The organism is Lacisediminimonas profundi (genome assembly GCF_008831265.1).
In the GTDB taxonomy this organism is placed as follows: Bacteria; Pseudomonadota; Gammaproteobacteria; order Burkholderiales; family Burkholderiaceae_D; genus Lacisediminimonas; species Lacisediminimonas profundi.
In genome coordinates this window covers 1-57671 of record NZ_VTTH01000004.1, presented here as the reverse complement: position 1 = coordinate 57671, position 57671 = coordinate 1, and the positions used below count along the sequence as shown (strand labels likewise).

The following is a 57671-nucleotide window of genomic DNA, read 5'->3' as shown; positions in this document are numbered from 1 at the left end:
TGGAACTCGTTTCATTGTTTGAAATTACCGGAAAAATATTCCGGCTCAGAGAAAAAGACAACTCATGGACTTTGAACTTAGCGAAGAACATCGTGCGTTTGCGGATTCCGTCAGCCGGTTCGCCAACGAGAAACTCGCAGCAGGTGCGCTGGAACGCGCACATTCACCCCACTATCCCTGGGAGACGGCCAAGCTGCTGGCGGAGCAAGGCCTGCTGGGAATTGCATTTCCCGAGAGCGACGGAGGGCAGGGCGGAACGCTGATGCATGCGGTCCTTGCGATTCAGCAGGTCGCGCTGGCTTGTCCGAAAAGCGCGGACATCGTGCAGGCGGGCAACTTCGGCCCGATTCGGACCTTCGTGGAATATGCGACGAAGGAACAAAAGGAGCGCTTCCTGCCTGATCTGCTGGGTGGCCGAAAGCTCATTTCACTTGGCATGACCGAGCCGGACGCCGGATCGGCCGTGACCGAACTCCGGACCACGGCCCAGCTGGATGGAGACAGCTATGTCATCAACGGCAGCAAGATTTTCTCGACGCACAGTCCGGAAGCTTCGCTGTTCCTGATTTACGTACGCTTCGGCCCCGGACTGGACAACATCGGTTCCATCCTGGTCGAGCGGGGTGCGCCCGGCTTCACGGTCGGAAACCCCGCCAGCTTCATGAACGGCGAGCAATGGAGTCAGCTATATTTCGAAAATGCCCGTGTCCCCGCCGAAAATTTGCTGCTCGGCCCTGGCGGATTCAAAAAGCAGATTTCCGGCTTTAACGTCGAACGTCTGGGAAATGCGTCCCGCTCGCTCGCGCTCGGCCGCTACGCGTACAACGTTGCGCGCGAACACGCCATGAATCGCAAGCAGTTCGGGCGCGCGCTCTGCGAATTCCAGGGCTTGCAATGGAAGTTCGCAGATATGTGGATGCGGCTGGAACAGGCGCAGCTGATGCTATACAAGGCGGCTCTTGAAGGAGAGCATCAGCTCCCTTCGGCCCAGAGCACGGCCATGGCCAAACTGGCGTGCAACGAGGCGGGGTGGTTCGTCGCCAATGAAGCGCTGCAGGTGATGGGCGGAATGGGTTTCAGCCAGGAGGCGTTGGTCGAGTACTGTGTACGGCGTATCCGCGGCTGGATGATCGCCGGCGGCTCCATTGAAATGCTGAAGAACCGGATCGCCGAGGGCGTTTTCGGCCGCAGCTTCTCTCAACGAGCACCAAAACAAGCTTGAGCCGCGTGAAGTTGCGTTATTTGAATCGGGTGGGTGGCTGACAACAGGCACCACCCCAAGGAACGGGGAAACTGATGGATCTTAAAATGCAGGGGAATGTGGCGGTCGTAACCGGTGGCGTGCAGGGCATCGGCCGCGAGGTGGCCAACGAGCTTGCCCAAGCAGGCGTCCGGCTGGTCCTGGCCGATATCAATATCGCAGCCGGTGAAGAAGCAGCGGCTGAACTTGGGAAGGTCACGCCGACCATTTTTGTCCAGACCGATTTGGCCAAGCCGGCGTCGGTCCAGGAAATGGTGGACAAGGCAGTCGCTCAATTTGGCCGTATCGACTATTTCGTGAACAGCGCTGCCATCCTTGATGACAAGACTTTCATGGAATCGTCGGCACAGGACTGGACCCGCATGCTGGAAGTCTGCCTGATGGGTCCCATGCATTGCCTGCATTCGATCCTGCCGGTCATGCGCGCGCAAAAATTCGGACGCATCGTATGCTTCTCGTCCGATTCGGCGCGGGTCGGCCAGGCGCGGCTTTCCTATTACGCCGCGGCCAAGGCAGGAGTCACTGCCCTGATCAAGTCGATTGCCCAGGAGGTCGGCCCTGACGGCATCACCGCAAATATCGTTTCTCCAGGCGCAACCAATACCCCGATGCGAATGAAGCGCGAAGCAGCACTGCGCGAGAAAATGGGCGAGGAAAAGTACCAGCGCCGGGTACGAACCGTCGAAAAGATGTACCCGCTGCGACGCATCGGCGAGCCTTCGGACATTGCGCCGCTGGTCGCTTTTCTCCTCAGCGAAAATGCCAAGTGGATTACCGGTCAGGTAATCAGTGTCAACGGCGGATTCACGATGCTCTGAACAAATCATGGACTTCAATCTCACCTCCGAGCAGCAACAGCTGCAAGATGCAGCCATCCGCCTGTCGCAAGGGCGCCTTATGCCATGGTTGGCGGAACATCCAGCCGACCAGCCGCTACCCAAGAGCGCGATGCTCAAGATCCTGGGTGCACTGGCAGAATTCGGACTCACCGGTGCTCGCGTACCGGTGGAGGGAGGAGGCAGCGGCCTTGGTGCGCTGGACTACGCCCTCGTGTTCGAACAACTTCCACCGGTAATCGCTGTCGCGCTGATCGCGCACGAAGGCACCGCCTCGCGGCTTTACGCCAGTGGCGCCGCGCAAACCTTCCCGGAAATTTTCGAGTCACTGATCGCCGGAACACGTATCGCCTGTACCGCGTCCACCGAGCCGACCACCGGCTCCGATCCGCGCAGCATCAAGCTCAAGTTCACCGCATCGGACGACCCGCAGCAGATGCTGATCTCGGGCACCAAGCAGTGGATCACGAACGGCACCATCGCGGACATCGCGCTGGTCACCGGCAAGTCGGATGAGAGCGGCGAGCTGCTGCGCGTCATGGTCGAACGCAGCGTATCGCCCTATGTTGCGGCCGAAATTCCTTGTGTCGGCCTGCGCCAGGGCCACCTGAGCGAACTCAACTTCAGCCAGGTGCCCGTGCCCCGCGCCAATGCGCTCGGGAACGACAACAGCACCATGAAGACCTTGACCCAGGCGTGGCTGATCAATCGCCCGCTATTCGGATTGCTGGCGCTCACCGCCGCCAGAAGAGCGCGTGACATCGCCCTGGAACATGTCAAGGGACGGGTCCAGTTCGGCGCGCCGCTGGCACGCAAGCAGCTGGTTCAAGAGGCGCTGGTGGATATTGATGCGTCGATCCAGTCTGCACGGCTGCTCTGCCTGAGCGCGCTGCATGCGGCCGACCAGGGATCCGCCACGCAAGCGCAGTCGGCGATGGCCAAACGCCAGGGCGTCAGCGTTGCAGAGAAAGCGGCGAGCATTGCGATGCGCCTGTGTGGCGGGATGGGCCTGGCGACAGAAACAGGGATCGAGCGCGAAACGCGCGACATCAAGATGTTCACGATCCCCGACGGAACCTATGAAATTCTTACGCTGATCGCCGGCCGCGAAATCACCGGGGAAAGCGCACTTTGACGAACGCGTGGCGGACATTGATTTCCAAGGTCCGCCAAACGCCTTTCAGGAGCAAGATTTGATCCTAGACACCCTTTCGGAATACGCCGTCGCCCAATCCAGGGCGGGACTCAAACCGGAGATCAAGCACGCGGCCAAACGCGTACTGATCGACTGGATGGCATCGCTATTGCCAGGTGCGCTGGTGGAACCTGCCACGACGCTCCGGCGTGCGCACTCGTACGAACTGGGCCTGGGTCACTCCAGCCTGCCAGGCGCGGCGACGACTGCGCTGCCAGGGACGGCGGCATGGATCAACGGCAGCGCCTCGCATGCGATCGAGTTCGACGATATTTTCCGTGACGCCGCCTACCATCCGGGTTGCCCGACCATTTCCGCTGCGCTGGCAGTAGCCGAGCACCTGCAGTCATCCGGCACCCGATTGCTGGAGGCGATAACGATCGGCTACGAAATTTCGACCCGTATCGGGGCTGCCGTTCAGCCAGCGCACTACAAGCACTTCCATACGACCGGCACGGTCGGTTGCTTCGGTGCGGCCGCCGCCGCTGCCAGCTTGATTGCACCGGACGCCGCACCGGTCTCCGCGCACGCATTGGCGACCTCGGCAACATTTGCATCAGGGCTGCAGCAGGCTTTCAGGTCCGATGCGATGACCAAGGCCCTGCATCCAGGGCACGCAGCCTGGGTCGGCGTCACGTCTGCCTTTGGCGCGGCCAACGGCCTGACCGGCGTGCTGGACATCCTGGAAGGTGAAGTTGGTTTTGGCGCCGCCTTGGGCGGCAATCCGACCTGGTCCCGAGCCACGGATGGGTTGGGGGAACGGTTCAATATCGACGCCATCACCCTGAAGAACCACGGCTGCTGCGGCCACACTTTTGCCGCGATCGATGCGCTGCTCGCCTTGCGAACCAGGCACGGGTTCAAGATCGACGACATTGCGCGCATTGCGATCCGCACTTACCGCGCAGCCGTCGAAGTGGCGGGCATCAGGAATCCGCGCTCCGCCTTCGAGGGCAAGTTCAGCATCCCTTACGTCGTTGCGCATGCCGCCAAGTATGGCTCGGTGCGCTTGAACGCCTTCGATGCCGAGCGTATGTCCGACCCGCAGATCCGCTCCCTGATGCAGGATATCGAGCTGTTGGAAGATGCAGAACTGACGGCGGGTTTTCCGGGCCAGCGAGCAGCGCACGTTCAGATCACGCTGAAGAATGGCGAACAGCTCGCGTTCTTCGCCCCCTATCGGCTAGGTGACCCGGAAGCACCGTTGAGCGACGCACAGGTTGAGGACAAGTTCAGGGAGCTGGTCGGGCCTGTGATTGGAGATCAGCGCTGCGACAAGTTGCTGTCGGACCTGTGGGCCATTGATACGGTGACGAACGTCAGGGAGCTTCAGCTGGCGGCTCTGTAAGCAGAAGCAGGTAGCGCTACGCAGCCAGGGGTAGCGCTACCTGGAGCAACTTGGCGCTACTTAGCCTGGACGACCGAAAAACGGCCGGATCCCATTTTTGACGAGATATCCCGCTGGGCCTGCAACATCAGCGCGAGGTATTCGTCCTTATGTCCCTTCATGCGGCTTTCGGGACCTGTGATCGTAAGCGCGAACTGGCCGCGGTCGTTGATGTCGTAGATCGCAACCGAAATTGCCAGCGAGCCTTGCACGCGTTCACTCAAGGTGAGCGCGTAGCCACTGGCACGGATTTCTTTCAGCTCGGACTTCAATTCCAGTTGCGTCGTGCTGGCGCTGCGTGGCAGCGACTTGACGATGGATGCCTGGATTTCATCAGGCAGGTGTGCCAGCAGCACCTTGCCCGTCGCCCCGTAAAGCAAGGGGGCGTGTTCGCCAAGAGTGACGATGTGCATCATCCGCGAACTCGACTCCACCACATCGACGCACACCCGATCGCTACCCACCGCCGTGTTGAGGCTGATGGTCTCGCCGGTCTGCGCGGCAATCTCGACCATCTTGGGGTGCGCGATATCGCGCACGCTCAGACCGCTGGCGACGATGCCGGCCAGCTTCACCAGCTTCATCGAAAGGCAGTAACGCTGGTCTTCGAGGCGGACCAGGTACCCGGCATCTACCAGACTGTTAACCAGCCGGAACGTGGTCGCCTTGGACAGCTCGATGCGCTCGCTGATCTCCTGCATCGTGAGTTTCGGTCTGCCTGGGTCAAAGGCATCAAGAACGGATAGGATTCGGTCAGCAGCGCGCACAGGAAGCCTGAAGAGTTTGTTTTTTCAAAGTGGCCCGGATCAACCAACGCAGCATGGTAGTTGCCCGGCCGGGGCTACTTGTAGTCGGCCGAGTATATCAGTTGGCATTGCGTCCTTCACTGCCCGCCTTCGAGGATGACCAGGCCATCAAGGGCGCGGACACCTTGCCCGTCACGGAGAACCACCAGCGGATTGATCTCTGCTTCCGCCACATTCGGCCCATCGACGCACATTAACGTGGACACCAGGGAAATCGCTTTTGCCAGTGCATTGATATCTCCCTTCGGAAGGTTCCGATAGCCAGTCAATTGCTTGAACGCCTTGACCTCGGAAATCATGGCATGCGCTTCGTCTTGCGTCACTGGCGCAGGACGCAGGCTCACGTCCTGGTAAAGCTCGGCAAGCACCCCGCCCATGCCAACGGAAATCATTGGCCCTGCGGCAGGATCGCGGGATACCCCGACCAGGACTTCTGCAAGTCCGACAATTGTCTCCTGTACCTGGAAGCCCTCGATGCGCGCATTCGGCAACGCTGTTTTCACCTTCACCAGCATCTCGCCCGCCGCCGCCCTGAGCTCACTGGCACTGCCAATGCCCAGCCGCACGCCACCGACCTCGGTCTTGTGTGGCACGTCGGCAGAAGCGATTTTCAACACACAGGGATAACGAATGGAAGCAACATCATCCGGCAGCCATGAATCAGGCTGCGGACCTAACAGCCATTCATGCGCCTGTTCGATCCCGAGGCCCTTGAAGATGGCTTGTGACTGGGTTGCATTGAGCGTGATGCCGGAGCGATCGCTGGGGCGATGCTGCTGCAACAGCGCAATGACGTCGTCACGACGTACCTGCGCCAGAACCCGCGGCGCACGCCACTCGGTCCAGGCCCTGAGCGCGTCGGCACATGCTTCGGGTTGCGTAAACACCGGGATGCCGGCCGCGCGCAGCAGCTCCTGGGAGCGCAGGGCGTTGGGTGTGAGGAAGACGGCAACCGGCTTTGTGGAGGTGCTTGCAACAATGGGCGCAACCGCCCGCTCCGGGCGGAATTGCGAGGACGAACCGACTACGGCAACGACCGCATCGACTTCCTCGGATGCCAGGAACTCTTCCAGCACGGCGCCATAGGTCACGGCGTTCGTTCCTGCCAATGTCAGATCAACCAGTGGCGCGTCACCAATAGTAATTCCACGTGCCGCGAGACGTTCGCGTACGGCCGCCGGAGGGGAAGTGACGACGATATCGCGCTCGCCCAGGTTGTCGACGATGAGCGCGCCGCCGCCACCGGTTGTCGACATGGCGCCAATGCGAGAACCCGTCGGGCGTGAACGGCGGAACAATGCGGGCGCATCAAGGAAGGCGTCGAAATTGCGGATCTCTGCAACGCCGATGTCCTTCAGGAAGGCCTCCGTTGCCCGCCCGCTTCCGGCAAGTGCGCCGGTATGCGACACGGCGAGCTGCTGCCCGACGGCCGACCGTCCCAGGCGATAGGCAAGTATCGGCTTGCTGGCGCGATGCGCGTTCATTGCGACGCGGCGCAGCTCTTCGTGGTTACGGATGGTCTCGACGAATAGCTGGATAACGGCCGTCTCGGAATCATCCACCATCATCTGCACCAGCTCCGCCACCGAAATGTCGGCTTCGTTGCCGACCGATACCAGCTTGGAGAAGCCGATGCCGCGCGCTGCGCCGCGGGACAGGATCGCCCCCATCATGCTTCCGCTCTGGGAAATCAATCCTATGTCGCCCTTGGGAAGGTCTGGCAAGGCCAGCACCTCGTTGGCCGACAAGGCAACATTTGCGTGCAGGTCAACCACGCCCAGGGCATTGGGCCCCAGAAGGCGGCTGTTCGAGCCGGCAAGGATCTGCATCAGTTCCGCCTGCCGCGCTTCGCCTTCGGCTCCAGCTTCGCCAAAACCGTTGGACATGATCGTGATGCAACCGACGCCAGCCTTCACGCAGTCCTGCACGGCCGCCAGTACGAATTCAGTCGGCAGCATGATGAACGCATGATCCACCTGCACGGGAACATCGACCACGGCAGGATAAGCTCGCAGCCCTTGCACTTCCGCTCGCCGAGGATTGATTGGAAACAGCTCGCCTGGATACCCGTGTTGCGCCAGGAATTTTTGCGGCAATGCGGAGTGCTTCGTCGGATCCGCCGAAGCGCCGATCAGGGCAATGCTGCGGGGGCGGAAGATTGCACGTGTCAGTGAAGTCATATCATCAGTGGAGCCATATCGCTCTGATTGTTGTCGGTTGCCGCCAAGCGCCCAGCGGCTAGTGCTGGACGCAATGGCAGGTCATTCGCCCGTGAATTTCGCCTGGCGCTTTTCAAGGAAAGCGGAGATACCTTCCTTCTTGTCCGACGTGCCGTAGACGGTCGTGACGAGCATCGTTTCGAACTCGATCGCCGATGTCAGGTCCATCTGCATGCCGCGGTGCACGGCGCGCTTCACAAAGGCCAATGACAGCGGCGCGCGGGTGGCATAGTGATTGGCCATGCGCACCGCTTCAGCGACCGCGGAACCGGTGGGCGTGAGGCGGTTGATCAGGCCGATGCGCAAGGCTTCCTTGCAGTCAATCGGCTCTGCCGCAAAAAGCATCTCCAATGCGTTCGGAATACCAACGACGCGTGGCAGGCGCTGGGTGCCGCCGGCACCCGCGACAGTGCCGATGCGCGAACTGGTGATGGCAAATGTGGCGCCTTCGCCGGCAACGCGCAGATCGGCGGCCAACGCCAGTTCCAGGCCTCCGGTCATGCAGAAACCCTCTATGGCTGCGATGACCGGTTTGGTGCATTGCTCGAGTGCGTCGTTCAGTTTGTGCCAGTGGCTGAAATAGCGGCGGCCTTCCTGCGCGGAACTGACCTGGAATGCCTCGTTCAGGTCGGCGCCGGCGGAGAAGTAACTGTCGTTGCCGGTAATGACGACGGCAGCAACATCCTTGCGCGCAGCCGCCTCATCGCAAGCCTGCATGACTTCGTCCATCAGCTGCTCGCTGATGGCGTTGCGCTTTTCAGGGCGGTTCAGCTGGATGATGAACGCGGCGCCTTCAGTGCGCGTCTGGATTGTTTCGTATGGCATTCAGTGCTCCTGTGAATGAAAGTTCAGTAAAGCGTGATTGATGGTGGCGCTCGCCTCGTACTGCAACCAGTGTCCGGCGCCGTCCACAATCTGTACGCGGGCGCTCGGAAAAGCCGCATTGATGACTGCCTTGCGCTCCTGGGGGGAAGGCCAGATCAACGGGTCAGCCGCCCCAAGCAGGAATTGCAGGCTCGATCCTGATTCCTGCAAGTCGGCAAGCAATGTCTCGCGATGGCTGACTCGCCGGCTGTCGAAGCGGGTATGGGCGATGTTGTGCAAATGGATGTCGACCGCCTCATCTTCAGGCAGCGGCTCCCGCGCCAGCATCCACCGCCCCAGGTTACGCGCCGTAACCTCGCGGCGCTGCTGTTCATCCTGGCAGGGCCCCCTGTCAGCCTTCTCGAGTTTGATCGTGCGTCCCTCAGGCTTGCCGAAGCCAGCCGGACTGACCAGTGACAGCCTGGCCGGGGGGCAACCGCGCTGGGCGAGCAGGGCGCTGACCGCGCCCGTGACGGCGCCACCAAAACTGAATCCCGCCATGTCAAAGGGCTCGCCATTCGTGAAGCGCTGGATCGCATCGGCAACCCAATCCAGGTAACTGTCCAGCGTCATGTCGGCTGCAGGCGTGGCAGACTCTCCAAATCCTGGAAGATCCATGGTGACGACGCGGAAGCGACTGGCAAGCGCGTCCACGTTGCGCGTCCAGTGCGTCCTGGACCCCGAGCCCCCGTGTATCAACAAGAGCATCGGTCCGGCACCGGTCACCCTGAATGCGAGGCCGGACACATAGTGAAGCGGCCCGAAAAGTTGTGGATCCATTTTCTGCACCAAGTTAATGTCTGGTATTCTACTCAATGAAACCGATTCTATGCAATGGAATATAAAATCTTGTCCGTGAGGAGGTCAATGTGTCTGAATTGCCATACGCAGGCGTGCGTGTTGTCGAGCTGGGCTCTCGCATAGCCACAGGCGCCTGCGGGCGATTGCTTGCCGACCTGGGGGCTTTGGTCTGCGTCGTCGAAAGTCGTGGCCGTGGGGATGCGCTGCGGCGAGCCGGGAAGTGGGTTGACAGGGTGACCGCAGTGGCCGGCAAGCAAAGCCTGCTGTTCGAGGCAGGGAATCCTGCCGACGAAGATGCGCTTCTCCGCTCAATTGAAGCCAGCGATGTCGTGCTGCTGAGCTCGGACGCCGATGAAGCACTTTGCAATCGATTGCGTGACGCGATTGCTGCCCGGCCTGTCATATGTGACATCACGGCCTTCGGCACGAGTGGTCCCCTCGCCGGTAGATATGCCGAAGAGGCGGAGGTGCAGGCACTGACCGGCGTCATGGAAACGACCGGGCCGGAGCATGGGCCTGCCGTTGCAGTGGGCGCGCCGGTGATCGAAATGCAGGCTGGCATGTATGCCGCTGCGGCTGTCGGTATAGCCCTGCACGTGCTGAGACGAGACAAGGTCGGCCAGCACATTGAAATCGCACTTTTCGATGTGGGCGTGAATGCGCTCACCACATTCTTGCCAGCCCACTGCGCCGGCGTCGCGCCGCGTCGCCTGGGCAACGGACATGGCATGGCCGTGCCGTGGAATGCATATCCCACAGCGGACGGTTGGGTCCTGATCTGCTCAACGAACGACATCCAGTGGCGCAAGATTTCCGGATTGATCTCTCCCGATCTGGCGCGCAACAGCCGCTACGAGTCATTGAGGTCGCGGGTCGAGCACAGAGCCGAGGTCGATGCCTGTGTCACTGCATGGACCAAAGGCCTCAAGCTGGCGGCAGTCATGGACATGTTGAACGGGCAGGGCGTACCTTGCGGCAGCATCGTGCCACTGGACTCGCTCCACGACGAGCCCAACCTCGTGTTCCGGGCCACGATCGCACGGGTGGCAGCTGCCGATCAAGGCAAACTGGCGCGGGTGCCGAACGCCCTGATCAGGTTTGATGGGGAAGCCCCTTCAGAGATAAAGATTCCGCAGCCCGACAGTGCCCGAAGTGAATTGGACATTACCACGACATCGGCAGCCACTCGAGCAGCCAGTGTTCGGCAGCAGGCTGCGCTACCTGCACCTTTTGCAGGTTTGCGGGTCGTCGAAATAGGCCAGCTGACGACTGCGCCGCTAGCTGCCAAGCATCTCGCCAGCTTCGGTGCCGACGTCATCAAAGTTGAGCCTCTTGAAGGCGAAAGCGCGCGCGCATGGCCGCCCGCGCAGGACGGCGTCAGCCATTTCTTCGTGCTCAGCAATGGCGAAAAACGCAGTCTCGCACTGGACCTTGGCAGTCCCGAAGGCGCACAGCAACTCGCGACCCTCCTTGCCGACGCCGACGTGCTGGTCGAGAACATGAAGCCGGGCGCACTCGCCCGCCTGGGTTTCGATCAGCAGCGGCTCGATGCGCTGAACCCGAGGCTCATCTATTGCGCGATCTCCGGATTCGGCATCCACTCCGTCTACAAGGGACGCCCCGCGGTCGATACCGTCGTGCAGGCGATGTCGGGAATGATGGATGCTACCCGCTTCAACGGCATGCCCCTTAAGACGGGCATTTCCACTGCCGACATCGGCGGCGGCGAAATTGGCCTGACCGCAATCATTGCGGCACTCGCCTTGCGCGAACGCACTGGCCGTGGCTGTTCCATCGACATCTCGATGCAGGACGTGGGCGCATGGATCACGCAAAGCGTCTGGAACGGCTCCCCGAGCGCCGAGGACAACAAGACGAAACCCCTCAGCATCGCGGAAGTATTCTCGCACCCGCAAACGACGGCGCGCCAACTGGTCATGCAACGCCAGGACACGGAAGGCCGGCGCTGGGAAATATTCGGATCCCCCATGCGGCTTTCAAGAACGCCGGCCGTGGTCGGAACCCTGATAGGTCCTCCGGCGCGCAAGGCGATTGCATGGAGAGCCCAGGATAGAGAAGGCTAGATGCAGGGCGGGGCCGGATACCGCGAATGCATATCTGCGCTGGACATTCCTGGCCCGAAAACACTACACTTCCAGATTCCATTAATCGGAACCTGATCCATCAAATGAAACCAATCGTCCCGGAAGCCGGGACTTGCGGCACCAGGAGAGACATATGACATTTCAAGACATCCTCTATAGCGCCGAAGACGGCATCGCAACCATCGTCATCAACCGCCCGGAAGTGCGGAACGCCGTGCGGCCGCGCACCTACGACGAACTCACCAAGGCGATGCAAATGGCCGCCGACGATTCGACGGTCGGCGTGGTTGTCCTGACCGGAGCCGGCGACAAGGCTTTCTGTTCCGGCGGCGACATCAAGGATCAGCAAGTCCGCGTTCCGGAGGTCGGCCGTCGCCATATGCGCCGGCTGTTTGCCCTGTCATCGGTAATGCGCATGATGGACAAGCCCATCATCGCGAAGGTCCGCGGTTTCTGCGTCGGCAGCGGCAATGAAATCAATATCTTCTGCGACATGACGATTGCCAGCGAGGACGCGAAATTCGGACAAACTGGCCCGCGCGTAGGCAGTGTCCCGATCTGGGGAGCATGCCAGTTGCTCGCCCGCTACGTGGGTGAACGCAAGGCGCGCGAAATGCTCTTCACCTGCCGCCAGTACACAGCGCAACAGGCATTGGACATGGGCCTGATCAACGAGGTGGTCAAAGCTGAAGACCTGGATGCCACGGTGGCCGCGCTGTGCCAGGACATATTGGACAAGAGTCCGCAGAGCGTGCGCATCGCCAAGCTTGCACTCAATGCCGGATCGGACCAGGAGTTCTACAGCTCTTACTTCCCGACCGCCGAGCTCCTTGCATCGATCTACGGCAACACCGAAAACATGGAAGGCGTCACCGCCTTCATCGAGAAGCGCAAGCCGGATTTCCGGAAATTTCGCGTCAATCGCGGCTGAAGCCCGAGCGCGGATGAGGACTGATCGCAGCGCTTGCCGAAATGCCGCTCGATCGGCCTCGCTCAAGATTTCTTGCGGGGATGTAATCAGGACCGGATGAACGAACTACCCACATGGCTCTGGATTCCGGTGGTGCTGCTTGCGGCATTGATGCAGACCATACGCAACACCGCACAGCGCTCACTGGCCGACCAGGCCGGGCCTGTCGGCGCCTCACTGGCGCGTTTCCTGTACGGCATGCCGTTTGCACTTGCTGCAGTCATTGCCATCCAGTTCGGATCTGCGGCAGTCACGACAGCAAATGTTTTCAGCCTGAAATACGCCGCCTGGTTGCTGGTGGCGGCGCTTGGTCACGCCGGGGGAAGTGCTCTCCTTACTGCAGGCATGATGCGCGGAAATTTCGTCGTCGCCGTAACCTACTCGAAGACAGAAATCCTGCAAATCGCAGTGTTTTCGACGCTATTCCTGAGCGAGATGCCAGGGCGCTTGAGCGCAATCGGCATCATGCTGGCGCTGCTGGGCGTGCTGTTACTGTCAGCGCGCGCCAAAGCGACGACGATGGCAGGCCTGCAGGCACGACAATCTGCGGCCATCACGGCCGCTTTCGGCTTGGGGACAGGGGCTTGTTATGCAATCGCCGCTGTCGGCTACCGGATTGCAGGGCTTGAGTTGCTTGATTCAGGCGTATCTCCCCTGGCTACCGCATGCTGGAGCGTCTTGCTCGCTCAACTGGTGCAGTCCGTCACCATGGGGGGCTGGATGGCAGTTCGTTCGCCTGCTGCATTGCGGGCGGTCTTCGCCTCTCGCCAACTGGCGTTGGCCACCGGCTCCGCTGGGGCATTCGCATCCTTGTGCTGGTTCTTTGGCTATGTGCTCAGGCCCGCGGCGGACGTGCGATTGCTTGGAATGGTTGAAGTCGTGTTCAGCTACTTCGTCTCCCGTCGCATCCTGAACGAGGAAACGCCAATGCGGGAACGCGTTGCAATGCTGCTTGTGATCGCCGGGGCTGTCTGCGCATGTCTCTCCGCAGATGCAGCGCCGATCGCGCGCTAGTAAATCGTACCCGGTTGATCTTATCCGGCCAACGGCGACATCCGCACCGGAAACCGCTCCTGCAGCCATGCGGCAATGCGCATGAGCCTGCGGTCATGGTATTTCCGGGTAACCAACTGGATGCCGACCGGCAACTCCGCTCCCGCAGTCCAGACCGGATAAGTCAGCGCAGGCGCATGCAGTGCGTTGAAGGCCGGCGTATATGGATTCCATGAGAACCAGTCCGGATCGCCCCATCCCTCAGGCACATTCCGGCCGGCCCCAAAGGCAGTGATCGGCAAGGTCGGTAACATCAATACATCAACCGTCTCGAACAGCGTCGCCAGTGCTGCTGCATGGGCATCGCGCTGTTGCATCAAACTGAAATAATCCTGCAGGTCAATCTGGCTGGCGGCCCTGGCGCAGTCGACCAATCCCGGGTCAAGTTGCGGGTGAAGGCCGGGATCGATGCCGCGAACGGTTTGCGCGCAGGCGATCTGGTAGAGACGACGTCCGACATCGGAAGCGCCATGGATGTCGAAGGCCATTTCACGCTGCTGCATGCCGCTGGAACTCATGGCCGCCATTACTGCGTCCATCGCCGAGCCGACCGCAGGAATCGACTCGTCGCGCCAGGATGATGCATCGAGAATGCCGACACGCAAGCTCTCGATGGGCCGCATCGATTCAGCCCGCGCTTCGGTGCTCTCGCCGCCGGAGGTCCAGTCCGCCGCGGTCGGGCCGGCGACGATATCCATCGCTTCCATCATGTCCCCACTATCCACGGCGAGCGGGCCGACATGGGCAGTTGCGGAAAAATGGCTGGGAAGCGGCACCAGCGGGATCAGGCCGAAGGTGGGCTTGAGTCCAAGGATGCCAGTAAATGCCGCCGGAATGCGCACCGAACCGCCGGCATCACTGCCGAAGGAGACGCGCACCACACCGGCGGCGACGGCCGCAGCACAGCCGCCACTGCTGCCGCCCGGCGTAAGGGCGAGGTTCCAGGGGTTACGGGTAATGCCGTAGCCGGGACTATCGGTCACGCCCTTCCAGTTGAATTCCGGCGCCCGTGTCTTGCCGAGCAGGACGGCGCCGGCAGCTTCCAGTCTCGCAACGAACACCGTGCTCTTCAATGCCGGATCGGCAGGTGTCACCAGCGAGCCGCGCCGCGTCGGCCATCCCCCGACTGCCGCAAACTCCTTGACCGTAAACGGCATGCCATCGAGCGCGCCCAGCGCACGGCCTTCATGCCAGCGCTGTTCGGCGAGCCTGGCTGCGGCCATCGCGCGCTCGGCATCAAGCAGCGCGAAAGCGTTGGTCGGCCCGGCAATGCGCTCGGCATGCGCCAGCGCCGAGGCGGCCACCTCCACCGGCGACAATTCGCCGCGTTCATATTGCCGCCGCAGGGCAGCGAAGGATTGCTGGTGGATCATGGCGCCCATGGGTTCGGGTCGTTCAGATTTCATGCATGAGGCGCGCCGGGGCAAGTATGTGCAACTGCTTGCCCTTCATCTCGATGATGGCGTCATCACGCAATCGCTTGAGGGTACGGGTCACCGTGACGCGGGAGGTTCCTGTCATGGCCGCGATCTGCTCATGGGTCAGCGAGACGCCGATCACCGTGGCGCCGCCATTGCTGATGCCGTAGAGGTCGGCCAAGCGGCTGAGAAGCTCCGCGATCCGCTTCTCCGGCTTGGGCGAGGCCAGGCACTGGGCACGGATGCCAAGCACCCGTTGTTTCATCGCAGTGATGCGCAGCAGCGCCACCGCGAGTTCGGGATACTCGCGAAAAGCTTCCGTCATGTCGGTTGCGTCAAAGGCGAGCACTTCGGTGTTTTCCAGCGCCACTGCAGATGAAAAACGCGGGCTGCCGTCAAATGCGGCGCCTTCGCCGCACACTGCCCATTGCCCCATCACCTCCAGCACGAACTCCGAGCCGTCCTCCTGGAACACGGAGATCCGGACCCGGCCATTCAGCATGAAATAGAAATGCGTGTCGGGCTGCCCCTGGTGATACAGGAATTCGCCTTTGCGATAGGAGCCGCGTACCCCAAGGTGCGCGGCCCGGATCAATGGCCCGACGACGCTGTCGTCGAGACGCCAGGTCTCGGTGGAACGGGATTTCGGCAGAGCGTCGTGGGCCATGGCAGATGAGAGATGAGGCCGGTCTACCTGGCCGCGGCGACAGCCTTGATTTCGATGACCATGTTGGGACGTGCAAGCGATGGCACGCCGAGGATGGTCCAAGCCGGGAAGTCGCTGGTGATGAACTCATCCTTGACCTCGCGGAACGTGGTCAGCTGCTCGCCGACGCCGACGTGGTAGGAAACCAGTTCCACCAGGTCTTCGAAACCCAGGCCTTCATGCTTGAGAATCGCGCCGAGACGGGTAAATGCGGCACGGATCTGCTCCTCTGCGCTGTCGGGGATGGTGCCATCCGGAAGGATGCCTACCTGCCCGGCGATGAATACCAGGCCGTTGGCCTTGACGGCAGGCGAGTACTTGAACAGGTCAAAGACCTTGTTGCCACCGAAAGTGGGGTCATCTTCGGGCAGACGCAGGCGCTCGATACGGCTCATGTTTTGATTCCTTGTAATGTTGCTTGCTTGGGGTGGACGGGTTAAGGATATAAGAAAAAGCTAGACGCGGGCATTCGGCGGCAGTGGCTGGCCGAGCAAGGCCCGACCGAGCAACTCGGCTGCTGGATTGGCCTGCATCAGGAAGTGCGATGCCATGCTGTGCAAGTCGCGAAAGTAACGCTCGACCGGCCCGCGCGGCAGCAGGCTGCCGCCAAGATTGCGGACCAGGTCACCGGCGGCTTCCAGTGCGGTATCGCAAATGGTGGTGCCGTTGGTGCGATACAGCGTGCGTTGCTCGATCGTGAAGCCGCGGCGGGCCTCGGCCTGGTCCCACATCTCGTCGACATCATGCATGAGCAAGTTGAATGCCATGTCGATGCGGCTGGCGGCCTTGCCCAGTTCGGCGAGCGAGAAGCGGTCTTCGGTCTGCGGCGCATTGAGTCCGGCCGGGATCCGCTTGCGCATGGTGTCGACGTAGATGTCGAGCATGCCCGACGCCACCGCCACGATCGCGGCAGAAACCGACATCACGAACAGGCTGGTATGGGGAATCCGGTACATGGGCCCCTGGTTGCGCTCGGCGCCCGGCACCACGCCGCGCTGCAAGTCCAGCCAATTCAGGCTGCGATATGCCGGCACGCGCTCATTCGTCAGGTAGACATCCTTGCTGCCGGTGCCTTGCATCCCGAACACGTTCCAGCTGTCATGGTCGATCCTGAAACTGGATTTCGGCACCAGCAGCAGCCGCAGTTCGCGCGCGCCGTCTGCGGTCGGCACGTCGACCAGCGTCGCGGCCCAGTCGGCGACATCGATGCCCGAGGCGTAGGTCCACTTGCCGTTCAGGCAGTAGTGGTCGCCTTCGAGCGTGGCTTCAACACCGCGCCCGACATTCCCGGTCAGTGCGATCACGACCGCATCGCGGCCACCGGCAAACACGTCATCTTGCGCACGTGCGGGAAACATACCGGCCAGCCACGGGTGCAGGCCCGCCAGGCTGAGTATCCAGGCGGTGGCGCTGTCGCCGCGGGCAATCTCGCGAGTCACGCGCCATAGTACCGATGGACGCATGCCGTAGCCGCCATTTTCTACCGACTGGCAAATACGGAAGAAACCTGCCTCGCGCAAGCGACGCGCGACCTCGTCGGAAATGCGCTTGTCGGTGTCGTGGCGCGAGCCCAGCTCTTTCAGAAGCGGAATGAGCTCACGGGCGGAGGCGATGAGGTCATCGGCGCTGGGGATGACCGGGGCGGATGCTTGGTTCATTGATTCCTTGCTGTCTTCGTTTCAAGTCGTCGATCGGGTTCAGGGTAAAGGTGTGCTGTCCAGTGCGGGCTCAGGCGGCCAATGGCAGGTCGCTGTATTTGCCAGCGGCGTAGACCAGGGCGGGGGCAACCGGGTCGGCGGCCACCATTTCAACTACCGCGCCATAGACCACGGTGTGATCGCCGACGCGGTGTGACGATTCGATCCGGCAGATGAAGGATGCATTTGCGCCGGCCAGCGTCGGCGCCCCGGACTGGCTCGGCATCCAGGTCGCTGGACACTCGCATTGCGGCCGGCCGCCGTAGTAGCGGGAAATGCTGTCCTGTCCGGCCGCCAGCACGTTGACGGAAAACCCGCCTTGCCCGAGCAACAGCGGCAGCATCCGGCTCTCGTTGCGCACGCACACCAGCAGCAACAGCGGGTCCAGGCTCACCGCAGTAACCGCATTGGCAGTCATTGCCGCCACACCGTCTTCGGCCTGCGCCGCGATCACCGTGACGCCCGTGACGAAGCGCCCCATGAGGGTGCGAAATCGTTGTTGCGGGGTTGACATGACGCCTCCAAGATTGATGTTCCGGATTTGCGTCAACTCTAGGGCACCCCGGGGCGGGATGTCTGTATCGATTGATACCGGATGCGATCAGTCGTCAACTGCGGAGGTCGCAACGCCTAAATTAATGGAGGAGGGCCGATTTTGTATAAGCTTATACAGACATGTCCCGAGCGCATCCCTAAATTCGTCATACCGTTGTCACGACACCGTCACCGCGGCGACATGGCATGAACAGGGCACGGCTTTTGCTCGGCAATGGCCTTGCGTTCGAAGCGAAAATCAAAGAGACATTCAATCAGGGAGTATGCACATGCAAGGTTTGCTGAAGAAAGCGTTAGTCGGCGTCGCGCTGACCATTGGTGTTGCCAGTTCTGGCCTGGCCGCCGATCCGATCAAGGTCGGCTCGGTGCTGTCCGTGACCGGTCCGGCCGCCTTCCTCGGCGACCCTGAACTGAAGACGCTTCAGATGTATGTGGAAGAGCTCAACAAGAAGGGCGGCGTTCTCGGTCGTCCACTGCAACTGGTGCACTACGACGACGGCACCGATGCCAACAAGGCAAATTCCTTCGTCAAACGCCTGATTGACGACGACAAGGTCGATTTCATCGTCGGCGGATCGACCACCGGTTCGACCATGTCGATGGCCCCCCTGGTCGAGAAGGCGGGTATTCCCTTCATGTCCCTGGCCGGCGCAGTGGTTGTGGTCGAGCCGGTCAAGAAGTGGGTGTTCAAGGCATCGACCACTGACCGCATTGCCGCCGAACGCGTGCTGGCAGACCTCAAGAAGCGCGGCCTGACCCGTATTGCACTGCTGTCCGACACCGCAGGCTTCGGACAGTCGGGCAAAACGCAGACCGAATCGGTTGTGGCCAAATACGGCATCACGCTGGCTGCAAACGAGACCTACGGTCCCAAGGACACCGACATGAGCCCGCAGCTGACCAAGATCCGCAACACGCCGGGCGTACAGGCGATCTTCGTGTTCGGCTTCGGCCAGGGTCCGGCAATCGTGACCAAGAACATCAAACAGCTCGGCATCAACCTGCCGGTGTACCACGCGCATGGCGTAGGCTCGGATGAATTCCTCAAGCTGGCGGGTCCGGCATCCGAAGGCGTGCGCGCGCTGGCGCCGGCGCTGATGATCGGCGCCTCGCTGCCGGCCAGCGATCCGCAAAAGGCGGTGGTGAGCGCCTATTCGAAGGCCTATACCGAGCGCTGGAAGGAAAGCGTGTCCATGTTCGGCGGCCAGGCCTACGACAATTTCTTCATCGTGATTGAAGCGATCAAGCGTGCCGGCACGACCGACAAGGCCAAGGTGCGCGACCAGATCGAAGGGACCAGGAAGTTCATTGGCACCGGCGGCGAGGTCAACATGAGCGCAACCGATCACATGGGGCTCGACATGTGGTCACTGCGCATGCTCGAAGCGCGCAAAGGCGTCTGGACCGAAGCGAAATAAGTACCCGCGCACTCGTGCTTCTCATGCACGCGCCGGACCACATGAAGCGGTCCGGCGCGTGCATGATTGTCCGACCTTCAATTCCCTGAGATCGACCGAACGATGCTTGCCCAGTTCCTGCAGTACCTGTTTTCCGGCCTGACCGTCGGCGCGACCTATGCATTGGCCGCGCTCGGTTTCACCATCATTTACAACGCGAGCAATGTGATCAATTTCGCCCAGGGCGAGTTCATCATGCTGGGCGGCATGCTTGCGGTGTACTTCGCGCAAGCCGGCCTGCCGCTACCGGCGGCGCTGCTGCTGGCGGTCGTGATTCCCGCGCTGGTCGGCCTGCTGATGGAAAAGCTGACAATCGATCCGATCAAGGGGGCCGAGCCGGTCACCCTGATCATCGTCACCATCGGTGCTTCGCTGGTGATTCGCGGCGGTATACAGGTCTGGCTGGGAAAGGGCTCGCACAGCCTTCCGGCTTTTTCGGGCGATGCGCCGATCCAGGTGTTCGGCGCCACGCTGATGCCGCAAAGCTTGTGGGTACTGGGCGTATCCGCGCTGGTTGTGGCCGGGCTGTGGTTCTTCTTCAACCGCACGCTCGCCGGCAAGGCAATGCTTGCCACTTCGGTCAACCGGCTTGCCGCCGAACTGGTGGGAATCAACACCAGCTGGGTGCTGTTCATGAGCTTCGCCATGTCGGCGGGCATTGGAGCGCTGGGCGGGATCCTGATCACGCCGATCACGCTGACCTCGTTCGACGTCGGCATCATGCTCGGCCTCAAAGGCTTCGTCGCAGCAGTTCTCGGCGGGCTGGGAAATGGCTTGGGCGCGGTGGTCGGCGGTCTGGTACTCGGGGTGCTTGAAGCGTTCGGCGCCGGCTACCTGTCCTCTTCCTACAAGGACGCGATTGCCTTCGTGCTGATCCTGTTGATACTTTTCTTCATGCCGCGCGGCCTGTTCGGCGCCCGCGTCACGGATCGGGTGTGAGCATGAACATCAAGCGCTACTCCGGCCTGTTGCTGCTCATCGCGATCATTGCGGTGCTGCCCTTCGTGCTGCCCAACAGCTTCTATCTCGACCTGGCGATCCGTATCGGCATCAATGCGGTAATCGTGCTCGGCCTCAACCTGCTGATCGGTTTTGCCGGCCAGATCAGCATGGGACACGCCGGCTTCATCGGCATCGGCGCTTTTGCCAGCGCGATCCTGCCGACCCATTTCGGCTGGCATCCGCTTCCCGCCATGCTGGCCGGGGTGCTGATGGCGGCGCTGCTGGCGGCCGTGGTCGCCCGGCCGATCTTCCGCCTCAAGGGCCATTACCTGGCAATGGCGACACTTGGCTTGGGCATGCTGATCAACATGGTGCTGCGCAACGAAGCGAAGTTCACCGGCGGCCCCGACGGCATGCCGGTGCCAGCCTTTGCGCTGTTTGGACTGGAGATCGCCGGAGACCGTCACTGGTACTGGATTGTCGCCGCCATCCTGGTGTTCAGCGTGTGGGCCTCGCTCAACCTGATCGACTCGCCCTTCGGCCGCGCCATGCGTGCCTTGCATGGATCGGAAGTCGCCTCGCAGGTGGCCGGCGTCAACGTCAACCGCTACAAGGTGGTGATTTTTGTCATGTCGGCCGCGTTTGCCAGCCTGATGGGGAGCGTGACCGCCCACTATGTCGGTTTCGTCTCGCCCAACCTGGCCGACTTCGGCCACTCGATCGAACTGGTGACCATGGTCGTGGTAGGCGGCATGGCCTCGGTGTACGGGTCCCTGATCGGCGCCTTGCTGCTGACCGCGCTGCCACAGGCGCTGGCCACTTTCGAGGGCTGGGAGACCATCGTGTTCGGCGCCATCCTCATCCTGTGCATGATTTTCCTGCCACGCGGCCTGGTGCCTACCCTGGCCGCCCGTTTCGGGAGGAAAAACTGATGGCACTGCTCAGCGTATCCTCGTTGCACAAGCGCTTCGGCGGCGTCGAGGCAGTGAAGGATGTCTCGTTCGACATCGACGCCGGCATCGTCTATTCCGTGATCGGCCCCAACGGCGCCGGCAAGACCACGCTGTTCAACCTGATCACCGGCGTCTACACGCCGACCTCCGGCGAGATCCGCCTGGATGGGGCGCCGGTCGGCGGCAAGCAACCCAATGAACTGGCAGCCCTTGGCGTTGCCCGCACCTTCCAGAACCTGCAGATCTGCATGAACATGGACGCCATCGAGAACGTGATGGTCGGCGCCCACCTGCGGCTGGACCGCAATCCGTTGACGGCGGCGCTGCGCTTGCCGGCGCTGGCCCGCCGCGACCGCGAGCTGAGGCACGAGGCGGAGCAGCTGATGCGCTTCGTCCACCTGGACGCCTTCATCACTGCGCGTGCCGACTCGATGCCCTATGGCGCCCTGAAACGGCTGGAAATCGCGCGCGCCTTGGCGCTCAAACCGCGCCTGCTGTTCCTGGATGAACCGGCTGCCGGCCTGAATCCCAAGGAAACCCTCGAAGTCGATGCGCTGGTGCGAAAGATCGCCGATTCCGGCGTGACGGTCGTGCTGGTCGAGCACGACATGAAGATGGTGATGAACCTGTCGGACCGTATCCTGGTCATGGATTACGGAAGCAAGCTCACCGAAGGTACGCGCGAGGAAGTGCGCCACCACCCGGGCGTGATTGCCGCCTATCTCGGCGTCCAGGCCTGAAGCCAGGGATAAGGGATCAGGGACTAGAAACACATGAAAGCAAGCGAGCTCATCATCAACAAAGGACTGAACACCCCCTCGGGAATCTTGTCGGACAAGAAGGATGTCCTGCTTCGGGTACAGGGCCTGGCCAGCGCCTACGGCCGCATTACGGCGCTAAAGGGCGTCGATCTCGATGTCAGGCGCGGCGAGATCGTCGCCTTGGTCGGCGCCAATGGCGCCGGCAAGACGACACTCCTGCGCACCCTGTCGGGAGCGCAGCCGGCGACCGCAGGGCGGATTGAATTTGACGGCCAGGACATCAGCCGACTACGGCCGGATCAGCGGGTGCGGCTTGGCATCTGCCAAAGCCCGGAAGGGCGGCAAGTGTTCGGCCCACTGTCGATCGAGGACAACCTTCGGCTCGGCGCCTATACGCAACCCAGGCAACAGGTCGCAGGCGATCTGGAAAAAGTGTATGCGATGTTCCCGGTGCTGAAAGAGAAGCGCCAGCTGCCGGCGGGCACACTCTCGGGCGGCCAGCAGCAGATGTTATCCATCGGCCGGGCGCTGATGGGACGGCCGAAACTGCTGCTGCTCGACGAACCATCGATGGGGCTTGCGCCCTTGCTGGTAAAGGAAGTCTTCAACGTCATCGCCGCTCTGAAGGAACAGGGCATCACTATCCTGCTGGTTGAACAGAACGCCTTTGCCGCATTGGCGATTGCCGATCGCGGCTACGTGCTGGAAACCGGAACGGTCACGCTCAGCGGAACTGGAGAAGAACTGCTCTCCAGCGAGGCGGTGCGTGCCGCGTATCTCGGGATGTAAGGCTGGATTACCGGATCGATCGCCGAAAAAAAAGCCCGGCCGCTCAGGCCGGGCTTTTGCGCAACGCACGATCAAGCGATCAGTCGGCCAGCGCCAACTCTTCACCGCCCTGGTCCACCGTGCTCAATACGGTCGAACCAATTCTTGCATTCAACCGGGCCCGGCTCTCCATGCGCATCGCGCTCATGTTGGCAGAGACAAAATCGGCTGCCGGCTCCAGTCCTTCGGTACGCAGCAGCCTCAGTCCGGCTTCAATTACCGAGCGGGTCAGGTCGTCTGTACCCCGCAGCAGTTCTTCCATCTGTACGACATCCTGCAAGCCACTTGTGTTTGTATCTAAACTGACCAGCAGGCTTTCTACCTTCATCATTACGCGCTCCAGGGTGGTTGGTTGAGAGGATAGTAAAGGTGCTTGCCGTGTAGGAAAAGTCTTAGGAGCGTCAGGTTTGACTTGGAGCAATAGTTCGCGATTCCGACAACACAGCGAGTGGCCTTAGTTGGCGACGTGAACTGGCTCTTGCCAAAAAAAAGCCCGCTTGCAGGCGGGCTTGAAGCTGGTCACTTCCATTCCCTTTCAGGAAATTACAGTTTGGTTCACGAAGCGAGCAGCCGATAGTGTGGGTTCCACTTACAGCGCGACGGCGATATGCCCGCTGGCGTTACTGGCAGGCACGTATCTTCTCCTGGCTTATAACTGGTATTGCCAGACTAAATTGGCAGTCTGCGGTCACATTCCCTATATTCACTACAACAGATATTCACCATCTTTCAACTTTTCAGGGAAACATCATGACCGCTACCGCTCTACGCACTCCCGGCTTCGCCAGTTCACGTACCGTGGCTTCACGTCCGGCAAAATCCGCCGGTTCCTCTCTGTGGGCCCTGCTGTCCCAGTCGCTGGAAATGGCACACATTGTCGGTGAACAGGGGCCGGTCTCCACCACCCAGATGGAGCAGATCCGCTCGCTTGCAGCACGCCTGTAATCAGATCGAGGGGACTGGCCGACCCGCCGGAAACCCTTGCTGAAGTTGCAGAGCCCGCCCACCGGCGGGCTTTTTTTTTGCCTTCCTGCAATCCGCTACTGCCCGCGGAAAGACTGCGGCACTCCGGAATTAGTTGATTCAGATCAAAGATGGCGAGGGCTGTAAGGAAGGAGAATGTTGCCACTCTGCAATATGAACCTTCGCTTCTCTTGGCACAAGGCCAGTCATCGACCAAGAGGCTCCCGTTTCAAATGAATTTCTCGTCTAACTCCTCAGTCGCCGGTGCGCAAGTCACGAGCAACGCAGCGACAGCATTTCGACATCGGCCGCACACCAGTCGGCGCCCGGCGGCGGGTTCGCCATGACCGCCTGGCTCAAGGCTGTGCGCCGAATGCTGGCAGTGCCGGCATCAGAACCCTTCGTCGCCAACCTGCCCTCGGCTCCCGCCGGAGCCAGCAGCGGAGAACATGTCTTGCAGGAGGCTAATCGGGTATTGCGCCTGGCTCTGGACGCCTTGGACATCCGCTTGTGCATCCTCGACAGTGCCGGGAAGATCATTCTTCTCAACAACGCCTGGTTGCGCAGCCCGCATGACCAGCAATCGTTGCTGCACCGAGTCGCCCTGGACCTCAACTATCTGGACCTCTGCGACGACGCAGCGCGTGACGGGCTGTACGAAGCCAGGGCGATACGGGATGGAATCAGGAGGGTACTCGACGGACAACAGGACAACTTCTCCGCGCAGTACCGCTACCTGTGCGCCCAGCGCGAATGCTGGATCCGGCTCGATGCGCGCGTCGCCGGCGGCGGAATCGGCAAGACGGTCATCACGCACACCGACATTACTGGGGAAATCGAACAGGAACAACGACTGCAGTTGTCGCGGCTGGTGTATGAGAACAGCGCCGAAGCGATGATGATCAGCGATGCCGACAACAACATCCTTGCGATCAACCCCGCATTCACCCGCCTCACTGGCTACAAGGCAAGCGAAGTGCTGGGCAAGAATCCGCGCTTGCTGAGTTCCGGAAGACAGGACGCCAGCTTCTACAAGCAGATGTGGGGCAGCATCCAGAGCCGCGGCATCTGGCAGGGCGAGATATGGAACCGGCGCGCTGACGGCCATGAATACGCAGAGTGGCTCACCGTCCGGCAAATTCGCGACCCCGCCGGAGATGCGCAGTACATGGCGATGTTTTCCGACATCACCGAGAAAAAACAGTCACGCGAACTGATCTGGCAGCAGGCGAATTACGACACGCTGACCGGGCTGCCCAACCGGCAACTCTTCGCCGACCGCCTGGCGCTGGAAATCAGGAAGTCAGCACGCTCTGGAGCCATGGTGGCGCTCTTCATGATCGACCTCGACCACTTCAAGGACATCAACGATGCCCTTGGCCATCGGCATGGAGACCAACTGCTCACCGCGGTAGCCCACCGCATCGCGGCGTCGGTGCGCGAGACCGACACGGTTGCCAGGGTCGGCGGCGACGAGTTCACCGTCATCCTGTCCGAGGTCGCGGACCCGAAGGTGCTGGACCGGGTGGCGCAGGCCATACTGGCAACGCTGGCCCAGCCTTTCGAGCTGGAATCGGAAACCCTGTTCCTGTCGGCAAGTATCGGCATTGCCATGTGTCCCGACGACGCCCGCGACGGCGAGGCGCTTCTGCAAAAGGCAGACCAGGCGATGTACGTGGTCAAGAATGAAGGACGCGCAGGATTCCGCTATTTCCAGAGCCGCATGCAGGATCAGGCTCTGACCAAGCTGCGACTGGCGGCCGATCTGCGCAACGCACTGGCGACCGGACAATTCGAGCTGTACTTCCAGCCCATCATCGACCTGGCGACCGGCGAAGTACGCAAGGCCGAGTCGCTGTTGCGCTGGCGCCATCCCCAACGCGGCTATGTCAGTCCGGCCGAATTCATTCCGGCGGCGGAGGAGGCCGGCCTGATTGGCAAGATTGGCGACTGGGTGTTCTTCGAGGCCGTACGGTGGGCCAAGCGCTGGAGCACGCTGCTCGGCTTCCCGTTCCAGATCGGCGTCAACAAGTCGCCGCTGGAACTGAATCAGCAGACCAGGACTGCCGACTGGATCGACTTCCTCTCGGCACAGTCGCTCGATCCTGGCTGCCTGTCGATAGAAATCACCGAAGGGGTTTTGCTTGACGAAGCCAGCGGTGTCAAATCGCGGCTGCTGGAACTCAAGAGCGCAGGCGTGCAAGTGGCGATTGACGACTTCGGCACCGGATATTCGTCGATGGCGTATCTGAACCGATACCATGCCGATTACCTGAAGATCGACAAATCCTTCGTGACGGACATGGCAAGCAATGCCGGCCACCGCGCCATTTCCGAAGCAATCATCGTGATGGCCCACAAGCTTGGCATGCAGGTGGTTGCCGAAGGGATCGAGACCGAGCAACAGCGCGCCCTGCTGGCGGCGGCTGGCTGTGACTTCGGGCAGGGCTATCTGTTCTCGCCAGCGGTCCCGCCCGATGCATTTGAAGCAATGGTAATCGCCGCTCCTGCATTGCAGCCGGCGGTGGGCTGAGGCCGCCGGGAGCTGGCGGCAGGCTGGAAAACATATTGGCCGGCAATATGTTTTCAGACAAGGTTGTCAACAACGCCCGCTGGCGCAAACCCGAGGCAAAGCGTCCCGGCCGCTTTGCAAAATCTCAACCAGGCGCCAGGGGAAGTAGGCTGTAATAGTGGCAAGCGCTGAAGTGCAGCGTCCCTTGCACCAAGCCAAAATTTTCCCTCATGATTTCCTGGCAATCCATTACCTTTATCGGCGACAGCATCATCACGATGCCGGCTGCGGCGGCGATCGTTATTTGGCTGATCTCGGCCGGCGCATGGCGCATGGCCCTGTCGTGGTGCTTGCTGTTTGGCGGTGCGCTGACGATGGTGCTTGCAACCAAGATTGCATTCATCGGCTGGGGCATCGGCATTCCGGGCCTGGATTTCACCGGGATCAGCGGGCACGCCATGCGGGCATGCGCCGTGTTGCCGGTGATTGCCTACCTGCTGCTGCAACATGCTCGACCATCGGTACGCGTTTGCGGCGTGCTGCTCGGCTTCGCCGCAGCGCTGATGATCGGGCTGTCGAGGCTGGTGCTGCACGTCCACTCCGCTTCCGAAGTCGTCACCGGAATCGGGCTGGGCACGCTGGTGGCAATTGCCTTCATTCGCCAATCGGAAGGACAGCCAGGACTGCACCTGCAACGCTGGGTGGTAGGCCTGACCATGCTGGGCCTGGTGCCCAGCACGCATGCCCAGCCGGCGCCTACCCATCAATGGGTGACGACCGTTGCCCTCTACCTGTCAGGCCATGACCGTCCCTACGTGCGCAAGCCCAATGGCGAACTGGCACGAGCGCCCGGAACAAGCAGCGAGCACTGAGAACCCGGGGGCCGTCACCTGGCGTAAATCTGCGCAGCCACTTGCGACAGGCTCCTTATCGGGTCGTGAAGCTCCAGTTCCGCGTCACCGGGGTGTCGTTGATGGTGCCGCTGAACTGCACCTCGTACACGGTCTTCGGCGTCAGCGGATCCAGCGGCACCAAGGCCGCCGCCGAGGATGGCGTTTCGACATCGGTATCCCTGCTGAGCAGTTTTGCCGCCAGTATCCCGCCGGACTGGGGGCGCACGGTGAAGCTGCTCACCTTCACTGTGGAAGTAATGTCAGCGTGGATGCTGATCGGAAAGCCGACCTCGTTGCGGTCCGGCACCGGATCGGGTATTTCGCGGTCGCTCAGGAAGTTGGTCGGCGTGTTTTGCTGGGACGGGCGGGGATAGGTGACGAATCCGGCGGGACCCAGTCCGTTGCCCAGGCCGTCCGCCGTGAAGTTGGTGGTGAAGTACGTGTAGCCACCCTGAACGGTGGCCGATCCCGATCCGGCCTGAAAAAAAGTCGGCTCGAAGATCACGAAACGGTGATAGATGGCCGTGATCAGGTCCTCCGCCGCGGCAAAGCCTGACACGCTGCCGGTCGCAGAAATCACTTCTCCATAGGCGTAACGCCCGGAGGTAAACGTGTAGCCGGCAGCGGCAATCCGCTCTCCCAGCTCGGCGCCGGTATAGCCCGGGGCACCAGGCGTTTCTTCGTGGGAGATGACGTTGTTGAGCTTCTGGTAGTCCGAGTGCGCCTGCGCCGCACGGTCAAGCGGAACACTGCGCGCCAGGGCGCCGAGACCGACCTGCTGGCGACGGTAGTTGAACCAGTTGAAACCGTCCGTTGCCGTATTGTTGACCGCTGTCGGCGCGTTCGGCTCGAAGTCCAGATTCAGCGGCGTGCTGGACGGGGCAGAGGCGACCGGGGCGCCCGACTCACCGTTGCCACCGCCGCACGCTGCAAGCACCGCCGCAGCCAGCAACGAAAGAATGATGCCCGCAAAGGGCGGAACGGGCTTCCTGGTCATGAGCTTCCTTGCGCTGTCGATTGGTGTGAATTCACCCCGTTTGGATCCGGTGGGCATCCTTTCGTTCAGCGTATTTGTCCGGTGACCAGCCGAACCGACGTAGCACAAACGACAACTGCGGGAAACCTGCAATTCGTCATACACAGCGCTCGGCGCACGTCCGTTCGCGTAAAATTCGCGCCATGCATTTTTCTTACGGCCCCTTGCGCGGCTTCCTTTTCTCGCTGTCGCTAGGCCTGGCTGCTGCGTTCCTCTGCACCAGCCTCAACACGCCACTGCCGTGGATGATCGGTCCGCTGTTCGCCACCGCCGCAGCCCGGATGGCCGGCTGGGAGTTGTCATGTCCATACCCTGCGCAATGCGCGGGACAATGGGCGATCGGCACCGCGCTCGGCCTGTATTTCACGCCAGCGGTATTGCTGGTGGTGGCGTCCTGCGCCGGCTACATCGCTGCCGGTGCCTTGTTCGCGATGATCCTGACGCTCTTGTCCGCGGTCCTGCTGCAACGCATGTGCGACATCGATCGCCCCACGGCGTTTTTTTCCATGGCTATAGGCGGGGCGTCGGAGATGGCGCTACAGGGCGAGCGCGAAGGCGCAGCGGGGGAAAAGGTGGCGGCGGCCCATAGCCTGCGCATCCTGCTGGTGGTCGCCACCATACCCTTCGCGTTCAAGTTTGCCGGGGTACACGGCAGCGATCCCTATGTGGCGGGCGTGAGTTTGGTGGATGCGCCCGGCCTGCTCGCGCTGGTGCTGCTCACCTGCGCCGGCGCGCTGTTGCTGGCCCGTTTTCGCTGGCCCAATGTATGGTTCATCGGTCCGTTACTGGTGACGATGTTGTTGACTGGTTGCGGCATCAACCTCTCGGCCATGCCGTCGTGGATGATCTCGCTCGGACAACTGTTCATCGGGATTGCGCTTGGCACCCGGTTCAGCCCTGCGTTCATCCGCACCGCACCGCGTTTCCTGCTCAGCGTGACCCTTTGCAGCCTGGTCGCGATCCTGGTTGCGGCAGGATTCGGAATGTTGGTTTCATGGGCCGGCCCGATTCCGGCTGCGACGGCCATCCTCGCTACCGCGCCCGGCGGCATCGCGGAAATGAGCCTGACGGCCAAGACGCTGCAACTGGGCGTGCCGGTAGTGACGGCATTTCATGTGATGCGCTTGTGCATCCTGGTGCTGACGGTCGGGCCGCTCTATCGTCTGCTGGAATCGCGGCGCCCGAGCGGCGCCGCAGCCGGCGCCGTGGACAGGACAAGCTGAGAAATAGTGGTGGGAGCCGCTGCTAGCGCCGTTCGAATCGACCGGCAGCCCGGTTCTTGACGACTTCATTCCAGGCGAATGCCTGTCCGTTCATGGCGACATACACGCCATGCGGAAGGTGCCCGGCGGCGGCCACCGCATAGCCGAGATTGAACAGGGCGTCCGAGCCCTCGACATCATAGGGAATCATGGCACCGGTCAGGACCACGGTCTTGTTCATCGGCTGCCCGGCCAGAACCTGCGCAGTCAGCTGCATGGTGTCGGTTCCGTGGACAATCACCACCGCATCCTCTGCTGCGCGCGCGCAGGCCTGTGCGATGCACTGGCGGTCTTCATCGCCCATGTCGAGCGAATCCATCAGCCTGAGCGCCTCCAGCCGCACCGGCACGGTGATGCGGCAGCGCTGCAAGATCTGCGGCAGGTGGCTATCGCCGAAGCCCAGCGCTCCGCTGATTTCATCATAGCGTTTGTCAAAGGTGCCGCCAGCGGCCAGAACGAGCAGGGTCATCGCGATCAACAAGGATTAAACAAGCAAAAAACAAAGCGAAAAAAAGAAACCGGTGAACGCAATTGTAGGCGCTTGCAGACTCGGTGCGCATGTGAATCGGAAAGAGCGCAGGCCCGTGAGCTATTTCGCAAGGCGAAAAAGACGGGAGAAAAAACAGGGAAAAAACAGGGGAATTAATGCGGGAGCGCGTACTCCAATGCAATTGCCGCATTTTGCCAATTGCGACGCTCCGGATTTTTGACGGGAGCTTGGCCGCAATGCACGCAATGTTCGCTACACTAAAGTCTCTGTCAATGGAATCGCCTGATGAAGCCTGTCGCACCCGGTACTGTCATCTACCACCGCTATCGCGGCTATGGTGTGATCACGTCGGTTAACCTGATGACCGGGTGGATTTCTGCGCGCTTCGGAAACGAGGGCCGGACCCTGGACCTGAACCTGTCCTCCGACCAGGTACAGCACGCCGACGGCGAACCCATTCTTTTCCGTCGTGCGCGGCCCGACCGCATGCCGCATGCCAGGCTGATGGCAATGGTGCGCGAACTGCACCGGGCCGGATACCAGCGGCTCTATCTGTACAGCTGGCCCAAGCCATCCGGCCTGCACTGGCGCTGGCATCTTTTCACCGGCCCCCGCAACTGGATGCAACGTGCATGGCGCGAAGGCTGGTACGGCTCCGGCGCCGAGTACAACCTGAATCCGATCATGGGCTGGGGCGACCAGCCCGGCGCTTCGCCGCAGGAACTGGCGTCGGCACTGGCCCGGTTCGATCCGCATGGCCTGGCCCATGCGCTCGGACGCGACGAAGATCATTCAGCATGGTTCGAAACCGTGTGCGATGCGCTGCTGCCGGATTACGCCTACTCGCTCGGATGGGACCATCGCGACGGCCCCATTCCCGCATCGCTGCCCATCATAGCGGTGCGGCACGGCGTGCCGGCATACAAGGGGCCGGCACTGCCATGGCCGCCCGGCTGGGCCGGCTTATGGGCGCAGGGCGGGCGACGCGATGTCGTCGTGGTGCGGACCACTCGTTCATTTGACCTTTCGACCGACGCCGACCACTGACTCCCGGCCTGCCTTGCGGACGGCGGCGCCTTATGGGTTCAGGACATTCTTCGGTGTGCCATTGAAAAAATCGACCAGGTTGCGGAAGGCGGAGCCAAAGTAAATTTCGTAGCCGTCCTTTTCGACATAGCCCAGGTGCGGCGTCGCGACCACGTTGTCCATCTTCAGCAGGGGCGAGTCGGGCGCGAGCGGTTCGCTCTCGTACACGTCGACCGCCGCATACCCCGGACGCCGCGCCCGCAACGCCTGCAGCAGTGCATCGGGTTCGACCAGCTCGGCGCGGCTGGTATTGACGAACAATGCGGTCGGTTTCATGCGGGCGAGGTCGGTGGCGGTGACGATGCCCCGGGTTTCGGGTGTCAGCCGCAAATGCACGCTCAGCACGTCGGACTGCTCGAACAATCCATTCTTGTCGGGCACGGTCTCGAAACCATCGCGCGCGGCCTGTTCAAGACTTTGCTCGCGGCCCCAGACCAGCACTTTCATGCCGAACGCGCGGCCGTAGCCCGCCACCATCCGACCGATCTTGCCATATCCCCAGACGCCCAGCGTACGGTTCTTCAGGGCGACGCCGAGCGTATTGAATTGCGGCTGGTCCGAGACCTGTTGCCACAATCCGTGGCGCAGGTTGGCCGCATATTGCGGCACGCGGCGCGACGCTGCCATTACCAGTGCCCAGGTGAGTTCAGCCGGTGCGGTCGGATCGCCTGTCCCTTCCAGTATCCGGATCCCGCGTTCGGTTGCGGCTGCGACATCGATGTGTGCGCCCGCCTTGCCCGTCTGTGAAATCACCTTCAGTTTCGGCAGCTTGTCGAGGACCGCCCTGGGAAAGCTGGTGCGTTCGCGGATCAGCACCAGCGCGTCGAATTCGGCCAGGCGAATCGCAAGGTGGCCGGCACCACGGGCGCTACTGGTGAATACCTTGACTTCATGGCCGTCCAGCAGGCGCATGCAGTCGAGATGGCGGACGACATCCTGGTAGTCGTCGAGTATGGCGATTTTCATGAGCAAAAAAGGTGAGGGTGAATGCGGCGAACCAGCAGGTGAATCGGTGGGGGACGAAGCAATGCATGCAAGGAAATCTGCGTAATTCATGCGTAGTTCACGCAAACTTTCGCTGCACTGCAGCAAGCCATACTATTTTTATCAGCTACTTTTTACTACAGTTTTTGACCTCCGGCATTGAGGCCCCGGATTGGCGGGGTGTAGAATCGCCCGACTCTTCATCATCAGAGCACCGGCAACATGCCAGGTGCCGGCACCGCAGATAACCCATCACCGTCGCCGGCCTGTTGCACGCGCTACCCAAGCGATGCACGCATCTGGACGCGCATGAGCGGCACCAAATTTATCTTAAAGGTACAGGAGAAGCTTTATGAATCAACCCATGTCCGGTGGTGTTGCAACCATCAACGCCCCGTCCTACGTCAAGAACCAGAAGCTGGTGAGCTGGGTTGCGGAAATCGCGACGCTCACCAAGCCGGATAATGTGGTTTGGTGCGACGGCTCCCAGGAAGAGTACGACCGGCTGTGCCAGGAACTGGTCGACGCCGGTACCATGAAGCGGCTCAATCCCGCCAAGCGGCCGAACAGCTATCTCGCATTGTCCGATCCGAGCGACGTCGCCCGGGTGGAAGACCGTACCTTCATGTGCTCGGAAAAGCAGGAAGACGCCGGCCCCACCAACAACTGGGTAGCACCCGCCGAAATGCGCGGCACGCTGAACAAGCTGTTCGACGGCTCGATGCGCGGCCGCACCATGTACGTGATCCCGTTCTCGATGGGTCCGCTCGGCTCGCCGATCGCGCACATCGGCGTGGAACTGACCGACTCCCCCTATGTCGCCATCAGCATGCGCGTGATGACCCGCATGGGCCGTGCCGTGCACGACGTGCTCGGCGCAGACGGCTATTTCGTGCCCTGCGTGCATACCGTCGGTGCACCGCTGGCGGCCGGACAGAAGGACGTGCCGTGGCCTTGCAACCCGGACAAGTACATCGTCCACTTCCCGGAGTCCCGCGAGATCTGGTCCTTCGGTTCCGGCTATGGCGGCAATGCGCTGCTCGGCAAGAAATGCTTCGCACTGCGCATCGCGTCCAACATGGGCCGCGACCAGGGCTGGCTGGCCGAGCACATGCTGATCCTCGGCGTCGAATCGCCTGAAGGCAAGAAGCACTACGTCGCTGCAGCCTTCCCTTCCGCCTGCGGCAAGACCAACTTCGCGATGCTGGTTCCGCCCGCGACATTCAAGGGCTGGAAAGTCACGACCGTCGGCGAGGACATTGCCTGGATCAAGCCGGGCAAAGACGGCCGCCTGTATGCGATCAATCCGGAAGCTGGCTATTTCGGTGTCGCTCCGGGCACAAATGAACATACCAACATCAACTGCATGGCCTCCATGCGGGAGAACGCGGTGTTCACCAACGTTGCGCTGACCGACGATGGCGACATCTGGTGGGAAGGCATGACCGAGCAACCCCCGGCGCACCTGATCGACTGGCAGGGCAAGGACTGGACGCCGCAGATCGCGAAGGAAACCGGGCGCAAGGCTGCCCATCCGAATTCTCGCTTCACGGTTGCCGCCACCCAGAACCCCGTGCTCGATCCGTCCTGGGACGATGCGGACGGCGTGCCGATCTCGGCCTTCATCGTCGGCGGCCGCCGCTCGACCACCGTGCCGCTGGTGACCGAAGCCCGCAACTGGGTGGAAGGCGTCTACATGGCTGCGACCATGGGTTCCGAAACCACCGCTGCAGCCACCGGTGCGCAGGGCGTGGTGCGGCGCGATCCGTTCGCCATGCTGCCGTTCGCCGGCTACAACATGAGCGAATATTTCCAGCATTGGGTAGACCTGGGCGCCAAGCTGCAGGCCAGCGGCGCAACGCTTCCACGCTTCTATTGCGTCAACTGGTTCCGCACCGACGACAACGGCAAATTCATCTGGCCGGGCTTCGGCGACAACATGCGCGTGCTGAAGTGGATCGTGGAGCGCGTTGAAGGACACGCGGACGGCGCCAATAATCCATTTGGCATCACGCCACAGTACAAGGACCTGACTTGGGACGGCCTGCAGTTCAGCCAGCAGGCATACGACCGGATCACGACGATCGACAAGCAGGAGTGGAAAGCAGAAGTGAAGCTGCACACCGAGCTGTTCGAAAAGCTGCACCACAAGCTGCCGACCGAGCTGGAAGCGACTCGCCAGCAACTGGAGAAACAGATCGCAGCCTGATCCCGCTTTGTCTTCTTGAAAACGCGGCCTTCGGGCCGCGTTTTTTTTGCCCGTCCGGCGCGCAGGGACGCGCTGCGCCCAGCACCCGGCCATGATCACCCATCGCCGCCAATCAATCACGGAAGACGTTTGCATGCCTTGGATTCTTACAGTGTTCTTACAGCATTGATGAAAGCTTTTTGAGTCTGCCCCAAATCGATTCCCTGCTATTGACTATTGGAAGCTTTGGGATAATTCTTGCCAGACTCATCCTTTTCTTGACGCGAAATGGATGAAGTTAACGGACGATCAGAGCGTTCGAATCAAAATACTCAGGAGACGTAAAAATGAAAAAGGATGTAAAGCCGACGGCATCGCGCCGCAATTTCATTGGTGGCGCTGCAGCTGGTACAGCAACCGCGGCCGCACTCAGCTTCCCGATGATTTCGACCGCGCAGTCGGTCACAACGATGCGCTTCCAGAGCACCTGGCCGAGCAAGGACATTTTCCACGAGTACGCAGTGGACTTCTCCAAGAAGGTCAATGACATGACCGGCGGCGAGCTGAAGATCGAGGTGCTGCCTGCCGGCGCTGTCGTACCGGCCTTTGGCCTGCTCGAAGCCGTGTCGAAGGGCACGCTGGACGGCGGCCACGGTGTGCTCGCTTACCACTACGGCAAGAGCAACGCGATCGCCCTGTGGGGATCAGGCCCCGGATACGGCATGGATGCCAACATGCTGCTGGCCTGGCACAAATACGGCGGCGGCAAGGAGCTGCTGCAGAAGGTTTACCAGTCGATCGGCGCAAACGTGCAGTCCTTCCTGTACGGCCCGATGCCGAGCCAGCCGCTGGGCTGGTTCAAGAAGCCGATCACCAAGGCCGAGGATCTGAAGGGCGTCAAGTTCCGCACGGTGGGCATTTCCATTGACGTGTTCCAGGGCATGGGCGCAGCAGTGAATGCGCTTCCTGGCGGCGAGATCGTCTCGGCAATGGACCGCGGCCTGCTGGATGCGGCTGAATTCAACAATGCCAGTTCCGACCGCATGCTTGGATTTCCGGACGTATCGAAGGTGTGCATGCTGCAAAGCTTCCACCAGAACGCGGAACAGTTCGAGATCATGTTCAACAAGACCAAATTCGATGCGCTGCCGGCGAAGATGAAGGCAATCATCGAAAACGCTGCCGAGGCGGCGTCTGCCGACATGTCCTGGAAAGCAGTGGACCGTTACTCCAAGGACTACATCGAGATGCGCACCAAGCAAGGTGTGAAGTTCTACAAGACGCCTGACTCGGTGCTGCAGAAGCAGTTGGATGTCTATGACCAGGTCGTGGAGAAGAAATCTGCCGAAAGCCCTGTCTTCAAGGAGATCCTCGCCTCGCAACGCAAGTTCGCTGAACGCGCCGTCGCTTGGGACATGGACACCAACGCCAACCGGCGCATGGCGTACAACCACTACTTCGGCAAGACGAAGGCTCCTGCGAAGAAAGCCTGAAGCATAGTGTACTGACCCAGCCTGCAGGCACCATCGGGGCTTCCCGGATGGTGCCTGTTTTTTAGCGTTTATAGGTTTCCTCAAGGTTTTACAATGACTGTTCAGTCTTTCCTGTTCAAAGTGGACAAGGTCAGCACCTGGGTCGGCAAGGCGATTTCCTGGCTGATCGTGCTGCTGATGCTGGTGATCTGCGTGGAAGTGTTCAAGCGCTACATGCTGAACGCCCCGACCGCATGGATCTTCGACCTCAGCAATATCGTCTACGGCACTTTCTTCATGCTGTGCGGCGCCTACACGCTGGCGCAAAACGGTCACGTGCGCGGCGACTTCCTCTATAGCAACATGAAGCCGCGTACCCAGGCCGCGCTGGACCTGATCCTGTACTTCGTATTTTTCATACCCGGTATCCTGGCGCTCGTCTACGCCGGCTACCAGTATGCGGGGGATTCCTGGCGAATCCTCGAACACTCGAACACCACGGCCAACGGCCCACCGGTGTACCACTTCAAGACTGTCATTCCCATCGCCGGCGCATTGATGATGCTGCAGGGAGTGGCCGAGATCGTTCGCTGTGTCGTTTGCCTGAAGACAGGCGAGTGGCCCGAACGCCTGAAAGACGCAGAGGAGATTGATGTGATTGAGCAGCAGCTCGCAAACAGCGAGTTTGTCAGCGACGAAGATCGCAAGCTGGCGATCGAAGGCGCACACCAGATCGAGGAAGCCGCCAAGCAGCGCGGCATGGGTGACGGAGCGAAACTATGAGCGATCCGGCACTCGGCCTCACCATGCTGGCCCTGATCGTGGTGGTGATCCTGATGGGATTCCCTACCGCCTTTACCTTGATGGGTCTCGGCACTGCATTCGGCTTTTACGCTTTCTACGATCCGTCGCAACACTGGATCGACAACAGGATCTTCGACCTGATGGTCCAGCGCGCCTATGGTGCGATGACCAATGACACGCTGATCTCGATTCCGCTGTTCGTACTGATGGGCTACGTGATGGAGCGTGGCGCGTTGGTCGACAAGATGTTCTACAGCTTCCAGCTGGCCTTCCGGCGGGTTCCTGCATCGCTTGCCGTGGCATCGCTGATCGTCTGCACCTTCTGGGGCATTGCCAGCGGCTTGGTCGGCGCGGTCGTCGTGCTGATGGGCGTGATCGCGTTCAACCCGATGCTCAAGGCCGGTTATGACACCCGTCTTGCTGCTGGAGTGATCACTGCCGGCGGCACGCTGGGCATCCTGATCCCGCCTTCGGTAATGATCATTGTCTACGCTGCGGTGGCCGGCCAATCGGTGGTCAAGCTGTATGCGGCTGCGATGTTCCCTGGCTTTTTCCTGGCTTTCCTGTACCTGGTGTACATCATCGGCTGGGCCATGATCAATCCGAAGATTGCGCCAAAGCTGCCCGAGGAGCAGACCCGGATACCAGTCGAGCCCTGGACTGCCGAACTGCAAAGCCGCTACTCGCGCAAGGTCCTTCCCGCGCTGCTCGCGGCGGCGGTCTCGCCGGCGCGCGCCCTCGCCATCGACGCGGGTGGCGTCAAGGTCACCTACGGCATGCTGTTGAAAAACCTCGGGTCCGCGCTGGTGCCGCTGATGATGGCCGGCGTTACCCTGTGGGGCGTATGGTGGTACGTGGTGATCCATCCGGCGCCTGACCAGCCAGCACCCGTGGCGACCGTCACTGCGAAGGCAGCCGCGCCGCAGGAACAGGGCAACGCCGCTGCGCTCGCCCAGGAGCAGCCCGCCGAGCTCGGCTCGTCCGACCTGGCTGAGCCGCCTGGCAGCGACAAGCCTGCAGAACTGGGATCCGTCGAGGAGCCGAAAGCCGAAACCCCATCCGGAGCAGCGCAGGCGCCGCAAGAGATGGGCGGAGGCGCCGAGACGCAGCAGAGCGCCACCCCGGCGGAAGCAGGGCCTGCACCGGCGTTCTACACCTGGTTCGCAGTCGCCGTCGCAGCGACGCTATTGCTGGTGTTGTACTACTACTGGATCATGGAAGGCGAGCTGTTCCAGTTGCTCAAGCTGCTGATCTCGTCCACGCTTCCGCTCGGAATTCTTACCATCCTGGTGCTGGCGGTGATCCTGTTCGGTATCACGACAGCAACCGAGTCAGCGGCGATCGGTGCGGCGGGCGCGTTCCTTCTTGCATGGCAAGCGCGCACCTTCAGCTTCGCCAAGATGAAGCAAGCGACCTTCCTGACTGCGAAGACGACGGCAATGGTGTGCTGGCTGTTCGTCGGCTCGGCGATCTTTTCCGCGGTGTTTGCAATCCTCGGCGGGCAGGCGCTGGTGGAAAAGTGGGTGCTGGCACTGAACCTGTCGCCGCTGCAGTTCATGCTGCTGTCGCAGGCGATCATTTTCGTGCTGGGCTGGCCGCTGGAGTGGACCGAGATTCTCGTGATCTTCGTGCCGATCTTCCTGCCGCTGCTGAAGCACTTCGAGATCGACCCGATACTCTGGGGCACGCTGGTGTTCGTCAACCTGCAGGCGGCATTCCTGTCCCCGCCGGTGGCAATGTCGGCCTTCTACCTGAAGGGAGTCGCGCCGAAGCACGTGACGATCAACCAGATCTTCGCCGGCATGATGCCGTACATGCTGATCGTCATCCTCTGCATGGTGCTGATGTATATCTGGCCGGGAATGACCTTGTGGCTGCCGACCTACCTGTACGGTAACTAGAGTTCGGCTTGATGGCGACAAAAGCGGCGGGGTGACCCGCCGCTTTTTTTTTTTACGGCCTGACGGGAAACAATCATCGCCTTGCGCCATCGAACAGAAGGAGGAAATTGGCATGTATGTGGTCTACTGGACAGAGGGCAAGGGCGAGCTTGCCGGCCCGCGCTCGCAGGGCTTCGCAACCGGGGACATGAAACAGGCGTTAAACTTCATGGAAGCCTTGCGAATGCGCCAGCGCCAGGGCGACCCCGTCTCCTTCATCACGATGTGCAGCGAGCACCCCGACTCGGTCGGCTTGCCCGGTGTCGCGGAAACGGGATCCGATTACAAATGGAAGAAGCGGCGGCTGTAAGCTGCTTCACGAGCCAACCCTCAAAAATAGGAAAGCCCGATGAAAACAAGAGCGGCAATTGCCTGGAAAGCGGGTGCACCGCTGTCGATAGCCGAAGTCGACCTGGAAGGCCCGCGCGCCGGCGAGGTCCTGATCGAGATAAAGGCCACCGGCATCTGCCACACCGACCAGTACACGCTATCCGGCGCCGATCCGGAGGGCATCTTCCCGGCAATACTTGGCCATGAAGGCGCGGGAATCGTGGTGGACGTCGGGCCAGGCGTGAAATCCCTGAAGAAGGACGATCACGTGATTCCGCTGTACACGCCGGAATGCCGCGAGTGCAAATTCTGCCTGTCCCGCAAGACCAATCTGTGCCAGGCGATCCGCTCCACCCAGGGGCGCGGCCTGATGCCGGACGGCAGCAGCCGGTTCTCGCTGGATGGCCGGCCGCTGTTCCATTACATGGGCACGTCGACGTTTTCCAATTACATCGTGGTGCCTGAAATCGCGGTGGCAAAAATCCGCCCTGACGCGCCGTTCGACAAGGTCTGCTATATCGGCTGCGGCGTCACTACCGGCGTGGGCGCGGTGATCTTCACGGCCAAGGTCGAGGCCGGCGCCAATGTCGTGGTGTTCGGACTGGGCGGAATCGGATTGAACGTGATCCAGGCGGCGCGCATGGTCGGCGCTGACAAGATCATCGGGGTCGACATCAATCCCGCGCGGGAACAGATGGCGCGTAAATTCGGCATGACCCACTTCGTCAATCCGCGCAAGTCGAAGGACGTGGTGGATGACATCATCCAGCTGACCGATGGCGGCGCAGACTACAGCTTTGAATGCATCGGCAACACCACCACGATGCGCCAGGCGCTTGAGTGCTGCCACAAGGGGTGGGGCCAGTCCGTGATCATCGGGGTGGCCGCTTCCGGCCAGGAAATTTCCACCCGGCCGTTCCAGCTGGTGACCGGGCGGGAATGGAAGGGCAGCGCGTTCGGCGGCGCACGCGGACGCACCGACGTACCGAAGATCGTCGACTGGTACATGGAGGGCAAGCTCAACATCGACGACCTGATTACCCACACGATGCCACTGGAGCGCATCAACGAAGGATTCGACCTGATGCATCGCGGCGAATCGATCCGCTCGGTGGTGATCTATTGACGATGCTGGATGATCGGGGCCCGGCAGCATGACAGCGATCCCTGTGCCGCTGCCTGTCAGGGAGGGGGTCGCGCCAAGCTATATCTGGTTGCCGCAGGGTCCCTGGCCTGACTTGCTGAATTTCCTGACGGAGCGTTTTCCGGCGGTAGATGCCAGTCAATGGCAGCGGCGCATGCAAGCCGGCGATGTGCGCGATGCCCGCGGGTCGATGCTGCTTCCTGATGCCGGTTATTGCGCCGGCATGCAGGTCTTCTATTACCGCGAGATCGCGCACGAGCCGCCGATTCCTTTCGACGAATTCATCCTGTATCAGGACGAGCATCTGCTGGTCGCAGACAAGCCGCATTTTCTTCCCGTTACGCCATCCGGCCGCTTTCTGCACGAAACCTTGCTGGTCCGCCTGAAACTGAAGACCGGCTGCGATGCCTTGGTTCCGATCCACCGGCTCGACCGTGAAACCGCCGGTGTGGTCGCGTTTTCGCTCAATCCCGAGACGCGGGGCCGCTATCAGGCGCTGTTTCGGGAACGCACTGTCGACAAGGTGTATGAGGCGCTCGCACCGGGTCGGCCGGACCTGTCGTTCCCGCTGACCCGCCGCAGCCGGATCATCCCCGGCGAACGCTTTTTCATGATGAAGGAATCCGGCGGCGAGCCTAATTCACATACGGAAATCGAGGTTCTCGAAAAAGGATTGTCCTGCTGGCGCTATCGCTTGCGCCCCTCGACCGGAAAGACGCACCAGTTGCGGCTGCACATGCTCGGGCTGGACATGCCAATCCTGAACGACTTGCTGTACCCGGTGGTGCATCCGGTCGGTGCGGAAAACTACGAGAAGCCATTGAAACTGCTGGCGCGGTCGCTGTCCTTCATTGATCCGGTCAGCGGCGTCCGGCATTGCTTCGAAAGTGCGCGTACGCTATGAACCCATCTTCGAGTCCAGGCATGCAATTCAGTTATTGGGAACAGGACGCGATGGCGAGCGCGCACTGCATCGTCGTCGGCGCAGGCCTGGTTGGACTGCAGACTGCGCTCTCATTGCGCACGCACCTGCCGGGACAACGGATACTCGTGCTAGAGCGCGGCATGCTGCCGGCTGGCGCCTCCACCCGCAACGCTGGTTTCGCGTGCTTCGGCAGCCTGACTGAAATCCTGGCCGATATTGATTCAATCGGCGCGTCAGCCGCGCTGGACCTGATCGATCAACGCTGGCGCGGCATTTCCCTGCTTCGGAAGCTGATCGGCGATGAGGCCATGGAATACGAAAGCATGGGCGGCCATGAACTGATACGCGCTGCCGAACAACCGGCATTGGAACGGCTCGATGAAGCCAACCGCTTGCTGCACCCACTGGTTGGCAAAGCGGTTTTTGCGCTGAACGAATCCGCTTTCGCAACAGCTGGATTCGGACCTGATGTGCTGGCCATGGTCAGCAATCCGCTGGAGGGGCAGCTGCACTCCGGAAAGGCTATGCAGGCCCTGCGGCGGACAGCTGTGCAAAACGATATCGAGATCATCAACGGGGCAGAGGTGGTAGGCCTTGAGGAGGGCGCCAGCGGGGTGGACGTCTGGCTGGCTGGCGGCACTTGCATGCGCGCGCAGCGGGTCGCTGTATGCACCAATGCGCTGATACCCTCTCTCTTGCCATCCTTGCCTGTCGTGCCGGGACGAGGGCAGGTGCTCGTGACTGATCCGCTGCCCGGACTGCCGTTTCGTGGTTGCTTCCACATCGAACAGGGTTACTACTATTTCCGCAACGTCGGCGAGCGGGTGTTGCTGGGTGGCGGGCGCAATCTGGATTTCACGGCCGAGGCCACTACGGAAATGGCAGTGTCGGCGAAGGTACAGGATGCGCTGGAGCGGATGCTGGCAGACACTATCCTGCCGGGGCGGCCGTATCGCATCGCCTCCCGCTGGGCTGGCATCATGGGATTTACGGCGAACAAGCAGCCTCTGGTGGAGCGCTCGGGGCAGCGCGTGGTAGCGGGATTCGGATGCAACGGGATGGGTGTGGCATTGAGTCCCCTGATCGCTACGCAGACGGCCCGCTTGCTGCTCGAAGGGTGATGCTCCTTTGTGACCGCCGCCCGCCGTCCGATGGCGAGTGCGGCAAAGCGCTAGAATGATGGTTATTCCAGCAAGCATCGTTCATGAGCTCCGCCCCGCCCAAGCCACCCGCCGATCCTGATTCGGCACGCACCATTCGCACTGCGATCATCTGCCTTTCGCTGGCGGCCTTTGCCAGCGGCAGTTCAATGCGGCTGACCGACTCGTTGTTGCCCCGCCTCGCTTCCGACTTCCAGCTCTCCCTTGGCACAGCGTCGTACACCATCACCTCGTTCTCGATTGCCTACGGTCTCGCGCAGCTTCTGTTCGGTCCACTTGGGGACCGTTTCGGGAAATACCTGGTGATTGCGATGGCATGCGCGGCCGGCGTCGTTACCGCGCTGTTGTGCGCGATGGCGCCGACATTTCCCTTGCTGATCGCCGCGCGGCTGCTGGCAGGCGCGACCGCAGCTGCCGTGATTCCGCTGTCGATGGCCTGGATCGGCGATGTCATACCGTACGAGCAACGGCAACCGGTTCTGGCGCGCTTCCTGATCGGCCAGATCCTGGGCGTGTCGTGCGGAGTACTTCTGGGCGGATTGGCTGCCGACCATTTCGGATGGCGCCCGCCTTTCGTCGGGATTGCCGGCCTGTTCGCGGTGATCAGCGCAATCCTGTTTTCGCTTGACCGTCGGCTGCCGGATCATGCGCGCGTCGTCCGGAAAAGCGAAGGCCGGGTGATCGCGCGGATGGTGTCGGAATTCGGCGAGGTACTCGGCAAGCGCTGGGTAAAAGTCGTGCTGGCGACGGTGTTCCTGGAAGGGATGTTCCTGTATGGGGCGTTTGCTTTCATTACCTCACACCTGCACCAGAACTTCGGTGTGTCGCTGACCACGGCGGGCGCGCTGGTCATGCTGTTTGGCCTGGGCGGGATATTGTTCGCTATGTTCTCGGCAAGCCTGGTGCGCCGACTCGGAGAAATTGGACTGATACGCTGGGGTGGTGGACTGGTTTGCGCCGCGCTGCTGTCGATCGGGCTGGCACCGTCATGGATCTGGGCCGTGCCTGGCTGCTTCGTCGCCGGACTGGGCTTCTACATGTTTCATAACACCCTGCAGATCAATGCGACCCAAATGGCGGCTGAGCGCCGGGGCGCTGCGGTGAGCAGCTTCGCATCCTGCTTCTTCCTGGGTCAATCCCTGGGCGTGGCGCTCGCCGCCTGGCTCATCGCCGGGCTTGGAACGGGTCCGGTCATCGCCGGCTTTGCCATCGGCCTGTTTGCCATCGCATGGAACTTCAGCCTGCGCAAGGCCAAGCAAGCCGACCTTGAAAGCAAGCTCCGGGTTGCCGGAAGCTAGACCAGATTGAGGATTGGCGGGGACAAAAAAATGGCCCCGCTGGGTATTACCAGCTGGGACCTTAACCTTCCCGTTAGGGGAGGAGGAGACATCCGTGAAAACATCTGACGCAACGTCAATATATACGTTGCCAAAATAACCAGTATGACTATTAATAAATAAGTACTTTTCCTAACCGGAAAATTCGGCTTTCTTAGTCACGCATAGCCATGGCGCGCAGTTCCGATGCCAGCCCCGGATGCTGGTTTTCCACGCTGCGCGCAAATCGATTGATAGCGATCATGTCATCCATCCGTGCACGCGAGCGACGCTCTTCCAAGGTTTTGCGGGGCGCAAGCAGCAGCAGGCCAGCACGGACCAGTCCGGTCAGCAAGGGCCGGAACAGCACGAGCAACGTGGCGAATATGCCAAACCCGATCAGAGGCCGTACCGCAGTTGCAGCAGAACCGATCATGCTGTTTGTCATCGGCAACATTGCCTCAAAGGGAAAACCCAATGTCAGAAAACCCATTTCTTCCTCCGTTCATTCCATGTTGCATCGCAGTATATGAAGGGATAAGATATAAATCCAATTGACAGGCGTCATATCAGCTATGCCGCCCATGAATATCATCCAGAGATAGTTGCCTGCCATGAGTTTCCTGACGCTGGACCTCAACCTCCTTCGGGTTTTTGACGCGATCATGATCGAGCAGAACCTGACACGGGCGGCCGAACGGCTGGCCATGACACAGCCAGCCGTATCAAACGCGCTGCGGCGCCTTCGGGATGCGCTGGGAGACGACCTGTTGATTCGTACAGCTCATGGAGTGAAGCCGACGCCACATGCAGAAACCTTGTGGCCGACAGTGAGGAAGGCCTTGTCCGCCCTGGAGGACGCTGTCGAACCGAATGTTTTCGACATTCGTAGCGCCCATGCCACTTTTCGACTGGCGATGGCGGACGCGACCGCAGCGCTCGGCCTGCCTGGCCTGGTCAGGGCAATCGAACAACAGGGCGCAGGGATAAAAATCAGGATGACACCACTGACCACCCGTGAACCACGTCCGATGCTGGTACGCGGCGAAATAGACCTGGCGATAGGATTTTTCCCCGGCGTGGTTGCGCAACTGGCCAGTGGAGCCGACAACACCATCCGTCACGAACGTGTGTATTCCGGTCACTACCTGTGCGTGATGCGCAAAGATCATCCCTTGGCGCGCGGCGAACTGACACTGGATTCCTACTGCAAGGCAAAACACCTACTGGTCAGTTTCTCGGGGAGGGCGTATGCAGTAATCGACGACCTTCTGGCGCAAATCGGCCTCGAAAGAAAAATCGTCCTGACCGTCAACCAGTTTTTCACCGCAGGCCGGATAGTCGCCCATTCCGACCTGATCACCGTGCTGCCGCGCCACCTGATTGCCGCCACTGGCATGATCGGGGACCTGGTTGCGAAAGAACTGCCGCTCGAACTGCCTTCCGTACATGTGGATATGCTATGGCATGAACGGGATACCCGCAATCCGGCACACCAGTGGCTAAGGCGGCAGATGATGGAAATGAAGAGCGGGGTAATGGCGGCCGAAATTGAATTCGGCCGTCCGGATTCCTAGGCCGGCTTTGTGGTCCGCACCAGCGCCGCTCGAAAGTAGGCTAGTCCTGCCACCAGGCTGCAGGCAGTGAGAAGCAGGATTGCGTCGCCATGCATCAGGCCCAGGGTAAGGATCGCCGAGAATCCGAACGGCGCCAGCGCCCGGGCGGCGAAAGCCGGTCTTGCAAGGCGTCCCAGCAGGACGCCATAGCCCTCGCGTCCGAACAATACGGCTGGCACTGTGCCGCGGATGATCGTCATGATGCCGTTGCTGAATCCGTACAGGCCGGCGGCAATGAAGGCCAGCGCCGAATAGCCGTCGACAAAGTAGAGCGCGACTGTCGCCATTACCATCAGCAGGAAAGATGCCGCACCGATTCCAACCGGACCGACATTGCGCGCCAATACGAACTCGAGCACACGCACCAGCACCTGCATTGGCCCGATCAGGGTCGCAACCAGAACTGCTTCGCCGGCACTCAGACCCGCTTGCCTGAACAGAGCGATGATATGCACAGACAGCGCTGACAACACGAACGAACCTATCGCAAAGGCAATCGCGAGATAGTTGTAGCGGCTGCCGCGGGCGGGAACAACATCACTCGCGCCCTCGATGGCGCCGGCCGCCGGTGCCGGTGCCTGCTGGTGCGCAGGCAGCACCAGCGCATGCAGCGGCAAGCACACTGCGAATTGCAGGCCAGCGTAGATCAGTAAAGTCCATCTCCAGCCGACCAGCTCCAGCAACAGCTGCGAAAGCGGCCAGAAAGCCGTGCTCGCAAATCCGCCAAACAGTGTCACTGCCGTCACCGAAGTCCGATAACGCGCGCCGGTAACCTGGTTGAGGGTGATGAAAACGGCCTCGTACAGGCAGACCGACATGGCGATACCCGAAGCAGCCGAACCGATCAGCAGCGTAACCGGCCCTTGCGCACTGGCCAGCAACAGTAATGCAAGGCAACCAATGATCGAGCCTGCGCTCAGTATCCGCCGTCCGCCACGCTCATCGATCAAGCGCCCGACTGTCGGTGCTGCAAGCCCGGACATCAGCAAGCTGAAAGTGAATGCGCCGAACAGGACGGAGGATGAAATACCCAGGTCCCGCTGCATGCTTTCGCCCAGCACTGCTATCGAATAATAAAAACTGCCCCAGGAAATCACTTGGGCAATCCCCAGCGCGCAGATGAGCGCGGACAGGGAGCGGTTCCCGGGAGCAGCCATGTTCAGCAAAGCACGAGGCGCCAGGCGGGGGCGACTTCACACAAGTCGTGCTGGATTTCTTTGTTGGTGTTCTTGGGGAGCATGGGAGCAGATCGGGAACTGATGCTGGAGATTAACAGAATTTAGAGAAAGAACGTGAACCATCCAGGCTTCAGCTTGTGGATAAACCAGTGGAAAAACAAGGGATAGTTTGAGGATAAGAAGAATAGAAACGGGCGGGAATTTCTTGTCCAGATTTCACCGGTGCCGGATACAAGGGTTCTGCCAGCCCTTATGCGTTCTCCATGAGCTTGATTTCATACAGGAATATGGGCTTGTCCACAGAAAGCTGCTTCCCTTATCTATCACTACTAATCTCAATCATTAATACAGTTAACCCAAACCGGCCTTTTTTATTTTTTTAGCCTTCGCAAAAACGGCGAATCAGATGGAAGGCATATTGCGATGCCACTTTGTCGATGAAACGCAGGAAGTCGACCGCTGAATCGGCATTGGCGTCATCGGAAATTGTCCTGACGACAGAAAACGGGATGCCGAATTCGAAACAGACCTGCGCAACTGCGGCGCCCTCCATTTCGACAGCAAGCAAATCAGGCAACAGCGTGCGCAGCTGGCCAAGGCGTTCGGGGTGGTGGATGAATTCGTCGCCGCTGGCGATCAGGCCGCGGTGAACCCGTGGCGCATGCAAACGGAACGTCGCCCGATCGTCTTCGGTGAGCGCAGAAGCCAGGTCCTTTTCAAGGAAACTCGTACAGGCGCGATCCAGCCTTTCCGTCAATTCCTGGTCGGTTGCAAAACGATCAAGACTGGTCAGCGGGATCTCGAAGCGCGGAAACAGTGGCCGGCTGTCCATGTCGTGCTGGATCAGATGTTCGGCAATGACGAGGTCACCGATCCGGACTTCGTCGCCAGCGCCGCCAGCCACGCCGGTGAACAGGATCTCGGTGACATTGAAACGTTCGATCAGGGTCGCTGTAGTGGCCGCGGCGGCCACCTTTCCCAATCGCGACAGAACGCACACGACTTCCTGGCCCCATAAATTGCCAGCGACATAGTCCCGCATGCCACGGGATGCTGTGACCGCTTGCTCCAGGTGCTGAACCACACCTGCCTGTTCCTGTTGAAGCGCGCTGATGATGCCGATGCGACGTTGCTTTTTTTGCATGTTGCTGCTTGATGGTGAGTGAAAGGGTGCTTTGTACTAAAAAGCTTTATATAAGAATAGTAATAAGGTTAACGGCCTTGCATTTCTGTGGATAAGTCAGTATACCGCCAGAAATTCAAGGACTTGCAGTGCAGATAACCGGTCTTGAAAGTACTGTAATCAAGAAGGAGAGTTCGGGAACAAAATTGGACGACAGATGTTTTCCCTGCGTTGTACACAGTCTGGATGCAGGCTATCCCAAGGCTTGTGCACAGGGGTAAAGGGTCCCTCAGTTACCCCAGACCGTTTTCAGAAGCGAAAAAATGGCGGCGATTGCCGGTTCGTTCTTGCGGCGCGCAAGGCAGATAAATGTTAATTCTGTCAATAAACTGACCTGATCGGCGATCACCAGTCCATGCAGATGTGCCTCTTTCAGCGCGGTCGACTCCCGGACCAGGCATAAACCGACGCCTGATTTCACCAGGTCCAGCATTGACGGTTCCTGGTCCACCAGCGCGACCTTGTTCGGCGTCGCCTTGTATTGGGAAAACACCTTGCTGAGCATCCGGTTGTGCGCGGATTCGGGCGGCGTCCACACCCATGGCAGGCGAGCCAGTTCGGGCCAGTCGCGACCGATGACCCGCGACCGCCAGCCGCGGGGCGCGACTACGTTGTACGTGAACGAAGTCAGGGTCTGGCAGTGGAATTCCTTGCCTGGCACACCAAGGTAATAACCAACGTCGAGCCGGCCGGCCCGGATTTGCTGCAGGACCCAGCCGGACATGCCGTGCAACAACTCAGTCGATAGTTGGGGAAATGATTCGACCAGCAGTTTCAGGACCGCACCGAGTCGCGTGAATTCTGGGTCGAGTATGGTGCCGATCGCAAGATTGCCAGTCACCGTGGAATGCATGGCTGCGGCTGCTTGTCGCAAGTCGGCGATGCTTGCCAGCACTCTTTCTGCCAGTGGTAACAGCCGTGCGCCATCAGTGGAAAGCGCCATGCCGGACGGCGTGCGGGTAAATAGCTGCAGGTCGAGCGACCGCTGCAAGGACTTGATCTGCAGGCTGACCGCGGGTTGGGTCAGATGGAGTTTTTCTGCAGCCCGCGTCAGGTTGCCTTCCTGGGCGACCGTGATAAAGGCACGCAACTGGGTAAAGTCCACACGTATCTCCATAAGCGTTACTTATATCAAGCTTGATGATAACTCATTGGATTATTGGAGCGTTATAGCGATAAGCTTCGAGAAAATCCCTATCTGACCAAAGGAAAGCTTATGAGCGCGACGACCGGACGTATCGACCACTTCATCCAGGGACGCATCGTTCCCTCGACCAGCGGGCGCCAGCAGGATGTTTTCAATCCCGCCACCGGCGAAGTCAGTGCGCAGGTCGGGCTGGCCAGCGTCGAGGACGTGAATGCAGCGGTCGCTTCGGCAAAGGCTGCCGCACCGGCATGGGCCGATACAGCGCCGCTCAAGCGCGCCCGCATCGTCAGTAAATTCAAGGAATTGCTGGAGCAAAACCACGACAGCCTGGCGGCGGCGATCACACGCGAGCACGGAAAGGTCTTTTCCGATGCCAAGGGCGAAGTAGTGCGTGGCCTGGAGATCGTCGAATTTGCCTGCGGTGTGCCGCAGTTGCTGAAGACACAGTTCACCGACAATATCGGTGGTGGCATCGATAACTGGCAATTACGCCAGCCGCTGGGTGTCACGGCCGGCATCACACCTTTCAATTTCCCGGTGATGGTGCCGTTGTGGATGGCTCCGGTTGCCATTGCCACTGGCAACACCTTCATTCTGAAGCCTTCCGAGCGCGACCCCTCGCCGTCGATCATGATGGCCGAGCTGTTCAAGAAAGCTGGCTTGCCCGATGGCGTATTCAATGTCGTGCAGGGAGACAAGCTGGCAGTTGATACCTTGCTCCACCATCCGGACGTGAAAGCCGTCTCCTTCGTCGGATCGACACCGATTGCCGAATACATCTATACCGAAGGCACACGCCGCAAGGGTGCTTATCCGTTGCGGGTGCAGGCACTGGGAGGCGCAAAAAATCACCTGGTTGTAATGCCGGATGCCAACCTTGAGCAAGCGGTCGATGCCTTGATTGGTGCCGCCTATGGTTCGGCCGGCGAGCGTTGCATGTCGATTTCAGTTGCGGTTGCGGTGGGCAATGTGGCCGACAAGCTGGTCGAAGCGCTGATACCGCGGGTAAAAGCGCTGAAGGTGCGCAATGGCATGGACAATGAAGCGGAGATGGGTCCGGTGGTCACGGCCGTGCACAAAGCAAAGATCGAGGGCTACATCGAAGAAGGCGAGCGCGCCGGCGCCAGGCTTCTGGTCGATGGGCGCGGCTTGCGGGTGGCTGGACACGAGGGCGGTTTCTACCTTGGTGGCACGCTGTTCGACCATGTGACGCCGGAAATGAAGATTTACCAGGAAGAGATATTCGGGCCGGTGCTGTGCGTGGTGCGCGTTCCCGACCTCGGCACTGCGATCAATCTGATCAATGCCCATGAATTTGGCAATGGCGTGTCGCTGTTCACTTCGGATGGCAATACTGCCCGGGAGTTTTCGCGCCGTATCGAAGTCGGCATGGTCGGCGTGAACGTGCCGATTCCGGTGCCGATGGCTTGGCATTCCTTCGGCGGGTGGAAGCGTTCGTTGTTTGGCGACATGCACATCTATGGCGAAGAAGGGATCCGCTTCTATACCCGCTACAAGTCAATCATGCAGCGTTGGCCTGAAACGATAGATAAAGGCGCCGAGTTCACAATGCCGGTTGCGAAATAAGGGCGGGTCCGTGGAAAACGCCGGGAAGTACGACTACATCATCGTTGGTGCCGGCACGGCCGGATGCTTGCTGGCCAATCGCCTGTCGCAGGAACGCAATGCATCGGTGCTGTTGATCGAGGCGGGACGCAAGGACGACTATGCGTGGATTCATATTCCGGTTGGCTACCTGTACTGCATCGACAATCCACGCACCGACTGGATGTACCGGACCGAACCGGATCCCGGCCTCAATGGACGCAGCCTGATCTACCCGCGCGGCAAGGTGCTGGGTGGATGTTCGTCCATCAACGGCATGATCTACATGCGTGGCCAGCAGCCGGATTACGACCGCTGGGCAGAACTGACCGGCGACCCGAGCTGGCGCTGGGAAAATGTGCTGCCGCTATTCAGGCAGACCGAGGATCACCACGGCGGCGACAATGAATTTCATGGCGCCGGCGGGGAATGGAGAGTCGAGCGCCAGCGCTTGCGCTGGGACATCCTCGACGCTTTCCGCCAGGCAGCCGGTGAGGTCGGCATTCCACCGACCGACGATTTCAATCGCGGTGACAACGAAGGTTGCGGCTATTTCGAGGTGAACCAGAAGAAGGGGATACGCTGGAATACCGCCAAGGCTTTTCTGCGCACGTCGATCCGGCGCGGCAATCTCGAAATCATGACCGGATGCCACGTCAAGAAGCTACGATTTGCAGCCTCAGCTGAAGGGCAACGTTGCGTCGGCGTGGAATTCACCGGCAACGGACAGGAATGGTTTGCCGAGGCGGCGCACGAGACGCTGTTGTGCGCGGGTGCAATCGGCTCACCGCAGATCCTGCAGTTGTCGGGGATAGGCCCGGCATCCTTGCTCCAGAAAAACGGTATCGAGCCAGTGGTCGATGCGCCCGGCGTCGGCGAGAACCTGCAGGATCATTTACAGATCCGGATGGCGTTCAAGGTGCGCGGCGTGAAGACGCTCAACATGCTGGCCAACAGCTGGCACGGCAAGATGCGGATCGGGCTGGAATATGCAATCAAGCGCAGCGGTCCGATGGCGATGGCGCCTTCCCAGCTGGGCGCCTTTACACGCTCCGACCCCTCCCAGCCGACCCCGAACATCCAGTATCACGTGCAGCCGCTGTCGCTGGAGCGGTTCGGCGAGCCATTGCATGATTTCCCGGCGTTTACCGCGAGCGTGTGCAACCTGCGGCCGACCGCGCGCGGACACGTGCGCATTGCCAGCAGCAACCCGTTCGACGCGCCCAGGATCACGCCAAATTACCTGAGCACGGAAGAAGACCGGAAGGTGGCCGCCGACTCGCTCAGGCTCACGCGCCGCATCGCTGCTGCACCGGCCTTGCAGAAATATGCGCCGGAAGAGTTCAAGCCCGGTCCGCAGATCCAGACCGATGAGGAACTGGCCAAGGCCGCTGGCGATATCGGCACCACCATCTTTCATCCTGTGGGCACCTGCAGGATGGGGCGCGCGGATGATACGCAGGCAGTCGTTGACAGCGAGTTGCGGGTCAGGGGTGTGTCCGGCTTGCGTGTGGTCGACGCTTCCGTGATGCCCTTCATTACGTCGGGCAACTGCAATTCGCCGACCATCATGATTGCGGAAAAAGTGGCAGCGCAGATACGTAGAAGCCGCAGGCCCTGAACTCCAGCATTGCTTTTCGCTTTTGATATTCTTGGAACGAGCTGAAGCGCATGTATGATGCGCAATAGGCGAATTGACACATAGCAATGGTTAACATTCGGTAGCTACGGTAGTTACACCGTATTGCCATGCCAGATTGGCGCTGTGTACGATGCGAGACCAAGTAAAAAAACAAGCTATAAGCAACTGGAGACAAGATGGCTGACGTCATTCTTGAAACGCGCAATCTCACCAAGGTGTTCAAGGGTTTCACCGCGGTGAATGACGTAAACCTGCAGGTGCAGCGTGGTCACATCCACGCCTTGATCGGGCCAAACGGCGCCGGCAAGACCACTTGCTTCAACCTTCTTACCAAATTCCTGGTGCCCACTACCGGGATCATCCTGTTCAATGGCCGCGATATCACGGCTGCTGCGCCGGCACAGATCGCGCGCCAGGGGATCATCCGGTCGTTCCAGATTTCGGCGGTGTTTCCTCATCTGACGGTGATGGAGAATGTACGCGTAGGCCTGCAGCGCGGGCTCGGTACGTCCTTCCATTTCTGGCGGAGCGAGCGCACCCTGAACCAGCTCAACGACCGTGCGATGGAACTGCTGGGCGAAGTGGATCTGGCCGGATTTGCCGATACCACGACCGTCGACCTTCCCTACGGCCGCAAGCGCGCGCTCGAGATTGCCACCACGCTGGCGATGGAGCCGGAGCTGATGCTGCTCGACGAGCCGACGCAGGGCATGGGCCACGAGGATGTGCACCGCGTCACCGAGCTGATCAAGAAAGTGTCTGCGGGCCGCACCATCCTGATGGTCGAGCACAACATGAATGTCGTCGCCGGCATCTGCGACAAGATCACGGTCCTGCAGCGCGGCGCGGTACTGGCCGAGGGCTCCTACCAGGAGGTATCAGGCAATGCGCAGGTGATGGAAGCGTATATGGGAACCACGTCCGGCGAACTCGAGGGTGCGCACTGATGGACGGTATACGGGAAGCGGATAGTCCGGCCCGGCATGAAGAGAAGACGATGGAAAAAGCGCTGGAAATATCGAACCTGCACGCCTGGTACGGCGAGTCCCACATCCTGCACGATGTCAACTTTTCGGTGAACAAGGGTGAAGTGGTCACGCTGCTCGGCCGAAATGGCGCCGGACGGACCACCACCCTGCGGGCCATCATGGGACTGACCGGCACCCGCAAGGGATCGATCAAGATCAATGGCGTAGAGGCGATTGACATGCCGACGCACCGGATTGCGCATCTCGGCGTTGGTTATTGCCCGGAAGAGCGCGGCATCTTTTCATCGCTGTCTGCCGAAGAAAACCTGATGCTGCCGCCGCACGTGTCGAAAACCGACAAGGGAATGTCGATCGCAGAGATCTACGAGATGTTCCCGAACCTCGCCGAGCGCAGATCCAGCCAGGGAACCCGGCTGTCTGGCGGCGAACAGCAGATGCTGGCGGTGGCGCGGATCCTGCGCACCGGCGCCCGCCTGCTGTTGCTGGACGAAATCTCCGAAGGCCTGGCTCCCGTGATCGTGCAGGCCTTGGCCCGCATGATCCTTTCGCTCAAGGCGAAGGGATACACGATCGTGATGGTGGAACAGAATTTCCGGTTTGCAGCACCGCTGGCCGACAAGTTTTTCGTGGTGGAGCATGGACAGATTGTCGAGAGCTTTGCTTCATCCGAATTGCAGGCAAAGATGTCCGTTCTGAATGAACTGCTGGGCGTTTGACCGGATCGCATAAAGATCCAAAACAACAAAGGAGATGGAAATGAAATTGAAAGCACTCGCGCTGGCAATGACCGGCGCCGCAGTATTCGGATTCGGCGCACCGGCTTCAGCTCAGGTATCGGGGGATGTCATCAAGATCGGCATCATTACCGACATGTCGGGCCTGTACGCTGATATTGACGGCCCGGGCGGCGTCGAAGCGGTCCGCATGGCGATCGCTGATGCGGGCGGCAAAGTCAATGGCAAGAAGATCGAGTTGGTCTATGCTGATCACCAGAACAAGGCCGACATCGCAGCCAGCAAGGCCCGTGAATGGTTTGACCGCGAAGGCGTGGACATGCTGATCGGTGGCACCAACTCGGGCACCAACCTGGCGATGGCCAAGGTTGCAGCGGAGAAGAAAAAGCCATTCATTGCCGTCGGCGCGGCATCTGCCCGCCTGACCAACGAGGAATGCTCACCTTACACCGTCCACTATGCCTATGACACGGTGGCGCTGGCCAAGGGTACCGGCGGCGCGGTAGTGAAGCAGGGCGGGAAGAGCTGGTATTTCCTGACAGCCGACTACGCATTCGGGCATTCGCTGGAAGCGGATACGGGATCCGTCGTGAAAGCCAACGGCGGCACAGTGGTCGGCACGGTACGCCATCCGCTGTCCGCTTCCGACTTCTCGTCCTTCCTGCTGCAGGCACAGGCCTCCAAGGCCCAGATCCTTGGCTTGGCGAATGCCGGTGGCGACACCATCAACAGCATCAAGGCAGCCAACGAATTCGGCATCACGAAGACGATGAAGCTCGCCGGGCTGCTGATGTTCATCAACGACATTCATTCCCTGGGTCTGAAGCTGACCGAAGGCATGTACCTGACCGACAGCTGGTACTGGGATGCCAACGAAGATACCCGTAAATGGTCCAAGCGCTTCTTCGAAAAAATGAAGAAGGAGCCGTCCAGCCTGCAGGCAGCCGACTACTCGGCCGCCAGCTTCTACCTGAAGGCCGTCAAGGATGCCGGCACCGACGATGCCGACAAGGTCATGGCCAAGATGAAGTCGTCGAAGGTCAACGACATGTACGCCAAGAATGCCTATGTACGCGCCGATGGCCGCATGGTGCACGACATGTACCTGATGCAGGTGAAGTCGCCCAAGGATTCCAAGTATCCGTGGGACTACCTGAAAGTGGTGCAGACCATTCCGGGCGAACAGGCTTTCACCACCAAGTCCGATAGCAAGTGCGCGGCCTGGAAATAAGCAAGGCAGTGGCGGCGCGCCCCCGGGCGCGCCGTAATTCAATCTGATCCACCCGTCCGGTCCGCCGGACGATTTTTTATATAGCGCGACATGGAAATATTTGGCGTTCCGCTGCAGGCGATGATGAGCCAGCTGCTGCTGGGCCTGGTGAACGGCTCGTTCTACGCGATGCTGTCGCTGGGGCTGGCGGTGATCTTCGGCTTGCTCAATGTGATCAACTTCTCCCACGGTGCCCTCTACATGATGGGGGCTTTCCTTGCCTGGATGGGGCTGACCTATTTCAACATCAACTACTGGGTCATGCTGATTCTTGCGCCACTGGTGGTTGGCCTGTTCGGCATCATCGTCGAGCGCACCATGCTGCGCTGGCTGTACAAGCTGGATCACCTGTATGGCCTGTTGCTGACATTCGGCATCACCTTGCTGCTTGAAGGTGTGTTCCGTTCCGTCTACGGCGTTTCAGGCCAGCCGTACTCGGTACCCGAACAGCTTGCGGGTGCGACCAATCTCGGCTTCATGATCCTGCCGAACTATCGCGCCTGGATCGTGTTCGCATCGATCGCTGTGTGCCTGGCGACCTGGTTCGTGATCGAGAAAACCAAGCTTGGCGCCTACCTGCGCGCAGGTACCGAGAACCCGAAACTGGTCGAGGCTTTCGGCATCAACGTCCCCTTGATGGTCACGCTCACCTATGGCTTTGGTGTCGCGCTGGCGGCATTTGCCGGCGTGCTGGCGGCGCCGGTGATCCAGGTGTCGCCGCTGATGGGTTCGAACCTGATCATCACCGTGTTCGCCGTAGTCGTGATCGGTGGCATGGGTTCCATCATGGGATCGATCGTGACCGGCCTGATGCTGGGCATCGTGGAAGGCTTCACCCGGGTGTTCTATCCGGAGCTGTCGGCCACGGTGGTGTTCATCATCATGGCAATCGTCCTGCTGGTTCGTCCTGCAGGTTTGTTCGGCAAAGAGAAATAGGCGGAGCGGCAGATGAACAGGAATGTGATTTACGTAATCTCGCTGCTGGCGGCGGCTGCACTGCCGTTCTTCTTCTATCCGGTGTTCCTGATGAAGCTGCTGTGCTTCGCGCTGTTCGCTTGCGCGTTCAACCTGCTGATCGGCTATACCGGGCTGTTGTCATTCGGTCATGCGGCATTCTTCGGGGGCGCCGGTTACTTTGCCGGTTACGCGATCAAGACCTGGGGCTTGCCGACCGAACTGGGACTGCTGATCGGCACCGCTGCGGCGGCGGTGATCGGCTTGGGCATGGGCTTGCTGGCCATTCGGCGCCAGGGGATCTACTTCACGATGATCACGCTGGCGCTGGCGCAGATGCTGTTTTTCGTTTGCCTGGAGGTCAAGGCTACCGGCGGCGAAGACGGCATGCAGGGCATTCCGCGCGGCAAGCTGCTGGGCTTCATTGACCTCTCCAGCGACCTGACGCTCTATTACTTCGTGTTGTTCATAGCGGTTGTCGGCTTCGCACTGATCGTCCGGACCATCCATTCCCCGTTCGGGCAGGTGCTCAAGGCGATCAAGGAGAACGAGCCGCGTGCCATCTCGCTTGGTTACGACGTCGACAGGTACAAGCTGCTGGCGTTCGTGCTGTCTGCGGCCCTCTCAGGCCTTGCAGGAGCCACCAAGACGCTGGTGTTGGGCTTCGAGACGCTGACAGACGTGCACTGGACCATGAGCGGGCTGGTAGTGCTGATGACGCTGGTTGGAGGCATGGGAACGCTGGTGGGGCCGATCGTTGGCGCCGTGGTGGTCATTGCCCTGGAAAACAAGCTGGGCGACGTCGGCGCGTTCTTGGCGAAGGCGACCAACATTGAATGGTTCAATGCGATCGGCGAATCGGTGACGATGGTGATCGGCCTGATCTTCATCATCTGCGTTCTGGCTTTCCGTCGCGGGATTGTGGGCGAGTTTGCGGCGTGGTGGAAGCGGCGTGCGGCAAGCTGAGCGGCGGAATTTCGCAGGGTAGGGAAGGGCCTGGGAAAACCCCGATTCGCAAATGCGGTCGGGGTTTTTTGTTGGGCGCGCGGTATTCGGGGAATCGCGTTGCTACCAGGGAGAATGGCTGGCGGCGCCAGATTCCTGCCAATCTGGTCGGGCTATAATATTTCTTTTTGGAAACTAATTGCGCAGTTTGCAGGCTTGCTTTGGCTGGGCAAGGATCACTGACTCTGCCCTATCGTTAGCGATATCGTAGCAGGGGCGGCGTTGATGGCTCCCCGTCGGGGCCCGGACCTGATCATCACTTGCAGCGCCACCAGATATAGCCTCGTGGATCTTTTTTTGTGCCGGACAGAAGAGGGTCAATGGTCGATCGTTTCTTATAACGGTGGGTGAGCGGTGTTGCGGCTCTTTGGCTTGCGGTTCGTGTGGCTGGGTTTGTTGTTTGTGGTTGTGAAGCCGGGAGACACCCCGGCGGGTGTGTAACTTTCTTTTGGAAAAGAAAGTCACCAAAGAAACCAAATTCAACACCCACTTGGCCAACGCCCGCTTCGATAGGCAACCAGACTCGCATGTCTGGGCCGAACCAGTGCGACGTTCGCGAGGAAGGTCCTGCCACACGTTCGCCTCTGACCGGGATCAGCCAACCCGCTTCAATGCCGCCGACCGCACACCACCGCTCGTTGACTCTCAATGTTTTTCGAAGCCGCTAATTGGCACTCGAGGTCGGGTTGCCAGCGGGGCGCGGCATCCGTGGAATTTTCTGCTGCCATTTGCCTTTCCTTGCCCTTCTTTGAACAGCCCCGTCGCTTGTTTGAAGCTTCGAAAACCATAAAGAGTCAACGGTGCGCTGGGCATCGGTATAAGACACTTCATGGGGTTGGCTGATTAGGTAAGCGGCACACAGCCGAGGGATCATCGCTCGCGAACGCCGCACTGGATTAGCCCAGACATCCGAGTCTGGTTGGCGATCGAAGCGGGCGTTGGCCAAGTGGGTTTTGACTTTGGTTTCTTTGGTGACTTTCTTTTCCAAAAGAAAGTTACACACCTGCCGGGGTGTCTCCCGGCTTCACA

51 protein-coding genes are annotated in these 57671 nt (G+C 60.5%); 34 read left to right on the top strand and 17 right to left on the bottom strand.

Annotated elements, in window-relative coordinates:
• The first annotated feature begins 64 nt into the window (after positions 1-64).
• The 4 genes from FVE66_RS12575 to FVE66_RS12560 all read left to right on the top strand — a co-directional run bounded on the left by FVE66_RS12575 (position 65) and on the right by FVE66_RS12560 (position 4640).
• Positions 65-1222 (top strand): acyl-CoA dehydrogenase family protein, encoded by a 1158-nt coding sequence (locus tag FVE66_RS12575; RefSeq protein WP_151447803.1) that lies wholly within the window; start codon positions 65-67, stop codon positions 1220-1222.
• Between the two features lie 74 nt (positions 1223-1296).
• Positions 1297-2079 carry an SDR family NAD(P)-dependent oxidoreductase gene (locus FVE66_RS12570; RefSeq protein ID WP_151447802.1) on the top strand — a complete coding sequence of 261 codons (783 nt, stop codon included), beginning with the start codon at positions 1297-1299 and terminating at the stop codon, positions 2077-2079.
• Between the two features lie 7 nt (positions 2080-2086).
• Positions 2087-3232: an acyl-CoA dehydrogenase family protein gene (locus FVE66_RS12565; protein ID WP_151447801.1), complete on the top strand. Its 1146-nt coding sequence runs from the start codon at positions 2087-2089 to the stop codon at positions 3230-3232.
• 58 nt (positions 3233-3290) lie between these two features.
• Entirely contained in the window at positions 3291-4640 is a 1350-nt protein-coding gene (locus FVE66_RS12560; protein WP_151447800.1) for an MmgE/PrpD family protein, read from the top strand.
• Positions 4641-4696: 56 nt separating this feature from the next.
• Here the strand turns inward: FVE66_RS12560 and FVE66_RS12555 are convergent, their stop codons facing one another.
• The 4 genes from FVE66_RS12555 to FVE66_RS12540 all read right to left on the bottom strand — a co-directional run bounded on the left by FVE66_RS12555 (position 4697) and on the right by FVE66_RS12540 (position 9348).
• Positions 4697-5446 (bottom strand): IclR family transcriptional regulator, encoded by a 750-nt coding sequence (locus FVE66_RS12555; RefSeq protein ID WP_151447799.1) that lies wholly within the window; start codon positions 5444-5446, stop codon positions 4697-4699.
• 116 nt (positions 5447-5562) lie between these two features.
• The gene (locus FVE66_RS12550; protein WP_151447798.1) at positions 5563-7665 is read right to left on the bottom strand and encodes an acetate--CoA ligase family protein; all 2103 of its coding nucleotides are present in this window, start codon (positions 7663-7665) and stop codon (positions 5563-5565) included.
• An 81-nt stretch (positions 7666-7746) separates the two neighbouring features.
• Positions 7747-8529 carry an enoyl-CoA hydratase/isomerase family protein gene (locus FVE66_RS12545; protein ID WP_151447797.1) on the bottom strand — a complete coding sequence of 261 codons (783 nt, stop codon included), beginning with the start codon at positions 8527-8529 and terminating at the stop codon, positions 7747-7749.
• Positions 8530-9348 (bottom strand): alpha/beta fold hydrolase, encoded by an 819-nt coding sequence (locus FVE66_RS12540; RefSeq protein WP_151447796.1) that lies wholly within the window; start codon positions 9346-9348, stop codon positions 8530-8532.
• 89 nt (positions 9349-9437) lie between these two features.
• On the opposite strand from FVE66_RS12540, the gene FVE66_RS12535 reads away from it, so the two are divergent.
• From FVE66_RS12535 to FVE66_RS12525, 3 genes are all read left to right on the top strand, one after another.
• On the top strand, positions 9438-11453 hold the full coding sequence (locus tag FVE66_RS12535) for a CaiB/BaiF CoA transferase family protein (RefSeq protein ID WP_151447795.1): 2016 nt from the start codon (positions 9438-9440) through the stop codon (positions 11451-11453).
• A 154-nt stretch (positions 11454-11607) separates the two neighbouring features.
• Positions 11608-12405, top strand: coding sequence for an enoyl-CoA hydratase-related protein (locus FVE66_RS12530; RefSeq protein ID WP_151447794.1), 798 nt, complete (start codon positions 11608-11610; stop codon positions 12403-12405).
• Positions 12406-12501: 96 nt separating this feature from the next.
• Positions 12502-13458 carry an EamA family transporter gene (locus tag FVE66_RS12525; protein WP_151447793.1) on the top strand — a complete coding sequence of 319 codons (957 nt, stop codon included), beginning with the start codon at positions 12502-12504 and terminating at the stop codon, positions 13456-13458.
• Positions 13459-13478: 20 nt separating this feature from the next.
• On the opposite strand, the gene FVE66_RS12520 is transcribed toward FVE66_RS12525, so the two are convergent.
• The 5 genes from FVE66_RS12520 to FVE66_RS12500 all read right to left on the bottom strand — a co-directional run bounded on the left by FVE66_RS12520 (position 13479) and on the right by FVE66_RS12500 (position 17832).
• Positions 13479-14903, bottom strand: coding sequence for an amidase family protein (locus tag FVE66_RS12520; protein ID WP_241673198.1), 1425 nt, complete (start codon positions 14901-14903; stop codon positions 13479-13481).
• Complete coding sequence (locus FVE66_RS12515; protein ID WP_151447792.1) at positions 14893-15582, bottom strand: Crp/Fnr family transcriptional regulator; 690 nt, start codon at positions 15580-15582, stop codon at positions 14893-14895. Before FVE66_RS12515 ends, FVE66_RS12520 begins: the two co-directional genes overlap by 11 nt.
• A 23-nt stretch (positions 15583-15605) precedes the next feature.
• On the bottom strand, positions 15606-16016 hold the full coding sequence (locus FVE66_RS12510; protein ID WP_151447791.1) for a RidA family protein: 411 nt from the start codon (positions 16014-16016) through the stop codon (positions 15606-15608).
• 60 nt (positions 16017-16076) lie between these two features.
• A complete protein-coding gene (locus FVE66_RS12505) occupies positions 16077-17279 on the bottom strand; it encodes an acyl-CoA dehydrogenase family protein (RefSeq protein ID WP_151447790.1) in 1203 nt (400 codons plus the stop codon).
• A gap of 70 nt (positions 17280-17349) precedes the next feature.
• Positions 17350-17832, bottom strand: a complete 483-nt coding sequence (locus FVE66_RS12500) for a flavin reductase family protein (protein WP_151447789.1) — start codon at positions 17830-17832, stop codon at positions 17350-17352.
• 310 nt (positions 17833-18142) lie between these two features.
• On the opposite strand from FVE66_RS12500, the gene FVE66_RS12495 reads away from it, so the two are divergent.
• From FVE66_RS12495 to FVE66_RS12475, 5 genes are all read left to right on the top strand, one after another.
• A complete protein-coding gene (locus tag FVE66_RS12495) occupies positions 18143-19291 on the top strand; it encodes an ABC transporter substrate-binding protein (protein WP_151447788.1) in 1149 nt (382 codons plus the stop codon).
• Positions 19292-19393: 102 nt separating this feature from the next.
• Complete coding sequence (locus FVE66_RS12490) at positions 19394-20269, top strand: branched-chain amino acid ABC transporter permease (protein ID WP_151447787.1); 876 nt, start codon at positions 19394-19396, stop codon at positions 20267-20269.
• Positions 20270-20271: 2 nt separating this feature from the next.
• The gene (locus tag FVE66_RS12485) at positions 20272-21204 is read left to right on the top strand and encodes a branched-chain amino acid ABC transporter permease (RefSeq protein WP_151447786.1); all 933 of its coding nucleotides are present in this window, start codon (positions 20272-20274) and stop codon (positions 21202-21204) included.
• Positions 21201-21965 carry an ABC transporter ATP-binding protein gene (locus tag FVE66_RS12480; RefSeq protein WP_151448147.1) on the top strand — a complete coding sequence of 255 codons (765 nt, stop codon included), beginning with the start codon at positions 21201-21203 and terminating at the stop codon, positions 21963-21965. The genes FVE66_RS12485 and FVE66_RS12480 overlap by 4 nt, the downstream gene beginning before the upstream one ends.
• A 108-nt stretch (positions 21966-22073) precedes the next feature.
• Complete coding sequence (locus tag FVE66_RS12475; protein WP_206668768.1) at positions 22074-22775, top strand: ABC transporter ATP-binding protein; 702 nt, start codon at positions 22074-22076, stop codon at positions 22773-22775.
• Between the two features lie 79 nt (positions 22776-22854).
• Here the strand turns inward: FVE66_RS12475 and FVE66_RS12470 are convergent, their stop codons facing one another.
• On the bottom strand, positions 22855-23145 hold the full coding sequence (locus tag FVE66_RS12470) for a hypothetical protein (RefSeq protein ID WP_151447784.1): 291 nt from the start codon (positions 23143-23145) through the stop codon (positions 22855-22857).
• 419 nt (positions 23146-23564) lie between these two features.
• Between FVE66_RS12470 and FVE66_RS12465 the strand changes: the two genes are divergently transcribed.
• From FVE66_RS12465 to FVE66_RS12455, 3 genes are all read left to right on the top strand, one after another.
• Complete coding sequence (locus FVE66_RS12465; RefSeq protein ID WP_151447783.1) at positions 23565-23759, top strand: hypothetical protein; 195 nt, start codon at positions 23565-23567, stop codon at positions 23757-23759.
• A gap of 361 nt (positions 23760-24120) precedes the next feature.
• Positions 24121-26310 (top strand): putative bifunctional diguanylate cyclase/phosphodiesterase, encoded by a 2190-nt coding sequence (locus FVE66_RS12460; RefSeq protein ID WP_151447782.1) that lies wholly within the window; start codon positions 24121-24123, stop codon positions 26308-26310.
• 209 nt (positions 26311-26519) lie between these two features.
• On the top strand, positions 26520-27161 hold the full coding sequence (locus FVE66_RS12455) for a phosphatase PAP2 family protein (protein WP_151447781.1): 642 nt from the start codon (positions 26520-26522) through the stop codon (positions 27159-27161).
• Positions 27162-27216: 55 nt separating this feature from the next.
• Here the strand turns inward: FVE66_RS12455 and FVE66_RS12450 are convergent, their stop codons facing one another.
• On the bottom strand, positions 27217-28179 hold the full coding sequence (locus tag FVE66_RS12450) for a CAP domain-containing protein (RefSeq protein ID WP_151447780.1): 963 nt from the start codon (positions 28177-28179) through the stop codon (positions 27217-27219).
• A 182-nt stretch (positions 28180-28361) separates the two neighbouring features.
• Here FVE66_RS12450 and FVE66_RS12445 point away from each other — a divergent pair, with 182 nt between their 5' ends.
• Positions 28362-29441 (top strand): AbrB family transcriptional regulator, encoded by a 1080-nt coding sequence (locus FVE66_RS12445; protein ID WP_151447779.1) that lies wholly within the window; start codon positions 28362-28364, stop codon positions 29439-29441.
• 22 nt (positions 29442-29463) lie between these two features.
• On the opposite strand, the gene FVE66_RS12440 is transcribed toward FVE66_RS12445, so the two are convergent.
• Positions 29464-29949: an asparaginase gene (locus FVE66_RS12440; RefSeq protein WP_151447778.1), complete on the bottom strand. Its 486-nt coding sequence runs from the start codon at positions 29947-29949 to the stop codon at positions 29464-29466.
• Positions 29950-30255: 306 nt separating this feature from the next.
• On the opposite strand from FVE66_RS12440, the gene FVE66_RS12435 reads away from it, so the two are divergent.
• Positions 30256-31017 (top strand): L-asparaginase, encoded by a 762-nt coding sequence (locus FVE66_RS12435; RefSeq protein ID WP_241673197.1) that lies wholly within the window; start codon positions 30256-30258, stop codon positions 31015-31017.
• A gap of 30 nt (positions 31018-31047) precedes the next feature.
• Here the strand turns inward: FVE66_RS12435 and FVE66_RS12430 are convergent, their stop codons facing one another.
• A complete protein-coding gene (locus FVE66_RS12430; RefSeq protein WP_151447777.1) occupies positions 31048-32022 on the bottom strand; it encodes a D-2-hydroxyacid dehydrogenase family protein in 975 nt (324 codons plus the stop codon).
• 370 nt (positions 32023-32392) lie between these two features.
• Between FVE66_RS12430 and FVE66_RS12425 the strand changes: the two genes are divergently transcribed.
• From FVE66_RS12425 to FVE66_RS12385, 9 genes are all read left to right on the top strand, one after another.
• Entirely contained in the window at positions 32393-34249 is a 1857-nt protein-coding gene (locus FVE66_RS12425; protein WP_151447776.1) for a phosphoenolpyruvate carboxykinase (GTP), read from the top strand.
• 326 nt (positions 34250-34575) lie between these two features.
• The gene (locus tag FVE66_RS12420; RefSeq protein ID WP_151447775.1) at positions 34576-35721 is read left to right on the top strand and encodes a TRAP transporter substrate-binding protein; all 1146 of its coding nucleotides are present in this window, start codon (positions 34576-34578) and stop codon (positions 35719-35721) included.
• Positions 35722-35814: 93 nt separating this feature from the next.
• The gene (locus FVE66_RS12415; RefSeq protein ID WP_151447774.1) at positions 35815-36483 is read left to right on the top strand and encodes a TRAP transporter small permease subunit; all 669 of its coding nucleotides are present in this window, start codon (positions 35815-35817) and stop codon (positions 36481-36483) included.
• A complete protein-coding gene (locus FVE66_RS12410) occupies positions 36480-38405 on the top strand; it encodes a TRAP transporter large permease (RefSeq protein WP_151447773.1) in 1926 nt (641 codons plus the stop codon). The genes FVE66_RS12415 and FVE66_RS12410 overlap by 4 nt, the downstream gene beginning before the upstream one ends.
• A 112-nt stretch (positions 38406-38517) precedes the next feature.
• Positions 38518-38754 carry a hypothetical protein gene (locus FVE66_RS12405; RefSeq protein ID WP_151447772.1) on the top strand — a complete coding sequence of 79 codons (237 nt, stop codon included), beginning with the start codon at positions 38518-38520 and terminating at the stop codon, positions 38752-38754.
• Positions 38755-38793: 39 nt separating this feature from the next.
• A complete protein-coding gene (locus FVE66_RS12400; RefSeq protein WP_151447771.1) occupies positions 38794-39900 on the top strand; it encodes an S-(hydroxymethyl)glutathione dehydrogenase/class III alcohol dehydrogenase in 1107 nt (368 codons plus the stop codon).
• Positions 39901-39928: 28 nt separating this feature from the next.
• Positions 39929-40822 (top strand): pseudouridine synthase, encoded by an 894-nt coding sequence (locus FVE66_RS12395; RefSeq protein ID WP_151447770.1) that lies wholly within the window; start codon positions 39929-39931, stop codon positions 40820-40822.
• 20 nt (positions 40823-40842) lie between these two features.
• Positions 40843-41964 carry an NAD(P)/FAD-dependent oxidoreductase gene (locus tag FVE66_RS12390; RefSeq protein WP_206668762.1) on the top strand — a complete coding sequence of 374 codons (1122 nt, stop codon included), beginning with the start codon at positions 40843-40845 and terminating at the stop codon, positions 41962-41964.
• A gap of 83 nt (positions 41965-42047) precedes the next feature.
• The gene (locus tag FVE66_RS12385) at positions 42048-43301 is read left to right on the top strand and encodes an MFS transporter (RefSeq protein ID WP_151447769.1); all 1254 of its coding nucleotides are present in this window, start codon (positions 42048-42050) and stop codon (positions 43299-43301) included.
• A gap of 193 nt (positions 43302-43494) precedes the next feature.
• Here the strand turns inward: FVE66_RS12385 and FVE66_RS12380 are convergent, their stop codons facing one another.
• A complete protein-coding gene (locus tag FVE66_RS12380) occupies positions 43495-43812 on the bottom strand; it encodes a hypothetical protein (protein ID WP_151447768.1) in 318 nt (105 codons plus the stop codon).
• 121 nt (positions 43813-43933) lie between these two features.
• Between FVE66_RS12380 and FVE66_RS12375 the strand changes: the two genes are divergently transcribed.
• Positions 43934-44896, top strand: a complete 963-nt coding sequence (locus tag FVE66_RS12375) for a LysR family transcriptional regulator (RefSeq protein ID WP_151447767.1) — start codon at positions 43934-43936, stop codon at positions 44894-44896.
• Here FVE66_RS12375 and FVE66_RS12370 read toward each other — a convergent pair.
• The 3 genes from FVE66_RS12370 to FVE66_RS12360 all read right to left on the bottom strand — a co-directional run bounded on the left by FVE66_RS12370 (position 44893) and on the right by FVE66_RS12360 (position 48401).
• Positions 44893-46092, bottom strand: a complete 1200-nt coding sequence (locus FVE66_RS12370) for an MFS transporter (RefSeq protein WP_151447766.1) — start codon at positions 46090-46092, stop codon at positions 44893-44895. The genes FVE66_RS12375 and FVE66_RS12370 overlap by 4 nt on opposite strands.
• 400 nt (positions 46093-46492) lie before the next feature.
• Positions 46493-47257, bottom strand: coding sequence for a 5'-methylthioadenosine/adenosylhomocysteine nucleosidase (locus tag FVE66_RS12365; protein ID WP_151447765.1), 765 nt, complete (start codon positions 47255-47257; stop codon positions 46493-46495).
• A 268-nt stretch (positions 47258-47525) separates the two neighbouring features.
• Positions 47526-48401, bottom strand: coding sequence for a LysR family transcriptional regulator (locus FVE66_RS12360; protein WP_151447764.1), 876 nt, complete (start codon positions 48399-48401; stop codon positions 47526-47528).
• A gap of 111 nt (positions 48402-48512) precedes the next feature.
• Here FVE66_RS12360 and FVE66_RS12355 point away from each other — a divergent pair, with 111 nt between their 5' ends.
• The 7 genes from FVE66_RS12355 to FVE66_RS12325 all read left to right on the top strand — a co-directional run bounded on the left by FVE66_RS12355 (position 48513) and on the right by FVE66_RS12325 (position 56603).
• On the top strand, positions 48513-50030 hold the full coding sequence (locus FVE66_RS12355) for a CoA-acylating methylmalonate-semialdehyde dehydrogenase (RefSeq protein WP_151447763.1): 1518 nt from the start codon (positions 48513-48515) through the stop codon (positions 50028-50030).
• A gap of 10 nt (positions 50031-50040) precedes the next feature.
• Complete coding sequence (locus tag FVE66_RS12350) at positions 50041-51669, top strand: GMC family oxidoreductase (protein ID WP_151447762.1); 1629 nt, start codon at positions 50041-50043, stop codon at positions 51667-51669.
• A 197-nt stretch (positions 51670-51866) separates the two neighbouring features.
• Positions 51867-52637, top strand: coding sequence for an ABC transporter ATP-binding protein (locus tag FVE66_RS12345; RefSeq protein WP_151447761.1), 771 nt, complete (start codon positions 51867-51869; stop codon positions 52635-52637).
• A 50-nt stretch (positions 52638-52687) separates the two neighbouring features.
• Positions 52688-53395, top strand: coding sequence for an ABC transporter ATP-binding protein (locus FVE66_RS12340; protein ID WP_151448145.1), 708 nt, complete (start codon positions 52688-52690; stop codon positions 53393-53395).
• Between the two features lie 40 nt (positions 53396-53435).
• Positions 53436-54644 (top strand): ABC transporter substrate-binding protein, encoded by a 1209-nt coding sequence (locus tag FVE66_RS12335; RefSeq protein WP_151447760.1) that lies wholly within the window; start codon positions 53436-53438, stop codon positions 54642-54644.
• A gap of 90 nt (positions 54645-54734) precedes the next feature.
• Positions 54735-55619, top strand: coding sequence for a branched-chain amino acid ABC transporter permease (locus FVE66_RS12330; RefSeq protein ID WP_151447759.1), 885 nt, complete (start codon positions 54735-54737; stop codon positions 55617-55619).
• A gap of 12 nt (positions 55620-55631) precedes the next feature.
• Positions 55632-56603, top strand: a complete 972-nt coding sequence (locus FVE66_RS12325) for a branched-chain amino acid ABC transporter permease (protein WP_151447758.1) — start codon at positions 55632-55634, stop codon at positions 56601-56603.
• Positions 56604-57671: the final 1068 nt, after the last annotated feature.

What these genes read in the sequence shown, in the direction of transcription:
- FVE66_RS12395 (WP_151447770.1), top strand. Translation starts at nt 39,929, where the DNA reads ATGACAGCGATCCCTGTGCCGCTGCCTGTCAGGGAGGGGGTCGCGCCA.
- FVE66_RS12450 (WP_151447780.1), bottom strand. Translation starts at nt 28,179, where the DNA reads ATGACCAGGAAGCCCGTTCCGCCCTTTGCGGGCATCATTCTTTCGTTG.
- FVE66_RS12495 (WP_151447788.1), top strand. Translation starts at nt 18,143, where the DNA reads ATGCAAGGTTTGCTGAAGAAAGCGTTAGTCGGCGTCGCGCTGACCATT.
- FVE66_RS12530 (WP_151447794.1), top strand. Translation starts at nt 11,608, where the DNA reads ATGACATTTCAAGACATCCTCTATAGCGCCGAAGACGGCATCGCAACC.
- FVE66_RS12405 (WP_151447772.1), top strand. Translation starts at nt 38,518, where the DNA reads ATGTATGTGGTCTACTGGACAGAGGGCAAGGGCGAGCTTGCCGGCCCG.
- FVE66_RS12565 (WP_151447801.1), top strand. Translation starts at nt 2,087, where the DNA reads ATGGACTTCAATCTCACCTCCGAGCAGCAACAGCTGCAAGATGCAGCC.
- FVE66_RS12525 (WP_151447793.1), top strand. Translation starts at nt 12,502, where the DNA reads ATGAACGAACTACCCACATGGCTCTGGATTCCGGTGGTGCTGCTTGCG.
- FVE66_RS12455 (WP_151447781.1), top strand. Translation starts at nt 26,520, where the DNA reads ATGATTTCCTGGCAATCCATTACCTTTATCGGCGACAGCATCATCACG.
- FVE66_RS12515 (WP_151447792.1), bottom strand. Translation starts at nt 15,582, where the DNA reads ATGGCCCACGACGCTCTGCCGAAATCCCGTTCCACCGAGACCTGGCGT.
- FVE66_RS12485 (WP_151447786.1), top strand. Translation starts at nt 20,272, where the DNA reads ATGAACATCAAGCGCTACTCCGGCCTGTTGCTGCTCATCGCGATCATT.
- FVE66_RS12510 (WP_151447791.1), bottom strand. Translation starts at nt 16,016, where the DNA reads ATGAGCCGTATCGAGCGCCTGCGTCTGCCCGAAGATGACCCCACTTTC.
- FVE66_RS12340 (WP_151448145.1), top strand. Translation starts at nt 52,688, where the DNA reads ATGGAAAAAGCGCTGGAAATATCGAACCTGCACGCCTGGTACGGCGAG.
- FVE66_RS12325 (WP_151447758.1), top strand. Translation starts at nt 55,632, where the DNA reads ATGAACAGGAATGTGATTTACGTAATCTCGCTGCTGGCGGCGGCTGCA.
- FVE66_RS12420 (WP_151447775.1), top strand. Translation starts at nt 34,576, where the DNA reads ATGAAAAAGGATGTAAAGCCGACGGCATCGCGCCGCAATTTCATTGGT.
- FVE66_RS12415 (WP_151447774.1), top strand. Translation starts at nt 35,815, where the DNA reads ATGACTGTTCAGTCTTTCCTGTTCAAAGTGGACAAGGTCAGCACCTGG.
- FVE66_RS12430 (WP_151447777.1), bottom strand. Translation starts at nt 32,022, where the DNA reads ATGAAAATCGCCATACTCGACGACTACCAGGATGTCGTCCGCCATCTC.
- FVE66_RS12345 (WP_151447761.1), top strand. Translation starts at nt 51,867, where the DNA reads ATGGCTGACGTCATTCTTGAAACGCGCAATCTCACCAAGGTGTTCAAG.
- FVE66_RS12545 (WP_151447797.1), bottom strand. Translation starts at nt 8,529, where the DNA reads ATGCCATACGAAACAATCCAGACGCGCACTGAAGGCGCCGCGTTCATC.
- FVE66_RS12490 (WP_151447787.1), top strand. Translation starts at nt 19,394, where the DNA reads ATGCTTGCCCAGTTCCTGCAGTACCTGTTTTCCGGCCTGACCGTCGGC.
- FVE66_RS12460 (WP_151447782.1), top strand. Translation starts at nt 24,121, where the DNA reads ATGACCGCCTGGCTCAAGGCTGTGCGCCGAATGCTGGCAGTGCCGGCA.
- FVE66_RS12410 (WP_151447773.1), top strand. Translation starts at nt 36,480, where the DNA reads ATGAGCGATCCGGCACTCGGCCTCACCATGCTGGCCCTGATCGTGGTG.
- FVE66_RS12500 (WP_151447789.1), bottom strand. Translation starts at nt 17,832, where the DNA reads ATGTCAACCCCGCAACAACGATTTCGCACCCTCATGGGGCGCTTCGTC.
- FVE66_RS12385 (WP_151447769.1), top strand. Translation starts at nt 42,048, where the DNA reads ATGAGCTCCGCCCCGCCCAAGCCACCCGCCGATCCTGATTCGGCACGC.
- FVE66_RS12570 (WP_151447802.1), top strand. Translation starts at nt 1,297, where the DNA reads ATGGATCTTAAAATGCAGGGGAATGTGGCGGTCGTAACCGGTGGCGTG.
- FVE66_RS12400 (WP_151447771.1), top strand. Translation starts at nt 38,794, where the DNA reads ATGAAAACAAGAGCGGCAATTGCCTGGAAAGCGGGTGCACCGCTGTCG.
- FVE66_RS12380 (WP_151447768.1), bottom strand. Translation starts at nt 43,812, where the DNA reads ATGGGTTTTCTGACATTGGGTTTTCCCTTTGAGGCAATGTTGCCGATG.
- FVE66_RS12335 (WP_151447760.1), top strand. Translation starts at nt 53,436, where the DNA reads ATGAAATTGAAAGCACTCGCGCTGGCAATGACCGGCGCCGCAGTATTC.
- FVE66_RS12435 (WP_241673197.1), top strand. Translation starts at nt 30,256, where the DNA reads ATGAAGCCTGTCGCACCCGGTACTGTCATCTACCACCGCTATCGCGGC.
- FVE66_RS12520 (WP_241673198.1), bottom strand. Translation starts at nt 14,903, where the DNA reads ATGAAATCTGAACGACCCGAACCCATGGGCGCCATGATCCACCAGCAA.
- FVE66_RS12575 (WP_151447803.1), top strand. Translation starts at nt 65, where the DNA reads ATGGACTTTGAACTTAGCGAAGAACATCGTGCGTTTGCGGATTCCGTC.
- FVE66_RS12465 (WP_151447783.1), top strand. Translation starts at nt 23,565, where the DNA reads ATGACCGCTACCGCTCTACGCACTCCCGGCTTCGCCAGTTCACGTACC.
- FVE66_RS12390 (WP_206668762.1), top strand. Translation starts at nt 40,843, where the DNA reads ATGCAATTCAGTTATTGGGAACAGGACGCGATGGCGAGCGCGCACTGC.
- FVE66_RS12445 (WP_151447779.1), top strand. Translation starts at nt 28,362, where the DNA reads ATGCATTTTTCTTACGGCCCCTTGCGCGGCTTCCTTTTCTCGCTGTCG.
- FVE66_RS12425 (WP_151447776.1), top strand. Translation starts at nt 32,393, where the DNA reads ATGAATCAACCCATGTCCGGTGGTGTTGCAACCATCAACGCCCCGTCC.
- FVE66_RS12540 (WP_151447796.1), bottom strand. Translation starts at nt 9,348, where the DNA reads ATGGATCCACAACTTTTCGGGCCGCTTCACTATGTGTCCGGCCTCGCA.
- FVE66_RS12470 (WP_151447784.1), bottom strand. Translation starts at nt 23,145, where the DNA reads ATGATGAAGGTAGAAAGCCTGCTGGTCAGTTTAGATACAAACACAAGT.
- FVE66_RS12355 (WP_151447763.1), top strand. Translation starts at nt 48,513, where the DNA reads ATGAGCGCGACGACCGGACGTATCGACCACTTCATCCAGGGACGCATC.
- FVE66_RS12375 (WP_151447767.1), top strand. Translation starts at nt 43,934, where the DNA reads ATGAGTTTCCTGACGCTGGACCTCAACCTCCTTCGGGTTTTTGACGCG.
- FVE66_RS12550 (WP_151447798.1), bottom strand. Translation starts at nt 7,665, where the DNA reads ATGACTTCACTGACACGTGCAATCTTCCGCCCCCGCAGCATTGCCCTG.
- FVE66_RS12505 (WP_151447790.1), bottom strand. Translation starts at nt 17,279, where the DNA reads ATGAACCAAGCATCCGCCCCGGTCATCCCCAGCGCCGATGACCTCATC.
- FVE66_RS12440 (WP_151447778.1), bottom strand. Translation starts at nt 29,949, where the DNA reads ATGACCCTGCTCGTTCTGGCCGCTGGCGGCACCTTTGACAAACGCTAT.
- FVE66_RS12330 (WP_151447759.1), top strand. Translation starts at nt 54,735, where the DNA reads ATGGAAATATTTGGCGTTCCGCTGCAGGCGATGATGAGCCAGCTGCTG.
- FVE66_RS12370 (WP_151447766.1), bottom strand. Translation starts at nt 46,092, where the DNA reads ATGGCTGCTCCCGGGAACCGCTCCCTGTCCGCGCTCATCTGCGCGCTG.
- FVE66_RS12365 (WP_151447765.1), bottom strand. Translation starts at nt 47,257, where the DNA reads ATGCAAAAAAAGCAACGTCGCATCGGCATCATCAGCGCGCTTCAACAG.